Annotated in this window: 35 protein-coding genes and 2 pseudogenes; 15 read left to right on the plus strand and 22 right to left on the minus strand. The window is 59.6% G+C overall.

The features are described 5' to 3' along the window. Positions 1-368: 368 nt before the first annotated feature. Positions 369-1256 carry a PfkB family carbohydrate kinase gene (locus NKK47_RS29845; RefSeq protein WP_352579285.1) on the minus strand — a complete coding sequence of 296 codons (888 nt, stop codon included), beginning with the start codon at positions 1254-1256 and terminating at the stop codon, positions 369-371. 103 nt (positions 1257-1359) lie between these two features. On the opposite strand from NKK47_RS29845, the gene NKK47_RS29850 reads away from it, so the two are divergent. Together NKK47_RS29850 and NKK47_RS29855 are read left to right on the plus strand one after the other, a co-directional pair. Beyond that, positions 1360-2361 (plus strand): SIS domain-containing protein, encoded by a 1002-nt coding sequence (locus NKK47_RS29850; protein ID WP_352579286.1) that lies wholly within the window; start codon positions 1360-1362, stop codon positions 2359-2361. 60 nt (positions 2362-2421) lie between these two features. Next, positions 2422-3549 (plus strand): NAD(P)/FAD-dependent oxidoreductase, encoded by a 1128-nt coding sequence (locus NKK47_RS29855; protein ID WP_352579317.1) that lies wholly within the window; start codon positions 2422-2424, stop codon positions 3547-3549. A gap of 382 nt (positions 3550-3931) precedes the next feature. On the opposite strand, the gene NKK47_RS29860 is transcribed toward NKK47_RS29855, so the two are convergent. Further along, positions 3932-4141: a transposase gene (locus NKK47_RS29860; RefSeq protein WP_502905083.1), complete on the minus strand. Its 210-nt coding sequence runs from the start codon at positions 4139-4141 to the stop codon at positions 3932-3934. Positions 4142-4389: 248 nt separating this feature from the next. On the opposite strand from NKK47_RS29860, the pseudogene NKK47_RS29865 reads away from it, so the two are divergent. Together NKK47_RS29865 and NKK47_RS29870 are read left to right on the plus strand one after the other, a co-directional pair. Further along, a pseudogene (locus tag NKK47_RS29865) lies at positions 4390-4743 on the plus strand (IS66 family transposase); the annotation flags it as partial. 18 nt (positions 4744-4761) lie between these two features. Continuing rightward, a pseudogene (locus NKK47_RS29870) lies at positions 4762-4911 on the plus strand (IS630 family transposase); the annotation flags it as partial. A gap of 98 nt (positions 4912-5009) precedes the next feature. On the opposite strand, the gene NKK47_RS29875 reads toward NKK47_RS29870, so the two are convergent. The 11 genes from NKK47_RS29875 to NKK47_RS29925 all read right to left on the minus strand — a co-directional run bounded on the left by NKK47_RS29875 (position 5010) and on the right by NKK47_RS29925 (position 20461). Then, positions 5010-6668 (minus strand): ABC transporter ATP-binding protein, encoded by a 1659-nt coding sequence (locus NKK47_RS29875; protein ID WP_352579287.1) that lies wholly within the window; start codon positions 6666-6668, stop codon positions 5010-5012. Then, positions 6658-7494, minus strand: a complete 837-nt coding sequence (locus tag NKK47_RS29880; protein ID WP_502905086.1) for an ABC transporter permease — start codon at positions 7492-7494, stop codon at positions 6658-6660. Before NKK47_RS29880 ends, NKK47_RS29875 begins: the two co-directional genes overlap by 11 nt. 44 nt (positions 7495-7538) lie before the next feature. After that, positions 7539-8510 (minus strand): ABC transporter permease, encoded by a 972-nt coding sequence (locus NKK47_RS29885; protein ID WP_352579289.1) that lies wholly within the window; start codon positions 8508-8510, stop codon positions 7539-7541. A gap of 205 nt (positions 8511-8715) precedes the next feature. After that, on the minus strand, positions 8716-10311 hold the full coding sequence (locus NKK47_RS29890; RefSeq protein ID WP_352579290.1) for an ABC transporter substrate-binding protein: 1596 nt from the start codon (positions 10309-10311) through the stop codon (positions 8716-8718). 99 nt (positions 10312-10410) lie between these two features. After that, a complete protein-coding gene (locus NKK47_RS29895; protein WP_352579291.1) occupies positions 10411-12447 on the minus strand; it encodes an oxidoreductase in 2037 nt (678 codons plus the stop codon). 48 nt (positions 12448-12495) lie between these two features. After that, positions 12496-13980, minus strand: coding sequence for an aldehyde dehydrogenase (gene aldA, locus NKK47_RS29900; protein WP_352579292.1), 1485 nt, complete (start codon positions 13978-13980; stop codon positions 12496-12498). A 394-nt stretch (positions 13981-14374) separates the two neighbouring features. After that, positions 14375-15169 carry a GAF domain-containing protein gene (locus NKK47_RS29905; RefSeq protein ID WP_352579293.1) on the minus strand — a complete coding sequence of 265 codons (795 nt, stop codon included), beginning with the start codon at positions 15167-15169 and terminating at the stop codon, positions 14375-14377. 1034 nt (positions 15170-16203) lie between these two features. Then, positions 16204-17070: a pyrroline-5-carboxylate reductase gene (gene proC, locus NKK47_RS29910; protein WP_352579294.1), complete on the minus strand. Its 867-nt coding sequence runs from the start codon at positions 17068-17070 to the stop codon at positions 16204-16206. A gap of 27 nt (positions 17071-17097) precedes the next feature. Then, positions 17098-18027, minus strand: coding sequence for an electron transfer flavoprotein subunit alpha/FixB family protein (locus NKK47_RS29915; RefSeq protein ID WP_352579295.1), 930 nt, complete (start codon positions 18025-18027; stop codon positions 17098-17100). An 18-nt stretch (positions 18028-18045) separates the two neighbouring features. Next, a complete protein-coding gene (locus tag NKK47_RS29920) occupies positions 18046-18795 on the minus strand; it encodes an electron transfer flavoprotein subunit beta/FixA family protein (protein ID WP_352579296.1) in 750 nt (249 codons plus the stop codon). Between the two features lie 37 nt (positions 18796-18832). Continuing rightward, positions 18833-20461, minus strand: coding sequence for a choline dehydrogenase (locus NKK47_RS29925; protein ID WP_352579297.1), 1629 nt, complete (start codon positions 20459-20461; stop codon positions 18833-18835). Positions 20462-20803: 342 nt separating this feature from the next. Here NKK47_RS29925 and NKK47_RS29930 point away from each other — a divergent pair, with 342 nt between their 5' ends. After that, the gene (locus tag NKK47_RS29930) at positions 20804-21469 is read left to right on the plus strand and encodes a GntR family transcriptional regulator (protein ID WP_352579298.1); all 666 of its coding nucleotides are present in this window, start codon (positions 20804-20806) and stop codon (positions 21467-21469) included. A 117-nt stretch (positions 21470-21586) separates the two neighbouring features. Here NKK47_RS29930 and NKK47_RS29935 read toward each other — a convergent pair whose 3' ends face one another. From NKK47_RS29935 to NKK47_RS29945, 3 genes are all read right to left on the minus strand, one after another. Beyond that, the gene (locus NKK47_RS29935; protein WP_352579299.1) at positions 21587-22750 is read right to left on the minus strand and encodes an NAD(P)/FAD-dependent oxidoreductase; all 1164 of its coding nucleotides are present in this window, start codon (positions 22748-22750) and stop codon (positions 21587-21589) included. 72 nt (positions 22751-22822) lie between these two features. Then, positions 22823-23605, minus strand: a complete 783-nt coding sequence (locus NKK47_RS29940) for a pyrroline-5-carboxylate reductase (RefSeq protein ID WP_352579300.1) — start codon at positions 23603-23605, stop codon at positions 22823-22825. Positions 23606-23690: 85 nt separating this feature from the next. Further along, on the minus strand, positions 23691-25064 hold the full coding sequence (locus NKK47_RS29945) for an NAD(P)/FAD-dependent oxidoreductase (RefSeq protein WP_352579301.1): 1374 nt from the start codon (positions 25062-25064) through the stop codon (positions 23691-23693). A 215-nt stretch (positions 25065-25279) separates the two neighbouring features. Here NKK47_RS29945 and NKK47_RS29950 point away from each other — a divergent pair, with 215 nt between their 5' ends. Further along, positions 25280-26716, plus strand: coding sequence for an NAD-dependent succinate-semialdehyde dehydrogenase (locus NKK47_RS29950; protein ID WP_352579302.1), 1437 nt, complete (start codon positions 25280-25282; stop codon positions 26714-26716). An 88-nt stretch (positions 26717-26804) separates the two neighbouring features. Here the strand turns inward: NKK47_RS29950 and NKK47_RS29955 are convergent, their stop codons facing one another. The 6 genes from NKK47_RS29955 to NKK47_RS29980 form a co-directional block, all read right to left on the minus strand. Continuing rightward, on the minus strand, positions 26805-27530 hold the full coding sequence (locus NKK47_RS29955; protein ID WP_352579303.1) for an ABC transporter ATP-binding protein: 726 nt from the start codon (positions 27528-27530) through the stop codon (positions 26805-26807). 2 nt (positions 27531-27532) lie between these two features. Further along, positions 27533-28297, minus strand: coding sequence for an ABC transporter ATP-binding protein (locus NKK47_RS29960; protein WP_352579318.1), 765 nt, complete (start codon positions 28295-28297; stop codon positions 27533-27535). Between the two features lie 2 nt (positions 28298-28299). Then, positions 28300-29259, minus strand: a complete 960-nt coding sequence (locus tag NKK47_RS29965; protein ID WP_352579304.1) for a branched-chain amino acid ABC transporter permease — start codon at positions 29257-29259, stop codon at positions 28300-28302. Next, positions 29259-30170 carry a branched-chain amino acid ABC transporter permease gene (locus tag NKK47_RS29970; RefSeq protein ID WP_352579305.1) on the minus strand — a complete coding sequence of 304 codons (912 nt, stop codon included), beginning with the start codon at positions 30168-30170 and terminating at the stop codon, positions 29259-29261. Before NKK47_RS29970 ends, NKK47_RS29965 begins: the two co-directional genes overlap by 1 nt. A 120-nt stretch (positions 30171-30290) precedes the next feature. After that, positions 30291-31412, minus strand: a complete 1122-nt coding sequence (locus tag NKK47_RS29975) for a branched-chain amino acid ABC transporter substrate-binding protein (protein WP_352579306.1) — start codon at positions 31410-31412, stop codon at positions 30291-30293. A gap of 168 nt (positions 31413-31580) precedes the next feature. After that, complete coding sequence (locus NKK47_RS29980; RefSeq protein WP_352579307.1) at positions 31581-32231, minus strand: RraA family protein; 651 nt, start codon at positions 32229-32231, stop codon at positions 31581-31583. A gap of 238 nt (positions 32232-32469) precedes the next feature. On the opposite strand from NKK47_RS29980, the gene NKK47_RS29985 reads away from it, so the two are divergent. From NKK47_RS29985 to NKK47_RS30025, 9 genes are all read left to right on the plus strand, one after another. Next, positions 32470-33246 carry an SDR family NAD(P)-dependent oxidoreductase gene (locus NKK47_RS29985; protein ID WP_352579308.1) on the plus strand — a complete coding sequence of 259 codons (777 nt, stop codon included), beginning with the start codon at positions 32470-32472 and terminating at the stop codon, positions 33244-33246. 6 nt (positions 33247-33252) lie between these two features. After that, positions 33253-33915, plus strand: a complete 663-nt coding sequence (gene pxpB, locus NKK47_RS29990) for a 5-oxoprolinase subunit PxpB (RefSeq protein WP_352579309.1) — start codon at positions 33253-33255, stop codon at positions 33913-33915. Further along, positions 33912-34886: a 5-oxoprolinase subunit C family protein gene (locus tag NKK47_RS29995; RefSeq protein ID WP_352579310.1), complete on the plus strand. Its 975-nt coding sequence runs from the start codon at positions 33912-33914 to the stop codon at positions 34884-34886. The genes pxpB and NKK47_RS29995 overlap by 4 nt, the downstream gene beginning before the upstream one ends. 350 nt (positions 34887-35236) lie before the next feature. Continuing rightward, entirely contained in the window at positions 35237-36058 is an 822-nt protein-coding gene (locus NKK47_RS30000) for a transporter substrate-binding domain-containing protein (protein WP_352579311.1), read from the plus strand. Between the two features lie 106 nt (positions 36059-36164). After that, on the plus strand, positions 36165-36827 hold the full coding sequence (locus NKK47_RS30005) for an amino acid ABC transporter permease (protein WP_352579312.1): 663 nt from the start codon (positions 36165-36167) through the stop codon (positions 36825-36827). Between the two features lie 8 nt (positions 36828-36835). Next, positions 36836-37486: an amino acid ABC transporter permease gene (locus NKK47_RS30010; protein WP_352579313.1), complete on the plus strand. Its 651-nt coding sequence runs from the start codon at positions 36836-36838 to the stop codon at positions 37484-37486. Continuing rightward, positions 37483-38205 carry an amino acid ABC transporter ATP-binding protein gene (locus NKK47_RS30015; RefSeq protein WP_352579314.1) on the plus strand — a complete coding sequence of 241 codons (723 nt, stop codon included), beginning with the start codon at positions 37483-37485 and terminating at the stop codon, positions 38203-38205. The genes NKK47_RS30010 and NKK47_RS30015 overlap by 4 nt, the downstream gene beginning before the upstream one ends. A 124-nt stretch (positions 38206-38329) precedes the next feature. Continuing rightward, positions 38330-39355 (plus strand): proline racemase family protein, encoded by a 1026-nt coding sequence (locus NKK47_RS30020; RefSeq protein ID WP_352579315.1) that lies wholly within the window; start codon positions 38330-38332, stop codon positions 39353-39355. 34 nt (positions 39356-39389) lie between these two features. Beyond that, the gene (locus NKK47_RS30025) at positions 39390-40397 is read left to right on the plus strand and encodes an Ldh family oxidoreductase (protein ID WP_352579316.1); all 1008 of its coding nucleotides are present in this window, start codon (positions 39390-39392) and stop codon (positions 40395-40397) included. Positions 40398-40477: the final 80 nt, after the last annotated feature.

Consider the following 40477-nt stretch of genomic DNA (forward strand, 5'->3'; position numbering starts at 1 on the left):
CGAAGCCGGTGAAGTTGCCGTTGGCGTCGGTGAAGACATAGGGTTTCGCATCGCCCATGGTTCCGACGCTGATCATCGTCGGGTCAATGAGATTGTAGGGGTTGTCGGCCGACCGGGACGGCCCAGACGTCTCGAACAGACTGACGCCGGCTATCATGACGGCTGCCATGGCCAGACTGCATTTTGCCAGATGGCGCCTGCTCAAAATCATTTGCATGTTATCTCCCATTGGATTTGGCCGAACCTCGGCGTGCGTTCCCAACTCAACGCCTCATTCCGACCGACTGACGCGTCTCCCGCCGGAGTACCACCGTCTTGCGTCACAAATGAGAACGTTCTCATAAACCTAACACCGCCTCCTCCTTTCGTCAATTGCAGGTGAATTTCTTGGAGGATGGCATCGGCTCACGCCGAAGGGCCGCAGCGCGGATTATCTCCAACGTGGCCTTTCCGATGTCGATTGCTGCCGGATAACCCACCGCTCCGTAGTGCAGACACGTGACCGCAGCAGCCTCCGCTGCGTGCCTCAGTACGTCCGCAGGCGCTTCTCCCTTGAGCAGCCCAAACAGCGTTCGGGCAATGAATGTATCGCCGGCGCCCAGCGTATCGACGGGGCGGATCAGCGGCGCCGGGGTGTAGAAGGAGTCGGAAACATTATGGAGAACAGCACCGGCCCTCCCGCAGGTTACCAAGACCCACCGAGAGCCGAGTTCAAGCAGCTCGGAGGCGATCGCTTTGAGCTCCGCGTCGGCGAGACCTTCGCCCGAGATGGACGCCAGGAAACAATGGCGGCCAATGTTCCGTCGATGTTCCTGCTCCCTGCGCGTGGAAAAATCATAAGATAGTAGGGCTTTACTCGATGCAGCGGCCACCCAGGGGTCCAGGCCGCTGGACTGGCCGATATGAACAGCCTGATAGCCCGACAGGAAGTCCAGATCCTCTTGCACCGGGGCGAACATAGAAACGCCGAGATCGAAGTTCACGAAAACGCGTTCGCCGCTGCTGTGGCCGATCAGGCAATAGGCGGTCGGGCCGTCGAGGCGGCGCAGCCGCTTAATGTTTACGTGTTCCGCCTTCAGCGCCCGGTGGATCAGATCGCCGGCCCCGTCCCTACCGATCGCTCCGACATAGGCCGACTGCCCACCGAAGCGGCTTATATGGACCGCGACATTCAGGCAGTTTCCGCCCGGATACATCTCGGCGCGTGTTAGGTAGCAATCGACCACGTTGTCGCCCATCGCGGCAATCTTGACCATCAAGGAACTTTCGGATTAGAAATAGTGTGAGAACGTTCGCATATGCGGTGACTGCCTGTCAATCAGGCGCCGTCGCCAGCTTCATCGCTTGAAAGGATCACCAATGATTTCTGCCCCGCCCGCCGATGTTCAAAGCGCCTTGGCCGCTGTTGCTGGCAAAGCGTTTTCGCACGTATTCCTCGTGGCGTGCGGCGGCTCGCTCTCCATCATGATGGCAGGCGAATACTTCGTCGATCGACACGGTGGCACACTGGCCTGCGACGTCTACAATGCGGATGAGTTCGTCTGCCGCGATCCGCGGCGGTTGGGACCTGATACGCTCGTTGTCCTTTGCTCGCAGACAGGAACAACCAAAGAGACGGTCCGGGCGGCCAGTCATGCAAAAGGTCGAGGCGCAACGACGATCGGCATGACGCTCGATCTGACATCGGCCCTGGCGCAGGTTGTCGACCATGCGGTCGTCTACCAAGCCTCCTACACCACGGGCAAGCCGATCGATGCTGCCTACGGCAACTACGGCGTGCTCTACATGCTGCTTGCGGGTCTCATCGATGCCCAGGAAGAAGCTGGGTTGGCCGCGGACCTGCTGATCAGCCTCGGCAGTCTTCAACCGGCGATCGAGCGCGCGCACCAAACCTATGCCAACCGGTTCGAGGCATTTGCCCCTCGTTTCGCCCCCCAAACGGCAATCTACACGCTTGCCAGCGGTGCCTGCTATGGTGCGGCCTATTCCTACGCCATCTGTGTCCTGATGGAGATGCAGTGGTACGATTCGCAGGCAATACACGCGAACGAATTCTTTCATGGCCCATTCGAGGTTGTGGACAGGGATGCTTGCTTCATCGTCCTGCTGGGCCTGGACGAAACGCGGAGGCTCTCCGAACGCACCCGCGATTTCCTTTTCAAACACGGCAGCGCCGAGAACATCCTCACGCTCGACGGCGCAGAACTCGACCTGACCGGGATGGTCGATCGCTTCAAGCCGTATCTGGTGCCCTTGGTCTTCTTCGATACGCTGTGGCGCTTTGCCTACCAGCTGGCTGACTTGCGCAACCAGCCGATGCTGGAAGGCCGACGCTACATGAAGAAGCTGACCGACTATTAGGCGATGCCGGCATTGCCCAGCTCCGCGGTCAAACCTGAACCGAGTAGGAACAAACAACCCATGACTTCATCCCCCAAGCCTCGCCGCGTCGTCGTTGTCGGAGCAGGCATTTTCGGCGCCTCCTCGGCGCTGCATCTGGCACGGCTCGGTTTGGACGTGACCATCGTCAACGACGGCGCGCCTGCCAATGGAGCATCCGGGCGCTCGTTGTCTTGGCTGAACTCTGCCCGGCGAGAAGATACGCCGTATTTTCGCCTGCGGATGGCCGGGATCGACCGCTATCGCACGCTAGCAGCCACGCGCCCAGAAACGGCTGCGTGGCTCCGCTTCGACGGCGGCCTGACCTGGGACGCCGATGACGAAGCGAACCAGATCGCGTCGATCTGTCAGCTCGAACAAAGTATCGGCTATGATGCGATCCTGCTCGGTCGCGCAGAAGTCGCCGCGGTGACACCTGGCGTGAACGCTGGTGCAATCACCCAGCAAGGCGCCATTTTCAATCCGGGAGAAGGATGGGTCGATCTGCCATCCTTGATCGATCTGCTGCTCAGTGAATTCCGGGCTCGCGGTGGCAAGCTCATTCAGGACGCGGGTCTCGTGCGGATAGATATCGGCGGCGGTCGCGCATGCGGCGTCGTCACTGCCCATGGTATGAAGATCGACGCGGATGCGGTGCTGCTTGCCGTCGGGCCGGCCACGCCCACCATGCTCGCCGAAATAGGCGTCCATGTCCCCGACGCAACCCCCATTTCATTGCTCTTGAAGACCAAGCCGGTCAAGAGCGCGCTCCGCGCGGTGCTGAACACGCCGCGCGTGGCCGTGCGCCCAACGCCCGACGGTGCATTTGTCCTGGATTCGGCATGGTCGGAAGAGGAAGTCATCGTCAACTCCGACGGCACCCATACCGTTCACGATGAGACCGTCCAAGGTCTGCTCGATGAAGCCAGTGCCGTGCTCGAAGGCAATCCCCGGCTCCAACTCGCCAGCTATGGTGTAGGCCCGAAGCCAATCCCCGGCGATGGCGAACCGGTGCTTGGCGCTATCGAGACAATCGCCGGCATTTACGTCACCTTCAGCCACAGCGGCGCCACGCTTGGACTGATCGCCGGCGAATTGCTTGCCAGGGAGATCGCCTCCGGCAATCCGCATCCCATGCTTGCTAGCTTCCGCCTGCACCGTTTCGGCTGAAAGGCCAATCGACCTCAATGTCCAGCCGGCCAGGCGCCGCCGCGGCATCTCACATTCACATTGGCAGGGATTATCAAGTTCGCTGAATGCACGAATGTCCGTATCTTATAGGCTGAACGCTTCGCGAAGCACCGCCAGGCTCAAAGCGCAGGTCGTTAGCTCGTTACTAAGACTAGATGCTCGTCTGTTCGGGCTAAATTTCAGTAGCGCGCCTTGCAGACTTATATCCAAATGCTCCAGAGGGCACGGTTTAGCTACCAGATCTGGGGCTGCATAATATGCAACTTTTGACGGCAAAGCGTGAGCGCTGTTTTCAGGCCACGTCCTTGAACTCGGGGTGTGGATGTAGGCTCAGGGCAGGAGGTCTTCGATCTCGCTTCCGTCAACGGCAGACGAGCGGCCCGACCCAGGCGAATAGTTGCTGCGGGGACAAGCCGTATCGCCGGGCCACCGCGCTCACGGTCTCGCCGGCTTCGTAGCTGTCCGCCACGATCCGCGCTTTCTCCTCCGGCAACCATTCGCGCCGCCGGCCGGTGCCCGTGAAAACCTCGAACCGTCGCGCAGGCTCAGGATCGCTGGACTTAAGCGCCATCTTTCGTATCGGCTTTGAGGGATGATGTTCGGAGCCTTTGAGGGCTTCGACATACGACCGCCGGCAGTAGAACCAGAACCGCTATTTGTTGCGGCGGTGATTGCAGCGCCGAGGCCTGAACCAGCGGCAAGGCCGCGCCGGCCGCGGAAGCAGAAGGCCGTCCGGGATGCCGGCGCGATCGAACTGGAGATCAACGGCATCGCCATGCGGGCCGGCCGTGCCCCCGACGCAAGGACGGTGGTCGGCGGCGCCGCACCATTCGCCTGGAAAAGAGCCGCCCGATGGTCGTCGGTCTCGAACCCTGGCTGCGCGAGAAGCTCGGTCTGATCAGCCAGAAGACAAAGCTCGCCGAGGCGATCCGTTACACGCTCTCGCGTTGGGAACGGCCTCTCGGGCTTCCTCGACGATGGTCGCATCGAGTTCGACAGCAACACCGTCGAGCGCTCGATCCGTCGCGCTGGACCGCAAAAACGCACTCTTCGCAGGCTCCGACGGCGGCGCCGAGCATTGGGCCGTGGTCACCTCACTGATCGAAACCTGCAAACCCAACGGCGTCGAGGCTCCGCGGCTACCTCACCGACGTCCTCACTAGGATAGTCAACGTCAGAACACCGCTTACGATCAAACACTGGATGCGCCAAGCTCAGAAGCGTACCGTTGAGGACACTTGGCGCCACATTGGCCACCTCGTCACAACGATCGAGCGCGCCGAATGCAACAACTACTTCACAAGCGACGGATATGTTTCCGTCAAACGTGGAAGACTCTAGGCGGGAAAATGACTGATTGCAATTTGGCTTGACGGGTGCGCGATCGGCACGATGCTGCACGTTAGATGCAAAATCTCGATGCTCGACTGAAGTAGTACCTATGCTTGTTCTGGTGTCCTATCTGTGCGCTTGGCGAGGAGGCGCGTGAGCCAGTCGGGGTCCATCTCCGGAACCGACGAGAGCAACAATTCCGTGTAAGCCGGATAAGGTGGCGACAGCACTTGCGACTTTGGCCCTTGCTGGACCACTTTGCCCTGCCACATGACGACGATTTCGTCAGCGATCGCCTTAACCGTCGCGATGTCGTGGGTTATGAAGAGATAGGTTACCTGGGTCTCGTTCTGCAGGCGCATGAGGAGGGTGAGAATTTCTTCTTGCACTATCTGGTCGAGAGCCGACGTAACTTCATCGCAGATGATAAGCTGCGGCTCGGCGGCAAGCGCCCGGGCAATCGAAATACGCTGCTTCTGCCCGCCCGAGAGTTCGCTCGGCAGGCGATCGATGTATCTCTCATCGAGCTCGATCATTTCGAGCAGTTCGACCACCTTGCGGTCGCGCGCCTGGCCGCGGATACCAAGGTAGAATTCGATTGGTCGGCCAATGATATCGCGAACCCGCTGGCGTGGATTGAGGGCAGTGTCGGCAGACTGGTAGATCATCTGGATCTTGCGCAGCATATCCTTTTCACGATCTTTGAGTGTCGTCGGCAGCATCTTGCCGTCGAAGACGATCTCGCCATTAGATGGCGGCAGAAGGCCGGTAATGACGCGCGCCAAAGTCGATTTGCCGGACCCACTCTCACCTACCACAGCCACGGTGCGCCCACGCGGCAGGTTGATCGTCACATCGTCCAGGACCTTGACCACAGAGTAACTGGCATCGATGTTCTTCATCCGGACCAGCAGGTCGTCACCGGTCGACTCGGACTTCGCCAGCTTCCGCACCGCCCAGAGGCTCTTGGTGTAGGCTTGGGTCGGCGCGGTCAAAATTTCGCGGGTGGGCGCCTCCTCGACCGGAAGCCCGTGGCGCATCACCATGATGCGATGCGCCATCTGCGCGACCACGGCGAGATCGTGGGTAATGTAGATCGCGGCGGTATGGAACCTTTCCACGATATCGCGCATCGCCGCCAGCACTTCCACCTGCGTGGTGACATCCAGCGCCGTCGTTGGCTCGTCAAAGATGATCAGATCCGGCCTGCAAGACATCGCCATGGCCGTCATGGCGCGTTGCAACTGGCCGCCCGAAACCTGATGCGGATAGCGATCGCCTATTGTCTCGGGCTGCGGCAGCTGCAGGAGCCGGAAAAGATTACGAGCGTCGGTCTCCGCCTCTTCGCGCGCCAGAATCTTGTGGTCGACGGCGGTTTCAACGGTCTGGTCGATGAGTTTGTGCGCCGGGTTGAAGGAAGCGGCGGCACTCTGCGCCACATAGGCGATGCGGGAGCCCATGATGGCACGCTTCTCGGCTTCGCTCGCATTCAGGAGGTCGATGCCGTCGAAGACGATGGAACCGGAGACGAAGCGACAGCCGGGCCGCGCGTAACCCATCGCTGCCAGACCGAGCGTCGACTTGCCGGCGCCGGATTCGCCGACGAGGCCCAGCACTTCGCCTGCCTTCAGGGTAAGATCGACGCCCTTGATGATGGGATGCCAGGCATTGTCCGACTCGCCATCGATCTTAAGACCGCGAATCTCGAGAAGGGTCTGACCCTTGACGCGCTTCTTGCCCGCATCCCGCGTGATGTCAGTGCCCATCGCGAAGCCCGCTCGTCTTGTTCAGAAGCCAGTCTACGACGAAATTGACAGCCACGGTGAGGAGCACGATCGCGCCGGCCGCATAGAGCGGCGTCAGGTTGCCGTAGGTGATGAGCGATTTGTTCTCCGACACCATCGAGCCCCAATTGGCCGTTGGCGGTTGAATGCCGACGCCCAGGAACGACAGCGCGGAGATGGTGAGGAACACGAAGCAGAACCTGAGACCGAACTCGGTTATGAGCGGCGCGACGATATTGGGTATGATTTCCTTGAAGATGATCCAGCCAATGCCTTCGCCGCGCAGTATGGCTGCTTCCACGAAGTCCATCACCACCACGTTTAGAGCGCTAGCGCGGCTCAGACGAAATACGCGGGTGGCGTCAAGCATCGCCAGAATGACGATGAGGTTAGCCATGCCTTTGCCGAAAATGGCAAGCAGCATCAGCGCGAAGATCAGCGCCGGCATTGCCAGCAGTGCGTCGGCGATGCGCGACACGATCTGATCGAACCAGCCACGGTTGAGGGCCGCAAGCACGCCGACGGTCACCCCTACGAAAAAGGAGATGAGCGTCGCGATGAGGGCTACGCCAATGGTGTTGCGGGCGCCGTAGATCAAGCGCGAAAAGATGTCCCGACCGATTTGATCCGTTCCAAGCAGGAAGTCCGCATGCAGTCCGCCCGGCAGGTAGGCTCTGCCGACGATTTCCGCTTGCCCATGCGGGGCGATCAATGGCGCCAAAATCGCACAGATCGCATAGATCACTATTACAATCATGCCGAACCACGCGCTGACCGGTGCCTTGGCGAGTTCGCGCTGCACCGTCATGACGCGACTGGGGCGTGAACGCATTTGTCTGGATCGACTTAGGCTCATTTCGGATGCAACAAACGGGGGTTGGTCACGATGCCGATGATGTCCGCGATCAGGTTCAGGAGGATGTAGGTCAACGCAAAGATCAACGTGCAACCCTGCACAACAGGCACGTCGCGGCTGGAGACTGCGTCGACCATCAATTGTCCGATGCCAGGATAGACGAAGACGACTTCGACCACCACGACGCCAACAACCAGATAGGCGAGGCTGAAAGCGATGACGGTGACAATCGGTCCCCAGGCACTCGGCAAGGCGTGATGCAAGATCACTCTAGCGGGCGAAATGCCCTTGAGGCGGGCCATTTCGATATAGGGGCTGGCCAGCAGGTTGATGATCGCGGCTCGCGTCATACGCATCATGTAGGCGATGATGACCAGCATAAGCGTGAGAGACGGAAGCGTGGCGCGGTATACGTGCTCCCAGAATGGTGTCGAGGGATCGACAGTGGACAGCGAATAGAACCAGCGGTGCTTGATGGCGAAGAATACAATCAACACGTAGGCGATAAAAAATTCTGGCATCGCAATGGTGGTCAGCGTGGCGGCGTTGATCATACGGTCGAACCAGCTGTTGCGGTGGAGCGCCGTCACGACGCCAAGAAACAGCGACAAAGGGACCGCTACAACGGCAGTCATGATCGCAAGGAAGAAAGTGTTGTAAAGGCGTGGCGCAATCACATCGGTGACGCTGCGTTTGATGCTGCCGTCAACGCCGGCATAGGAGTCACCGAAATCGCCCCGCGACGCGTTTGCGACCCACTCGACGTAGCGCACGAAGGCTGGACGATCGAGCCCGAGCTGATGGTTAAATGCCGCGACTGTTTCGGGTGTCGCGCTCTGGCCCAGGACGGCCTCGGCGAAGCCGCCAGGCAACATCGACAGCGAAGAGAAGATGATTATGGTTACCAAGAACAAGGTCAGCAGGCCCAGCCCTATACGCTGCAACACTGTCCGCAAAACCGGATGCATCAAGCTCCAACCAATCATCTACGGACACATGTCACGAACATCCTCGCCCTTATCCCTCTGTGTGAATCCAATTCGGCTGAACCGGTGACCCATACCTTGGGAGGCGATCATTGGCGCGGCCGATGAAACAGTGACGTTCCGGAGTCGAGGATCCAGTCCAATACAAAGAGGCTGGCGTCGCCTTGGCGACGCCAGCCTCGCCATTTTAGCCTTCGAACCACCAGCGTTGATAGGCTCGACCACCATCAAGCTGCCATTCCGAAGACACGTTCGATTGATGTTGCACGCGCTCATTGCGCGCAGCGAGGAAGCTTTGGAAGAACGCAACGATCGTACCAGAATCGTCGTGGCAAAGCTGCTGCATCTCCTTGTACATTTGCGCGCGCTTTTTTTCGTCGAGCTCCCCTTTGGCAGACAGGAGAAGCTGTTGGAACCGGTCGTTTTGCCACCGCGTATTGTTCCAGGCCGCTCCTTGTCTGAAGAAGGTCGAGAATACCATGTCGGGGGTCGCCCGTTGGCCATAGTTGCCGCCAGCAAAAGGCTTCTTGCCCCACACGTTCGACCAATAGGAGTCGGTCGGCTCGTTCACGACATCGAGCTTTATGCCTGCCTTCTCTGCACTCTGCTGATAGATATTTGCGATATCGATCGCGCCGGCATAGACGGCATCGCTCATGGACAGGCTTACCGCGAGACCTTCAGCGCCAGCCTTCTTGAGGTGGAACTTAGCCTTGTCCGGGTCATACTCGCGCTGTTCCAACTCGGCGTAATACAGAATGTTGGGCGCGATCGGCTGATCGTTGCCGATCGTGCCATGTCCCAGCGCGATTTTTTCCAGAACCGCTCTTCTGTCCAAAGCGTATTTCAGTGCTAGCCGTACATCGACGTTGTCGAAGGGTACGGCCGAGCAGTCCATATCGATGGTAACCTGGGTGCCGCTGGGGACCTCGTCCACGACGACGGAGGGCGCGCTCTTCAGCATGTCCAGCACCTTTGGATCCGGATCCGCGATCACATCGGCGATGCCGCTCACGAGGCTGTTCATCCGGGCAGTGACGTCGTTGATGCCGAGAAGCTGCACCTCGTCGAAATAAGATTCCCGGTGATACTTGTCGTGCCGAACGAAGTTCGCCTGGACGCCGGGCTGGAACGATGCCAGCTTATAAGGCCCTGCACCAATTCCCGACGTCGCGTTCACCTTGCCTGAGGCGTCGGCGGGCATGATCGCGATGTGATAGTCAGCGAGGATCGCGGGCAGGTCCGCCGTGCCAACCTTCAGGGTGATGACGACGACGCCCTTTCCGTCCGTCTTGATCGACTCGACGTCGCTCAAAAGCCCTTTCGCGCCCGATTTCGAATCGGGTCCAAGGTGGTGATTGAGCGAGGCCACGACATCATCCGAAGTCAGCGACTTCCCATTGTGGAACTCCTGGCCTCTCGCCAACGTGAATCTCCAACTCTTAGCATCGGGAGTGGCCTCCCAGGATTCGGCCGAGTCCGGTCCGATCTTATTGTCGGGCGTCACTTCGGTAAGGTATGTGCCCCAGATGTGCGGGGATTGGATCGCGAACGCGCCTTGGGCTTGTGCGGGATCGAGCGTGTCCGTCGTGTTGGCATCGCCCACGGCCGCGCGGAAGGTGCCGCCCTTCTTGGGCGTCGCCGCTGCCACTTGGGTGCTCCACAAGGCAGTGGCCGACGGCACGCTAAAGCCCAGCGCAAGGGCGCCCTGCATGAATTGACGCCGCGAAAGAGAACCTGTCTTGCTTTGGACGACGAGATTTGAAAGATCCGTTTTGTTCATTTGATCATTCCCCTATGATGTCTCTCTGGTTGTTATTTCTCTTGCGGATCGCTTCCCTCGAAAGCCATCCGGATGGTTGGCCAAGCTCGGGTCGCACTTTCAGAAATCCTTGCAAAGCCGCAGCGAGTCAAAAATCGCGGCATGGATGTTTCGGCTGGCGACTGCATCGCCGACACGAAAAAGCATGAATTCGCCTTGCTGATTGAGCTCGAGATTTTGCTGCGAACCGCTCAGCAGGGCGTCCTGGTCCGTCACGCCGTCGTTGCGCGAGTGTTGGCGGCATTCCTCATAGACTTCATCGACCGGCAGCGTCCCGCGCTCGACAACGACGTGGTCGACCAAGCGCTCGATGTCAGGCCCGCCATACTCGTTAGAGAACGTGACTTTGAGCTTGTTGCCTTGACGCTCGATACGCTTGATCCGGGAGTCCGGAGTGATCTTCACGCCCTTTCGATAGAAATGCTCCAGGAAGATCGAGAAGTTCTGCGCTGCCATGTCGTAGGCGGCAGACCTGTCAGGCGTCACATATTCGACCTTCGTGTCAGGCCGCCCCGCCAGATGATCCGCGCATGATGGCGCGGCCGGCTGCCCATTGTCGTCATATACGAGAATGTCACCGACCAGAGGCGGACCCGTCAGCGCATCCCAAACGCTTTGAGCCATCTCGCCACCCGGCACGAAATCGGTGTCTGGTATACCGCCTGTGGCGATGATGACAATATCCGGGTTGAGTTCCCGTATTTCGGCCAAGCCCGCCATCGTATTCCAACGAATATCGACACCCAAGTCTTGAAGTCGCTCGCCATACCAATCAACGATGCCGATTAAATCACGGCGCCAACCCGCCAGCGCGGCAATCCTGATCTGACCGCCCAGCTTGCTTCCTGCTTCAAAGAGCGTCACCTGATTGCCGCGCTCGGCGCTGACGCGTGCGGCCTCCAGGCCAGCCGGTCCACCCCCAATGACGACGATCTTTTTCAACGCGCCACTCCGCTCGATGACGTGTGGCATTGTGGCTTCACGCCCTGTCGCCGCGTTGTGCAGGCACAAAGCGTCCAACCCCTGCGACACGCGGTCGAGACAGTAACTCGCGCCGACGCACGGGCGAATTTCATGTTCCTTCTTTTCCTGAATCTTCCTGACGATATGGGGATCGGCGATGTGCGCACGGGTCAGGCCGACGAGGTCGAGAATACCCTCGGCAATCGCGTGCCTTGCGGTGGCAACATCAGCGACCCGGCATGCGTGGATCAACGGCGTCTTCACGAATTTCCGGAACTCGGCCACCGTCGCAAGCCAAGGGGCTAAGGGGGACCACATGCCAGGAATTTGCAGCGCAAGCCCGTAGTGGCTCTCGATATGACCGAAATTGACGTTCATGTAGTCCACGAGGCCCGTCTCGGAGATCATCTGAGCGGCCTCGATACCTTCGGAAAGGCCGTATCCCTGGTCCCAATCTTCGCTGGCAGCCAACCTGATCCCGACAATGTAGTCATCGCCAACTCTCTCACGGACTTCCTGGAGAAGCTCGAGCGTGAAACGGATTCGGTTGCGCAGCGATCCGCCGTACTCGTCACTTCGCAAGTTCGTGGCAGGAGACATGAACTGCCCCGGCAGATGACCGTGGGACAGGATCTCGACGCCGTCGAGTTCGCCTTCCCTGCAACGGTTCGCAGCGGCGGCGTAGGCCGCGACAATTCTCTTAATGTCGTGAGTGTCGATCGCACGCGGAATTGCGCGATGGCTCGGTTCTTTAACCCGCGAGGGGGCAACCACCGGAAACCAGTTTCCAGCGTTCCAGGTCGTGCGGCCGCCAAGGTGGGAGATTTGGCCAATGATGCCACACTGATGGCTATGGATGCGTTCTGAAAATTCCTGGAAGTAGGGAATGATTTCGTCAGTGCTGACGTCGATTTGCCCGAAAACCGACGGTGTATCCGCTGAGATGAATGACGACCCGCCAAACATCGTCATCCCGATGCCGCCCTTCGCCTTCTCCTCGTGATACAATTGGTAACGGAGCTTAGGCTTGCCGTCCTCGACGTAGTTTGGAGCGTGCGGAGTGCTGACTACACGGTTCTTGAGCCGGAGGTTTTTCAGCTGGAACGGCTGGAGAAGTGGATCTGTAGCTGGCACTATCTTACCATATATTGGTGGGGGGAACGGCTGGCGAAGGTTCGAAGCTTAGCGAGCTTGGATATATATGACATGCGTTTCGGTGAACTCGTAAAGTCCGTGCTTACCATCGGCGCCGCCGATCCCGGACTTGCGACGACCCGCATGAAATCCCTGCATGGCCTCGAAGTTTTCCCGATTGATGTAGGTTTCGCCGAACTTCAGGTCACGACATGCGCGCAGCGCGAAATTGATGTTGTTCGTGTAGATGGAGGACGTGAGCCCATAGTCGGAATCGTTGGCAAGGTCGATCGCCTCGTCCAGGCTGCCAACCGCCTGTATCGGCAAGACGGGTCCGAATGTCTCACGCCGCATGATGTCCATTTCGGCGCGCGCACCGACGATCAGCGTTGGTTCGTAGTGGAATCCGCTAGGCCGGTCTGCGATTTTTCCACCGGTGACGACCGTGGCGCCGTCGCTGCGTGCTTGCTCGACCGCGCGTCCGACCTTGTCCAAACCAGCCTGGTTGATGAGTGGCCCCATATGAAGATCTTCTTCCACCGAAGGATCCCCATATCGCGTCGCCCGGAACAGCGCCTGAAGCTTCTCGACTAGGGCATCGTGCAGCCGATGTTCGACATAGACACGCTCAGCGCAATTGCACACTTGCCCAGTATTGATGACGCGGGAATCATAGATGGCCTTCGCCGCTAGATCGAGATCAGCATCGGCCAGAACGATGGCCGGGGCCTTGCCTCCGAGCTCAAGATTCACGCGTGTGAGGTTCTTTCCGGCGGTCTGCATGATATGTGCGCCGGTGGCGATGCTACCGGTGAATGTGACCAGGTCAATTTCCGTGTGGGCGACCAGCGCCTCACCGGTTGTCGCTCCCCGGCCGCCGACAAGATTGAAAACGCCGGCCGGAAGGTCGGTTTCAGCGACAAGCTCGGCGAACATGAACGCGTTGATCGGCGTCTCCTCGCTTGGCTTGATGACGATCGTGTTGCCCGTGACGAGCGCGGGTGCGAGCTTTCGGGCGATCAGAAAAAAGGGGAAGTTCCATGGCAGAATGCCCGCCACCGTCCCGATCGGCTTGCGCAGGAGGAGCATCGTCTCATTCGGACGATCGCTGGTCAGCACTTCGCCTTCCAGCCGCCGCGCCCACTCGGCCATGTAGTCAATATAGTCGGCAGTGAAATCGACCTCGACCTGAGCAAGCCCTCGGACCTTCCCCTGCTCCCTGACGATAATGTCGGAAAGTTCCAGGCGGCGCCCGCGGATATTGGCGGAGATTTGCCGCAAATATCCGGCTCGCTGCACAGCCGGAAGCTTCTCCCAAGTAGGTTGCGCCTTGTGGGCGGCTCTGACTGCGGCGTCCACTACGTCCGGGCCGCTTTCCGGAACGCGCCCGAGCGAAGCGCCGTTCGCGGGATTGGTCACCTCAATATAGCGAGACGAACCTTCAACAAATGTTCCATCGATGAAATTGCGATAATCACGCAGCCCAACCTTCGAAACTTCGACAGGCGCGCGTGTTTCACTAAGCACCGACATGCATTTCTCCCTTAAGCAGGGTTGGCGTGAACAAGTTCACTCCCTATCTTGAATAGTAGGCTGACTTGCTTTCGCTTCGATGTCATGGGCCAGGCCAAATTTCCGATGACGAAGTGGCTCACCAGCGAGCCATCGCTCTCATACCAAGAGGCTGCTGGTGCGAGAGCCTAGTTTCTAAGAGTCATCCTGGCGTGAAGGGACCGCCAGGGACACATGCGTGCTGCCACACCTTGCCGCAGTTGGACACGCGCATCAAAGTGCCGCTGTCCGTGCTCACGACCACACGCCCATTCTTCGTCGGGACTATTCTAAGGGCGATTTTGCGGAAGAAATTCGCCTCCGACCATTGGAAAAAATGTTCCAACTGATTGAAGCCCTCTGGGTATCAATACTCTCATGGCTTCCGCTTCAGTCCATACAGGTTCAGCTTCCGCTTCATTGTGGCTCTGCTGACATTCAACGCTCTAGCTACTCCAGAAACGTTGCCTTTGTTTCGCACGAGTGCACGGCGAATGGCCCCACGCTCGGCATTTGCCAAACCGTCCTCTCGGTCACCGAGAAGGTCCATGGCAGAGACGCCCTCACGCAAGTGCTTGTCCGTCAGCTTAAGTGTTAGCCGCGCCGAACGTGTCGCACCAATAACGACGTCATCAGCATCAACCGCTAGCAGTCCGGTTCCCGAACGCTGCCGGTCAGGAAGGGACACTATCCGAGCGGTGGGGAACTTGTGGTGAAAGTGATCAATCTCAATTTGACGCGCGGCCTCCGATACCACGGCAAGAGCAAAACTCGAGAAAATACCGGTCGCGGCCGTTCCGTAAAGCGATATATCCAACGCTCCTGCCACAAGTCCCGCATGATCGAAGATTGGAGCTACGGCGCAGCTGATATCGATGTCGCGTGTATAGAAATGTTGCTCCCTATGGACGGTAAGGGGGGTTCTCTCGACGAGGCAGGTACCAATGCCGTTTGTTCCTCCGGCTTGCTCGCTCCAGTCCACGCCTGGACATAGGCCCCACTGCCGCAGGTCATCCGCGTCCCCTCGCTGACCATACCAACGAATTGGCACCCCATCTATTCCCGCGAATAGGATGCAAGCACCGCTTCCTTCAGTCGAAGTGTGAAGACGATCCAGCACCGCTTGCGCCGAGAACAGAATTGCCTCCACCGGCTCAGTTGCTTCTCTCAACTCCACTTCCGTAAGAACGCGCCTTGGTTGCTCATGTGTCGGATCAAGACCGTAGCTATGAGTACACCTACTCCAAGAGGCTACCAACGTGGAACGAGTTGCGTCTCCGGCTTCGACCGCAGTCCTTATCCTTTCAGCATGACGTTCGAGTGCGAGCATAATCTTCTCAGCAGCTAGATCCTGCTCAACCTTCTAAGCGCCGGTTCTGCCGCCAGTTGGAGTGGTGCTGATCGACATCCAGACCTTCCCAAGCACCCATCGGCAGGGTGGACGATGACGACCCTCGCGAGGCCACACGATAAGGGCAGAAATTCGGCTCACGATTTGTTCCTCTGTGGCGGCCGGCCTGGAGCTTAGCTTATTGTATCCGAGATATCTAATATTGTATGCTATCCTCCGCTTCCGTCAAGCAGGCCTATCTTGCACGTTTTAGCAGATCGCATAGTCGGAGCGGTGTACAATGTGAAAGTCCGCTGAAGGAGGAACTCACCCCGGTCCTTGTCAAAGTCGTAGTTGAGAAGCCGTTTCCGTTAGTGCCGGCTGCCGTTCGGAACGCGTCACAGGTCCCATCCTAGCTGAATACTCGAACCCCGCGCATGCTGATCAGCGTCAACCGCTCGCGTGACGCTTTGCCCCAGTTGCCAACCAGGAACTGCTAGATCTGGTTCTTCATGCTTCGATCCGGGTTCCGGCGGTCTATTCGACCGAGGCGTCCACCGTGTGAGCAGGACGACACCGGCAGGCTCGGCAGTGTCGTAGTAGTTGAAACCGGTTCCATTGTCGCGCCGGCCCCGCATCAGCACCGGAAGCGCGGAGGCCTCCGCGGCAACAGTATCCGCAACTTCGAAGCCGATACCTGCGCAGCGATGCCCTACTGTCGGTGATCCAATGTCAGGCAACCTCATCTGCCCACCGGTCTGCTCTTTGTGAATTTGGAAGCATGCTTAGGCGGAGCACCGAGCGCCAAGGTTTTCTTTGATGACGCCGGGGCATAAGTACCGCGAGAGGCGTGGGCCGGAGTTGGCAAGAGAACGCTATGGCTCCCTAAGTTTGATAGATTTGGCTTTAGCCGCCGAGACAGCCTGATGGACCAGCGCGGTCAATCCATTGCCGGGCCGCAGAAGGACAGTCATTGCGGCTGCTGTCGTGCCGTTCGGACTGGTGACTTGCTTTCTTAGCGTGGCAGGAGCGTCAGCGCTCTCGAGCGCTAGTTTGGAAGCGCCGTAGATTGTTTGCTTGGCAAGTAGCAGGGCAAGCTCACGTTCGAGGCCAGCGGCTCTTGCAGCCTGCGAAAGCGCCTCGATGAAAAGAAAAAGATACGCTGGGCCAGATCCCGAAATAGCTGTCACAGCATCCATAAGTTGCTCGTCTTCAATGAAGACAACTCTGCCGATGGAGGTTAGAAGCTCCTGCGCAACAGCACGGTGAGCGGCAGTGGCCCTCGTATTGGGGCAGCAGACGGTCATCCCCTCACCTATCGATGCTGGGGTATTCGGCATGCAGCGAATGACGGCAAGAGACCGGCCTGCCCGCTTTTCGATTGTCGCAATACCAGCGCCGGCCGCCACCGAGATGAATAACCCATCAGGGGCAAGGCGGGACGAATAGAGTTCCGCCACCTCCGCCACCGTCTGCGGCTTGGTAGCAATGATGATAACGTCCGGCCTCGGTTCAGCCGGTAGTTCATCGGCGCTGGCATAGACGTGCGCGCCGGCTTTTATGGCTCGCTCACGCAGGGCGTCAGCAGGCTCGACAACGGCGAATGTGTTCTGAGCTCGCACCGTGCATCGATGCAACACTGCGGGCTCGACGACCGAACCTGTGTCGTCAACTTTCGCGAGCCACCGACTGAGCATCGCGAAGCCCATGTTGCCCGCGCCTACAAGAACGATATATGCCATAGATTGACCTTTCGGTTCGGATCGCCACTAAAGCGCCTTTTGCAGCTCCGGTAGGATGACGAAGAGATCGCCGACGAGGCCATAGTCGGCAACTTGGAAGATCGGCGCTTCCTCGTCCTTGTTGATGGCGACGATGACCTTCGAATCCTTCATGCCGGCCAGATGCTGGATGGCGCCGGAGATGCCCACCGCAATGTAGAGGTCGGGCGCGACCACCTTGCCGGTCTGGCCGACCTGCCAGTCGTTCGGCGCATAGCCGGCATCGACGGCGGCGCGCGATGCACCGACGGCGGCGCCGAGCTTGTCGGCGACCGGCAGTATGACTTCCTGGAACTTCTCCGCCGAACCCAGCGCGCGACCACCAGAGATGATGATCTTGGCCGAAGTCAGCTCCGGACGGTCGGTCTCCGACAGCTTGTTCTCGACGAAGGACGAGAGGCCGGGGTTGGCAGCAGCGTTGGCCGTTTCAACCGAGGCCGAGCCGCCTTCCGGTGCCGCCGAGAAAGAAGCGGTGCGCACGGTGATCACCTTCTTGGCGTCGGTCGACTGTACCGTCTGGATGGCGTTGCCGGCATAGATCGGCCGTTTGAAGGTATCCGGCGAAACCACTTCGATGATCTCAGACACCTGCGCGACATCGAGGAGTGCCGCCACGCGCGGCGCGACATTCTTGCCCGATGAGGTCGCCGGGGCGATTATGGTGTCATAGGCGCCGGCCAGCGAGACAATGAGTGCCGCAGTCGGTTCGGCGAGACGCTCGGCCAGTTCGTCGGCTTCGGCGAGCAGGACCTTGCCGACTCCCTTCAACTTGGCGGCGGCGTCGGCAGCTGTTTTGGCGCCTTTGCCGGCAACCAGCACATGCACGTCGGAGCCGATCTGCAGGGCCGCCGAGAGCGCCTTGGCGGTCTGGTCGGAAAGGGTTGCGTTGTCGTGTTCCGCGATGAGGAGAATGGTCATGTTTTTCCCTTCCCAGCCTTACAACACGTGGGCTTCGTTCTTGAGCTTGTCGACCAGTTCGGCGACGCTCTTGACCTTGACGCCCGCCTTGCGGCCGCTCGGCTCCTCGGTCTTGAGCACCTTCAGGCGCGGCTTGACGTCGGCGCCGTAATCGGCCGGGCTCTTTTCGTCGAGCGGCTTCTTCTTGGCCTTCATGATGTTGGGCAGCGAGGCGTAGCGCGGCTGGTTGAGGCGAAGGTCGGCGGTGATGATCGCCGGCATCTTCAGTTCCACCGTCTGCAGGCCGCCGTCGACTTCGCGCGTCACCTTGGCCTTGTCGCCGTCGAGCACGACCTTGGAGGCGAAAGTGCCCTGTGCCCAGCCGAGCAGAGCGGCCAGCATCTGGCCGGTCTGGTTGGAATCGTCGTCGATCGCCTGCTTGCCGAGGATGACGAGGCCGGGCTGCTCGGCGTCGACGACGCCCTTCAGCACCTTGGCTACGCCGAGCGGCTCGGTCTGCTCGTCGGTCTTGACCAGGATGGCGCGGTCGGCGCCCATGGCGAGCGCGGTGCGCAGGGTTTCCTGCGCCTGCTGCGGGCCGATCGAAACGACGATGATCTCTTCGGCCTTGCCGGCTTCTTTCAACCGGAGCGCCTCTTCCACCGCGATCTCGTCGAACGGGTTCATCGCCATCTTGACGTTGGCGAGTTCGACCGCCGAACCATCAGCTTTCACGCGAACCTTCACATTCGCATCCACAACCCGCTTTATAGGGACGAGTATTTTCATTGGCTTTCCCTTATCTCGGTGACATTTTTCGTGCCGCTTAGTTGGGCGCGCGGTAGTAAGACGCGCTGGCAGGCAGCAGCGGCGGCTTGTTGAGAATGCGGTCCGAGATTTTCTCGGCCATCATCATGATCGACGCACTCAGGTTGGCGGTCACGATCCTCGGCATGATCGACGCGTCGACGATTCGCGTGCGGCCCACGGCTCTCACCCGCGCGTCACTGTCGACCACCGCTTCCTGATCCGTTCCCATGCGACACGTCCCCGAGGGATGATACGACGTGCCCAGATTTGCCCGAACGAACCTCTCGATGTCCGCATCGCTTTGAGCGTCGGCTCCAGGCGTCAGTTCCGTTCCCCTGTATCTGTCCCACGCAGGCTGACGGATCATCGCGCGAGCGAGCCGCACACCCGCGACAAGGTCCTCGACGTCCTGCCGTGACTCGAGATGATTGAACACAATGGACGGAGGAGTCGCAGGGTCGGCTGATTTCAATGTCACGGCGCCGCGGCTTTCTGGTCGCGACAGGTCCATCCAGAACTGGAAGCCGGGAATGGCAACCAGCTTTCCGTTCCTTATCTGGCGCGTGAGCGGCAGAAACTCGAACTGCATGTTGGGAAAAGCGACGTCCGGACGGGTTCGAAGAAAGGCGCCCGCTTCGAAGAAATTGCTGGTCCCGAGACCTTTCTTCCGAAGTGCCCAATCTGCCGCAAGCTTCGCTTGCCCGAAGATGTTCAATTCCGATACGAGCGAATCTTCATAACGCGTTGCATATTGAAGGTTCACGCCTGGGTGGTTTTCCAGATTGCGGCCAACCCCGGGCGCATGGGCCTTGAGCTCAATCCCATGCTCGCGCAATTGGTCGGCATCGCCCACGCCCGAGAGCATGAGCAGTTGGGGGGTGTTGAAGGCGCCAGCGCAAAGAATGACTTCCCGCTCGCAGACAACCGTTCGGCGGTTTCCCTTTTGGGAGATCTCGACCCCCATCGCCGCCCCGTTTTCGATAACCACCTTGTTGACCAGAGCGTGGGACAATACCTCCAAATTTTCCCTATGCCGGGCCGGATGAAGGTATCCGCGCGCGGAACTCCAGCGCAGACCGTTGTGGATGAACGCTTGAGCTACGTGAACGCCCTCCTGCCTGTGGCCGTTGTGATCTGGCGTCAAAGCGAAACCCGCCTGCTCTCCGCTTTGCAGGAAGGCGTCATAAAGCTTGTGTTTCGCCTGGCAGCGACTGATGCGCATGGGTCCGTTGCCGCCGCGCCATTCATCGGCGCCATCGGCGAATGTCTCCATCCGGCGGAAGTAGGGCAGGCAATGCGCATAATCCCACTCGGGCAGACCCCGTTGCGCCCATCCGTCGAAGTCCATCGGATTGCCGCGATTGAATATCATCGCGTTGATCGAAGACGTTCCCCCGATAACCCGACCTCGCTTCTCATCGATCATTCTGTCTGCGAGATGAGGCTCTGGGCCGGACTCATATCCCCAGCCCAACCGCTTACTTTGATAGGCAAAGGGCAAGGCTGCCGGCATTGACATGATCGGACCGCGATCGGAGCCTCCGGCCTCGATGAGCAGAACCTTGATCGATGGATCTTCGCTCAAACGCGATGCGACAATGCATCCTGCCGATCCAGCGCCGACGATGATGTAGTCGAACTTCATTCGCGAGACTTTCGAACTGCTGCATGCGATCCAGGCTGTCTTACGGCCATGTCTGACGCTGAGTGCCCCTTTGGCGCCACAGGCTGACGACAGCCACCGCATTTGGATACAATCCATATGCTATTGCATAAAGTGGTGTCAATCCGATTCGCCTGAAGGCCAATGTGCCCCGAAGCCATCATCCCGCAGCCTGAGGGAAAGGTCTTTTCTCTTGATCACTGTTCGGTCCAAGAACATCGAATCCGTCAGTCGAGGGCTTCGCCTACAAGGCCAAGGGATTGACAAATGTATGCAATTTCCCGCTACTGCATATAATATGCGCTGATTTGCTGGCAGGTTGATATGGCACCAAAACAGATTTCCACCCGTATACCCGCGCCGGATCTCGTAAGGGACGGATTGCGCGCATCTATCCTTGCCGGCGCTTTCGAGGCCGGGCATCAGTTGCGTCAGGACGAGGTGGCCGAGCAGTTCGGCACGAGCCGTATTCCCGTCAGGGAAGCATTGCGTCAATTGGAAAGTGAAGGTCTCGTGATCTTCCATCCGAACAAGGGCGCCGTCGTCAGGGGCCTCTCCCTGGAAGACGTTCTCGAAATGCTCGACATCCGCGTCGCGCTCGAAACACGGGCGCTGAAACTGGCGATACCAAATATGGCAGTCGAAGACCTCGACACCGCCCAGGAAACGCTCGACCGGTACGACGAGACATCGGACCCGGAATCCTGGGGAGAGATGAACTGGCGCTTTCATTGGACGCTCTACGCGCCGTGCAACAAGCCCAAGCTGCTGGCTATGATCGAAGCAAATTACGGCCACGTCAATCGCTTTACTCGCGCGCAAGTATCACTTGCCACAGGCAAGGCTCGGCCCCAGAAAGAGCATCACGAACTGCTTGAATTTTGCAGAGAGGGCAAGGTCCAGCAGGCCGTGGATCTGCTCGAAAGGCATATCGAGCAGACACAAAAGTCCGTGCGGGCAAGCAGCCGCCGGATGGAAGCGGCCCGCTAGACCTAACGGTCGCCGAGCGTTACGACGCTCGCTCCAAAGCCGTTCCAGCAAGACTTCGCTGCCTGACATCCGGAGCACTCGCCCTGTCGCCAGGAAAAAGCGCTCCATCTTTGGGCGTCAGATGATACCCCTCTCGTGTAGAGGCGAGCCATCCAACAGACGCTGCCAACCAAGGCGCGTCAGATCAATGGTTTCGTAGCGTCCCTTCAGGATGAGCTCGGCCATGGCGCGCCCACACCCTGGCGCGTGCATGAGGCCGTGGCCGGAGAACCCGGCCAGCATATGAAAGTTGCCGAGCCCGTCGGCTCCAGGTCCGATGATGACATTGCCGTCAAAATCATTCTGATCGTACAAGCCGGGAAGCGTGTTCTTGCACTTGGTTTTCTCGAACTGCGGAAAGCGGTGAGCAAGCGCCGGCCACACGACATTCTCGAAGTAATCGTGATCCACCTCGAAATTGTAGCCTCTCGGCTCTGCCAGCGTCGGAACACCGCCCGAATAGCCCTTCCCTTCGGGCCTGAAGGCCAGACGGTCTGGGTCCTTGAGGTAGGGCAGCGGCTCGATCGGATCTTCCGACTCAAAATAGTGCTCGAAACGACGAAGCGGTTCTATCGGAACCTTGATGTCGAGCATGGCGCAAATCTCCTTCGCCCATGCCCCGGCGGCGTTTACGAAGTGACTCGCTTCAATCTGCTCGCCCGACTTAAGTTGGGCGACGGTCAGGCTGTTCCCATGCCGCACCAGCCCTGTCACCTCATCGGCCAGAAATTCCGCGCCCATTGACCTTGCTTTCTTCCGAAAGCCCATCAGCACGCTGTGCGGATCAAGCCAACCGTCATCTGGAGAATAGACGGCAGCGCCGAGGTCCGAGACGTTCATCGAAGGGAATTTGTGCTGGATCTCGTCAGGCTCGAGCCAGACGACATTGCAGCCAAGCTGCTGTTCGATGTCGAAATTTTGCTTTAGCATGTCACGGGCGGAAGGAGGAACGATGAAAAGGTATCCGTTCTTCCTGAGTCCGATCTGCGCTTTCGCGCCGTCCACCGCCATCGTTTCTTCGAACGCGTCGAAGAAAGGTATGCTGAAGTTCGACAATTCGATGTTCTCCGGCAAGGAGAAAAGCCTGCGCACCCCCCCCGATGCACGCGGCGTCGAAGCCTCTCCATAAGTGGGGTCGCGCTCGACGACAACAACACCGACGTTGGGGTCGAAAAGCTTCAAGAAGTAAGCGACTGCCGACCCGATGGCGCCGCCACCTATCACCACTACATCCGTCTTCACGTCATCTCCTATGTATCTTACCGCGATCGGACTACGCAAAGAGCCTGTTGAGGCCTTTCCGCAATGCCGATCTCACGTCTCCTCGCACGCGCTGCGAATGCATTCGGCAACGGCCTCCAGAGCTGTCGTTAGCGCCTTGGTACCCCCCGCCTCATCGAAGCGGCGGAACAACTGCTCGTTCAGCCCGCCAACCGTCGTGTGGCCGATGCGTAAATCCTCAAAGCTCTTCTCGGGCGCCCGAAGCGCGCTGTCGGCCAAGCCGTAGAAAAATGGCGCAAGATACGCCTTGGCCTTGTCGTAACGCACGCCGGTGGAGCAAAGCCATTCGGCGCATGTCTCTGCGACCCCGAAATACGTGCCCATCAGGGCCGCGGCGACCGCGAATGCATCGAATTCGTCGACCGTCTCGCAATTTACCACCGCGCCCATGGCGGAGAAGATTTCGGTGAGCACCTCCGATCGCGGATAGACCACGGTAACGCCGTTTAGGTCCGCAACGAAGGGGAGCGGGACGGCCCTGGCGATCTCGATGTCTTGGCCGATCCACTCCCTCAGCACCGGGATCGGAACGGTCGCGATCAGGCTTGCTACCTTCTTGCCGGACGAAAAATGGAGTGGCCGAAGAACGGCCTCAGCGATCTGCAGGCGGATGGCAAGAAAGACAACGTCGGAACTCGTGACAACGTCCTGGTTGTCTGTGCCTATCCGGACAAGGGGCGACACCTCGCTCAGTTTCCTCGCCGTCCTCTCGGAACGGGGCGAGACCACGATTTCGGAAACGGGAAACCGGGCCTTCAGCAGGCCGGTCACAATCGCCTCGGCAATGACGCCAGTCCCGATGAAACCGATCTTCATGGCGCTGCTCGCGCGACCCGTTTCACGCCCCCCAGGGCCAGAAATGGGAGCAGCGCCCGGCCTGCCCAATCGGAAGCGCGGTCCATCACAGCACGCCGCGGTTCTGGGCAGCGGCCAGATCCGCCATGATCGCCGGATCCTGATAGCGCGAAGGAGAAAGCGTCCTCGCATAAGGAACGAGCTGGCCTCCCATCACCCAGTCGGCGCAGATCAGCCCGGTGCTGCACGCGGCCATCGTTCCGAAGCCGGAAAGTGCTCCAGCCACGAATGCGCCGGGTGTCCGCATTGGCCCGATCAGCGGCCAGTTTTCCTCTGTCATGGTGTAGTAACCGCCATAGTGATGGGCTCCTCGGGGGAGATGACCGACATAGGCTCGCAATGCCGGCTGGAGACGACTCGCGGCGCGAAGAACGATATCCGGGAAATAGTCTTCCCTGGGCTCCGCTTCGCGCGGTTCCGACGCCCGTTCGTTGAACGCCCATCCGAGCTTGATCCATTTGCCGCCTTCCGCCCCGTCAGGTCGGCAGTGGATGCCGCCGCTGATGAATTCGGTAAGCCGCGCCGTGGCGGGGTCTTCAGCGAGGATCGCGCATTCCTCGCTGGTCCAGTTCAGCGTCTGGCCATCGAGGTCGATCGAGAACGGCAGGTTGCGCGGCACGGCGCCCTCTTGATCCTCGAATGCGATCTTCTGCTGGTAAACGCAGGATACCGGCAAATCCTCGTCCATGAGCTTCGCCACATCCTTGAGGTAAGGACCGGCCGCGTTCACGATGCGGTCAGCGCGAAGCGAAATCACCTGGTCATGGGTTCTGATGGACAGATCGAACGGGGAAGCACCGTCGATGGCGACGACTTCGCCACGAATGAGCTGGCCGCCCGCTGCCCTGATCATCTCTAGCATATATTGGCCGAGTTGCTGTCCGCTGATCGAGCCGGCGTGGCGGACATGCAATACCGTTCCCACATCCGTCGCGAAGGCCGGGAATGTTTGCCTAATTAGGGTTTGGTCGCACAGGACATCAACACCCTTTGGCGCATCCTCCCAGGCTGCCGACACCGCAGGTTTGTACGTGACATGCGGACCATTGCCTTTATGGATACGAATGTGTGTCTCGGATTCGTCGGCGTAGCCTTGGTACAGATCCGCTATGAGATCGGAAGGATCGTTCCTGCGCGTCACCAGGGCGTAGCCTCGTCGCGTCATGTTTATTCTGTTGCCGGTCTCGCGGGCGATTTCCTCAAGCAGCCTGATGCTGTCATTGGTGAAGGCCGTCATGACGGGGTGCGGCCACCAGTTGCGATAATTCTCACCAGACTGCGCTGAAGTAAGGCTCATCGGATCGCGCGGATCGACGAGAGCAATCCTCGAAACGCCATACTTCCTGATAAGATAGTACGCCACGGCGAGACCGATGCTGCCTGCTCCGATCACCGCGACCTGGACATCATTTCTGTTCATCGTGCCTCCTCCAAACAGCCGCGATCTGAACCGCTGATCGAAATTCCCCGTGTCGGGAATTGGCAGCTTCGAGTTTATGCGATCAATGTCAATTGCATATTATAGTGACAGGATTTATACAATATGGCACACGGTTACGCGATACAAAAATTGCTGCCCCATGTGTGTGCGGGGCTACGCTCCGGAACGCGACGGAGCCGGACAGAGGTTGGCAAATGTACCAAGAGACGATCGAGCTTCTCATCGATGGCGAGTGGACACGCGGCAGCGATGGCAGCACCCTGCCGCTGATAAATCCCGCCACGGAGGAGGAGATTGGCAGTGTGCCATGCGCAGCCAGGCAGGATCTTGACCGCGCACTCGATGCGTCGCGTCTGGCGTTTCTCAGTTGGAAGAAAACCACGGCGGCGTTCCGCTGGGAGATTCTGAGCCGGGCCGCGGACCTCATCGAAGCGCGCAAGGCGCAGATCGCTCGCACGCTGACAATGGAAAACGGCAAGGCGCTTGCGGAAGCCGAGGGAGAGTTGCAGTTCTGCGCCGATGCCACACGTTGGTATGCCGAGGAAGGCAAACGCGCCTATGGGCGCCTGATCCCCGCCAGAAGCCCAGACATCCGGCAGATCGCACTGAAAGAGCCGGTCGGCCCTGCCCTCGGTTTCGCCGCCTGGAACTTCCCCGCCGGCAACGTGACGCTGAAAATCGCAGCCGCGCTTGCGGCTGGCTGCGCGATCATCGTCAAGCCAAGCGACGAGACGCCTGGCACTGCGGTTGCCATCGGACGATGTTTCCAGGACGCCGGTCTGCCGGCCGGAGCGCTCAACATCGTGTTCGGCCCGCCCGCGCCGATTTCCGAGCATCTCATTGCGTCAAGAATACCAAAGAAGGTCTCCCTGACCGGATCGACGCCAGTGGGCAAGCTCCTGCAACGGCTGGCTTCGGAAACGCTGAAGCGCTGTACGATGGAACTGGGCGGACACGCCCCTGTCGTGGTGTTCGACGATGCCGACCTCGACCACACACTAGCTGTGCTGACTGCCGCCAAGTACCGCAATGCGGGACAGGTTTGTACCTCCCCTACCCGCTTCTACATTCATGAAGGCGTTTACGAGGCCTTCATCGCAGGCTTCGTGGAGCGGAGCAAAAAGGTGGTGGTTGGCAATGGGCTCGACGCTGGCGTGCAGATGGGCCCGCTCATTACCGCAAAACGCCTCGACATCATGGACGGCTTCGTCCAGGACGCGGTCGCGAAAGGCGCGTCCATCGCGCTCGGCGGCGAACGGCTGAACAAGACAGGCTATTTCTACGCACCCACCGTGCTTCGCGACGTTGACGACACTGCACGGGTGATGAACGAAGAGCCGTTCGGACCTTTGTCACAGATCACGCCGTTCCGGTCGATGGAGGAGGTGATCGAGCGGGCGAACTCACTTCCGTTCGGGCTGGCCTCTTATGTCTTCACGAGCAACGGCTCGACCGCTGCCGTCATGAGCGATGCGCTGGAGACGGGCGTTGTCGGCATCAATCATACGTCGGTGCACGAGCCGGAAACGCCTTTCGGCGGCATCAACGAGTCCGGCTATGGCGCCGAAAGCGGTGTAGAAGGCCTCGAGGCCTATCTCAGGACAAAAATGGTGAGCGACAGGCGCATCTGAGGGCGGCTGGAAACGTCGCTCGGCGACTGACGCAACCTAGGTTGGTTTGCGGCGACGGCGGTTTTGCCACGCTGCGCGGAACCGAACCTCAGGCCGCATTGCCGAGATAGGCACCGATGACGGCGTCGTCATTGGCAAGGACGCTTCCTGGCCCCTCGAGCACGATGCGGCCCGCTTCCAGCACGTAGCCGTAGTCGGCAAACTTCAGGGCGACCTTGCTGTTTTGCTCGACAAGTAAAATGGTGACGCCCTCGCGATTGAGGCGCTGCACGATGTTCATCACTTCCTTGATCAGTTGTGGCGCCAAACCCATTGAAGGCTCATCGAGCAACAGGACCTTGGGCGAGGCCATGAGCGCTCTTCCGATGGCGAGCATTTGCTGCTCCCCACCCGAAAGATTACTCGCGTCGCCGTTCTGACGACGGGCCAGGATCGGGAAGATCTCGAAGACATGGTCCATACGGCGGCGGCGCTCGACGTCATTGGCCAACGTGAACGATCCCAGATCGAGGTTTTCCTTAACCGTCATGCCACCGAATATGCGGCGCCCCTCGGGAACATGAACCAAGCCGCTATGGGGCAAGCGGTGCGCGGGAACCCTGGTGATGTCTTCGCCGAGAAAACGCACGGTACCGGACGAAGCCGTCAGCAGGCCCGACAGGGTCCGCAATGTCGTGCTCTTGCCGGCGCCGTTGGCGCCGAGAAGCGCCACAATCTGACCTTTTTTGACGGTGAGGCTGACGCCATGAAGCGCTTCGATGCTCCCGTAGCGAGCGACGATGCGGTCGGCCGAGAGGACGATTTCGGAGTCCATGGTCACTCCTCCGTACCAAGATAGGCTTCAATGACCTTACGATCCGAGCGGACTGTTTCCGGCGTTCCGTCCGCGATTTTCACGCCGTGATCGAACACGACGATTTTCTCCGAGACCTGCATGACCAAACTCATGTCATGCTCGATCAAAAGCACGGTCACGCCGGCCTCGTCCCGAATGCGGCGGATCAGCTGTACAAGCTCAGCCTTCTCTCGCTCGTTCAGTCCCGCGGCAGGTTCGTCCAACAGGACCAGCTCTGGCTTCGACGCCAGTGCCCTGGCCAGTTCCAGCCGACGCTGATCTCCATAGGACAGCCCGCCGGCGAGACGCGAGGCGTGGTCCCGGATACCGACGAAGTCGAGCCAGCGCATGCCGACCGACCGGATCTCCTCTTCCTCGCGCCGTTGAGAAGGCAAATGCAAAATGGCGGAGACGATGCCATGATGGGTCCGGCAGTGTTGCCCCGACATTGCGTTTTCCAGCACCGTCATCTCCTTGAAGAGCCGGATGTTCTGGAACGTGCGCGCAAGGCCGAGAGCAGTAATACGATGCGGCGGCAGGCCGGCAACAGCCTCGCCAACAAGCGTAATCGATCCCGCCTTCGGTTTGTAAAACCCGGTAAGGCAATTGAAGAGCGAAGTCTTGCCCGCACCGTTTGGTCCGATGAGGCTGTCGATCGCGCCCTTCTCGACCGAGAAGGAGATGTCGCGCAAAACCTGCAGGCCGCCGAAGCTGAGCTGCAATCCATTCACTTCAAGCAGTGCCATGGTCAAACCCGCTTGTCCGGCCAAAGACCACTCGGCCTGAACAGCATGATCGCGAGCAACGCAACGGCGGTCACCAGCGGACGATACGTGCCGGCTCCGCGCAACGCTTCGGGAAGGAGCGCGATCAAGACTGCCCCGAGAACAACACCGGGAATGCGGCCCATTCCGCCGAGCACAACGCCAAGCAGAATGAGCAGCGACTGGCTGAAGGTGAAGCTCTCCGGCGAAATGGCGGTCATCTTGGCCGCGTAAAGACATCCCGCGACCGAGGCGATCACCGCGCCCATCATGTAGGCCTGCAGCTTCGCCGAGACGCGGTTGATGCCAATGCCGGCGGCAGCGTCCTCGTCGTGGCGAACGTAGAGCCAGGCTCGCCCCATGCGCGAGCGCTCCACGCTTACGCACACAAAGATGGTAATCAGCGCCAGCACCAGGAACAAATAGTAAAAGTGCTGCACCTGCACCAGTTTCAGGCCGAATATCTCCGGGCGCTCGATGCCGACGAGACCGCTTGCTCCACCTGTTATGTCAAGGTTGCGTGCGACGATTCGCACGATCTCTCCGAACCCTAACGTGACGATAGCGAGATAGTCGCTGCGCAGTCTGAGCGTCGGAGCCCCAATTATGATACCTGCAATACAGGCAACAATCATGGCGACCGGAATGGTGAGCCAGAAGTTGAAACCGAATTCCGTCGTCAGGATGCCGGCAGTGTAAGCGCCGACAGCGAAGAATGCGGCATAACCGAGATCGAGCAGCCCCGCATAGCCGACGACGATGTTGAGACCGAGGCACAAAGTGACATAGAGCAGCACATTCGTTGCCACTTCCGTGACATAGGCGTTAGCAAAATGCGGGAGGACCAGTGCGCAGGCCAGCGACGCCAGCGCGAGCACGGTGAGGGAACGGTCCGTCGATCGTGACGGCGCAAGGGCGGTCATGGCTTTTGTTCCGTCCGACATCAGACGCGCTCCACGATAGAGCGACCGAGAATTCCGGTTGGCTTCAAGACCAGGAACAGGATCAAGGCACCGAAGACGAAAACGTCACGCCACTCCGAGCCGACGAAGGGCAAGGAGGACCCGAATGCCTCCAACAGCCCGAGCAGCAGCCCGCCGAGCATGGCCCCCGGCACGCTTCCGATGCCGCCGATGACTGCCGCTGTAAAGGCCTTCAGCCCCATGATAAAGCCCATGAAGAAGTGGGCGCTGCCATAGTATGCGCCAGCCATAACGCCACCGCCCGCCGCCAATGCCGAGCCCATGAAGAAGGTCAGCGAGATGACCCGATCGACATCGATGCCCATCAGTCGGCTGGCCCCCATATCGATCGACACGGCGCGCATGGCCTTGCCGTACATGGTGCGCGAGATGAATATCTGCATGCCCGCCATCAGGGAGATGGAAGCGGCGACAAGCACCATCTGCGTGTAGGTGATGTGGACCGATGAGACATCAACGCCGGCAAAACCGAGATCCGTGTTGAATGCGTAATGTTTTCCGCCGGTGAAAGCGAGCGCCGAACCGTTCAACACCATGGAGGCGCCGAGCGCCGTGATAAGGATCGACAGGCGCGGCGCGTTGCGCATCGGCCGATAGGCGAAACGCTCGATGACGACGCCGAGCAAGCCGACAACCAGCATCGACACCAGCAGGGCGCAGACAACGCCCAGCCAGCCGTTGCCAACCCATAGGCCCACGACGGAAAACACAATGAGGCCGACGAAGGCCCCGCTCATGTAGATGTCGCCATGGGCAAAATTGAGAAGCTTGATGACGCCGAACACCATGCTGTAGCCAAGCGCAATCAAAGCATAGAACGATCCTACGATGAGGCCGTTCACCAATTGCTGGATAACAAGATCAAATGTCATTGGCCCGTTCTGCAACGAGATCGAGTAATTTGCGGGTTTGCGCGCCACGCCAGGCGTAGCAACCAGACGGCAGCCGGAAAATCAGGAGGGCAGAAGCTGCCTGCCCTCCTCCGATCTCTACTACTGGACTAGGGTCCACGCCCCGCCCTTGGCGACCAGAGGCCGGAAGTTGGAGCCCTGAAGCGTGTTCTTGTCGGAGAATTTGATCTCGCCCGCGAGACCTTTGAAGTCCGAGGCCTTGAGCGCTTCGATGATCGCCTTCGCATCGGTGGACTTGGCTCGGGAGATTGCGTCGGCGATCAGGTTCCCGCCATCGTCGGAGAGCGCGGCATACGCACCGGCGTCGCGCCCGTAGGCTGCCTTGTAGCGGCTCTTGAAATCGGCAGCACCCGGAAGAAGGTCGACCGTCGGCGGCGAGAGAAGGAAGGCGCCTTCGGCGGCGGAACCGGCGATCTGAAGATATTCTGGCGAGTTGTTGCCGTCGCCAAGCACAATTCCACCTTGGAAGCCGGCTTGACGAAGCTGCTTGGTCAGCAAGGCGCCCCCGGCATGATAGGCGGTCCAGAACACGGCGTCGGCACCGCTGGATTTGATCTTGGTAACGACCGCCGAGTAGTCCTGCTCGCCCGCGGTCGTGGTTTCTTTTGCGGCAACCTCGCCGCCATCCTTCTTGATCGCCTCCGCAGTCAGTTTGGCGAGGTCGGACGAGTATGCGTCGCCTTCGTCAACAACCGCGATCTTCTTGTAACCGTTCTTCTTGAAGAGTTCGACCGCGGTAATGGCCTGCATGTCGCCGGTCGAGTTGATCATGAAGGCATTGCCTGCATTCGCGGCAACGAGTTTCGTCGAGTTCGCGCCAATGATGACGAACGGAATGCCGGCGTCGCCGTAAATCTTCAGCGTCGGCAGCACCGCGCCCGAGCAGTAGCCGCCAACAATGGCTGTAACACCGTCGGAAATGAGCTTGCTGCCCGCGGTCACACCCTGCTGTGGATCACATGCATCGTCAGCGGTAACCGTGGTAATGGTATCGCCGTTGACCCCGCCTTTGGCATTGATATCAGCGATGGCCAGTTTGACCGCATTCTCCATATCTTGGCCCTCGCTCGCCAGCTGGCCGGTCATCGGAGCGATAATCCCGATCTTGATCTCTGCGGCCGAAGCCGCGGTGGTCAGCACAAGCCCGGCGAGTGCCGTGGTGCAGGCAAGCCTTTTGAAGGACACGATCATTGGTATCTCCATTTTCCCCTGTTGAGCAGACGGACGATCATCCGCATGCGGTTTATTTGCCTTGCTTCCGGACCGCTTTGCAGGTCAGGCGAGGTCTTCTTGCCTCTCAGTTTGATACAAGGCATATTTAATACGATCCATATCATATTTTATACGATCGTCAACAACCTTATAATGCCCTCATTCAATATGACCGCCGTTGGAGGCTGGAGCCTTCTGGGCATAGGCGCCTTGGTAGCGGTTCTCGCGAATGCTGGTCATGATCTCGACCTCACGCGCCTCTTGCGCCCGAACGGCGGCCAGCAAGGCCGTGGCGCCATCGATTGGAAACGCCACGACGCCATCCTCGTCGCCGACGACGATGTCACCTGGACCGACGACCATTCCGCCGACGCAGACCGAAACGTTGATGGCGCCAGGGCCATCCTTGTAAGGGCCGAGATGGATGGCCGACCGTGCGAAGCATGGAAACGGACTGCGGCCGATGGCGCCCGCATCGCGAATGGCGCCGTCGATGACAATGCCGGCGGCGCCGCGTGACGCCGCGACACTCGTCATGATCTCGCCGACCAGCGCGCGCCCCTCGTATCCACCGCCATCGACGACAATGACGTCTCCGGGCTGCAATAGATCGAGCGCGCGGTGGATGAACTGGTTGTCGCCGGGGCGAGTCCTGACCGTCAGCGCCCTCCCCGCCATCACGCCGCTCACACGATGAAATGGCCGCAACCCGACAGCCCCGGGGACACGAGCGAGATTGTCGCTGATCAACGGCGTAGCAAGCGCGCGGAACGCGTCTATCAGTTCGCTTGCTTGAAGCCCATCTGCCATCTCCAGTTCCCCCTTGCCGGCGCTTCTTGTGAATATAGTATCCAATCATAACCTCTTCGGCAGAGTCAACCGGCTTGCGGATGGACCTTCGAAAGAGCAAGAACCGCTCGAAACCACATAGTGTAAGCCAATGCGGTCAGCTAGCCGCCATTCACTCGGGCTTGCAATGGCGTCGAAGGTCAAGATAGATTGGATAACATATCCATAAATGCCGCAGTCGTGAAAGAGGGATTTGGTCGTGAAGCATGCAGGAAAAGTCGTGATCGTTACCGGGGCGGCACAGGGCCTGGGCCTTGCCTGCGCCGAGCGCTTTCACGCCGACGGCGCCAAGGTCGTGCTTGTCGACGTACAGGCCGATCGCGGGCGCGAGCATGCCGAACGTCTTGGCGAGCGAGCCGTCTGGCTATCCGCCGACCTTTCCGAAATCAGCAGGGACATGGCCGACGGCATCATTGCCAAGGCCATGCAAAGCTTCGGCGGTGTCGACGTGCTCATCAACAATGCCGGCATCATCCATCTGGACGATTTCGTCGACTTCCCCGAGGAGGCCTTCGACTTGGTTCAGCGCGTCAATCTCAAGGCGCCCTTCCTGCTCGGGCAGGCCGCGGCACGAGCCATGATCGCTCAAGGGCGCGGCGGCTCGATCATCAACATGTCCTCGATCAACGCCATTCTGGCCATTCCCAATTCCGTCGCCTATGCCGTCTCCAAGGGTGGCATCAAGCAGCTGACGGCGGTGATGGCGGTCGGCCTGATCCCGCACAACATCCGCGTCAACGCCATCGGCCCCGGCACCATCCTGACCGACATGGTCAAGAGCTCGGTCATGGCCAGCGAAGCGCAGCGCCAGACAATCCTGTCGCGCACGCCGAGCGGCCGGTGTGGCGAGCCATCGGAGATCGCCAGCGTCGCCTCCTTCCTGGCCAGCGACGACGCTTCCTACATTGTCGGCCAGACCATCTATCCGGATGGCGGTCGCCTGATCCTGAACTATACGATGCCGGTGAAGGACTGAGCGCCCATGGCCGTCAAGACGCCCAAGATCAGTCTTGCCGGATCAGGCGCGCTGCTGCTCGATGGCGCGCAGGGCGCCTTCAATGATGCCACCCAGGAACTGGTCTGGGCGGTAGGGAACGCCGCGTTGACCCTCGAAGGGGTGCGCGAGACCGTTCCCGGCATGAACAACCTGCTGGTGCTGTTCGACCCGCTCGCCACGGACGCACAAGACATCGGCGAGCAGCTGAAGACGCTTTGGGCCGGCACCAACGCCCATCCGGTTGCCGGCACGCATCATACCATTTCCGTCAGCTACGGCGGCGCGCGCGGCGAGGATCTCGCCAGCTGGGCAGCGCATTGCGGCCTGTCTGTCGACGAGATGGTCAGGCGCCACGCGGCGGCCACCTACACCGTTGCCGCCATCGGCGCCATGCCGGGCTTTCCCTATCTGTCTGGTCTCGACCCGCGGCTTGCCTGGGCGCGGCGCGGTACGCCTCGCCTCAAAGTCGCCGAGGGCGCGGTTATCATCGGCGGTGCGCAGGCCGGCATCATGCCCATGACCGCGCCGTCCGGATGGCACATTGTCGGCCATACCGACGTGAAGCTCTTTGATGTTAGGGCGGAAGCACCCGTGCTGCTCAGGCCCGGAGACGAGATTCGGTTCGCAATCGCGGATATCGAGGCATGATCGAGATCCTCACCACCGGCCTGCCGAACACGGTCCAGGATCTCGGCCGCCCCGGTCACCTGGCGCTGGGGGTCAGCCATGGCGGCGCCATGGACAGGCAAGCGCTGACAATCGCCAATCTCCTGCTGGGCAATGATCCCTCGGCCGCCGGGATCGAGGTCGCGCTTCATCCATTCCGGCTGCGTGCGCATGTCGACACCGCCGTCGCCGTCACCGGTGCGGATTGCACCGTCAGCGTCGGCGTTCGGTCCTGCCCGCCCTGGTGGGCAACACCGATCCGCGCGGGCGAGACCCTTGTCCTCGAAGCGCCGCGCGTCGGCGCTCGCTCCTACATTGCCTTCGCCGGCGGGCTCGATCTGCCGCCCGTCATGGGTTCGCGTGCGACGGATGTGAAAGGCAATTTTGGCGGGTTCGCGGGACGTGGTCTGTCCCGGGGTGACAGACTTGCGCTCAACCTCGCGCAATGCCCCCTTCCAGCAGGCGGCGTTGGCGCGGCGCTGGAGGAGCGACGAGGCACGGCCGACGACCTTACCAATACCATCGGACTGCGGGTTCTGCCGGCGGCAGAGTTCGACGCCTTCACGCCGGAGGCCCAGGCGGCTTTCACCGGTAGCGAATGGAGCATCACCAACGACGCCAATCGCATGGGATATCGCCTTTCCGGAGCGACGCTTTCCCTCGCCTCACCGGTGGAATTGCTGTCCCATGGTATCATGCCTGGCACCGTTCAAGTGCCGCCGTCCGGTCAGCCGATCATCCAGCTTGCCGATGCCAACACCTGCGGCGGCTATCCGAAGATCGCCACGGTGATCGAAGCCGACCTCTGGCGGCTGGCGCAAGCGCCGGTCGGCGCGCGCCTCCGTTTCTCACCTGTGTCGACCGCAGAGTCGACCGAGGCTCTGCGCGCACAACGCAACTGGCGCGAGGCCTTCGTGACGGCGCGCAGTCGTGCCTTCGGATATCGAAAATGATCCATTCGAGTCTCGAGGGCCAGAAATGAGCAGCACGGTTATCCTCCCCATCAGTGTCTTGCATGAGCGCGTCTATGCAATTTTCCGCAAGGCCGGACTGAACCCCATCCACGAGGAAGCGCTGTCTTAGATACCCGTATGGCTGGTTAATCGAACGCCCCACTATTTCGTGAGCGCCAATATTTCGTGAGCTCCAAACGAATTACGGATACACCATATAAGTTCGTAATCGAAACAAAGTTTCCTATAGTGTTGACAGAGAGCGGCGGCCGTGCTCGACTGGCTTCAACGGCGACAAGGCATCTTCAGAATGCCGGCGCCGGGCTCAAGCTCAACGAAAGGGGAACCTCATGTATCAGAAAACCACTCAATTGCTCGGAGCTGCCGCGCTTTGCCTGGCCGTTACCGCACTCCCAGCCGCGGCCGACAAACTCGACGACATCATCAGCTCCGGCACACTTCGTTGCGCCATCACACTCGACATTCCGCCGAATGGCTTTCGCGATGCGAACAACGAGCCTGCGGGGTTTGACGTGGACTACTGCGGCGATCTGGCCAAGATCCTTGGCGTGAAGCTGGAGATAGTCGAAACCCAGCTTCCGGATCGCATTCCGGCGATCTCATCAGATCGTGCGGATATTGCGGTCGCCTCAACCTCGGACACACTCGAGCGGGCCAAGGCGGCTGGATTCAGCATCCCATACTTTGCCTACAAGATCGTCCTGCTGACGCGCAAGGATACCGCTATCAACAGCTATGCTGATATAGGCGGTCATGTGGGCGGCAGCGTCGCCGGCAGTTTCGAAGGCGGACTCTACGAGAAAGATTTGAAAGCCATCGACGGCGACAAAGCGACCTTTCGCGCCTACCAAAGCCAATCCGACTCGGTCCTCGCCTTGACGCAGGGCCAGATCGACGCCTTGCCAATCGTCGTGACGATGGTGAAAGACCTGATGAGCAAATACCCGAACCTCAAGGTGGCGAGTGAAACGCCCTACGTTCCCGACTACGTTTCAATCATCACAACGCGCAACGAATATGGTTTGATCAACTACATCAACCTGTTCATTAACCAACAGGTGCGTACCGGCCGCTATGCTGAGCTCTATCACAAGTGGTTCGGCACGGACGCCTCGCCGGTCGATCTCACCGTCAAGGGCACCTACCGCTAGGCTGACGTGGCGGCCAGGTCCTCGTGCCTGGCTGCCAACCTTTTCCCGCCCGGTCCCAAGTCTTGGCGCACAGCAAGGCTGGTTCTCTAGAAAGGAACAGGCTTTCATGAACTATGTCTTCCAATGGGGGATCGTAACGCACGCGCTTCCTCAATTGTTCTCGGGTGTGTTGAATACCTTGGCGATCGCGCTGGCGACCATAGTGTTGGGCATTCCGCTGTCGATCGCACTCGCCAGCGCTCGTGATTCCAAGAATGCGGCGCTGCGTGGTCTTTCCATGGGTTGGGTCGAAATCGCCCGCAACACGCCGGCGCTGTTTCAGATTTATATGGTCTATTTCGGACTTGGCTCGCTCGGACTGCGCGTCGACTCAATGCCGGCCCTTATTGCCGGCATCACTTTCAACAACGCAGGCTATCTTGCCGAAGCCTTCCGCAGCGCCATGCGTGTCTTTCCCGAAACCCAGATCCGTGCCGCACGCTCGCTCGGCATGACCGGCCCCCAGGTCTTTTGGTACATCAAGCTGCCACAGGTGATGCGAGTCGTCTTCTATCCGATCACCAACCAACTGGTCTGGGCGATCCTGATGTCCTCACTCGGCGTGGTCGTGGGTCTGACTAACGATCTGATGGGCGTTACGCAGAATTTCAACGTGCGCACGTTCCGGACCTTCGAGTTCTTCGCGGTCGCGGGCGCAATGTACTACCTGCTCGCCAAATTGGTCACGGTGTCGGCACGCCTGCTTGGCAACCGCCTGTTCAGATACTGAGGCACGCCATGCTGGATATGTCGCTCGGCTTCCACGATTTCCTGTTCTTGCTCAAGGGCGCTGGCGTAACGCTACTCCTAACTTTCTGGGCGGTGCTTCTCGGGACGGTGGCAGGCATCGTCTTAGGCGTCATTCGCTCCGAAGGTCCCCTGGCCGTAAGTATTGTACTCGGCTTGGTTCTGGACATCTTCAAATCCGTCCCGCTGCTGATCCAGTTCGTGATCGCAGGCGCGGTCAATGCCATATTCCAGGTGCATCTGCCGATATTCACCGTCGCTTGCCTCGTCCTGTCGCTCTACTGCGCAGCCTATTGCGTCGAAATCGTCCGGGGCGGCATTCTGGCGGTCTCGCCCACGACGCGGCGCGCGGGAAGGTCGCTAGGGATGACCTACACCCAGGATCTGCTTTGGGTCGTGTTTCCGATCGCCATTCGGGTTGCCTTGCCAAACTGGACCAGCCTCTCGCTGGGTGTGATGAAAGATACCTCTCTCGTCCTCTGGATCGGGATCACCGAGCTTCTTCGCGCCTCGCAAACCATCGTCACACGAACACAGGAACCGCTTCTGGTTTTGGGAATCGCCGGCTTGTTCTACTTCGTTCTGAGCTTCCCGATCGCTCGCCTCAGCGCCTTCTTGGAAAAGAAATGGAATTGGGAATGATCGAGATCGAAAATATCCAGAAATCATTCGGGACACTTAAAGTCCTCGATGGCGTCAGCATGACTGTCAACAAGCGGGAGGTGTTATCGGTCATCGGTGGTTCGGGTTCGGGCAAGTCGACAATGCTAATGTGCATCAACGGGCTCGAACCGATCCAGAACGGGCGCGTCTTGGTCGACGGGACCGATGTTCACGCGCCCGGTACCGACCTGAACAGGCTTCGCCAAAAGATCGGTATCGTCTTTCAGCAGTGGAACGCCTTTCCACATCTCAGCGTGCTTGAGAACGTCACACTCGCATTGCGAAAGGTGCTGAAGAAGCGGCGTGATGAGGCGGAGGAGATCGCGGTCAAGCAACTCACCCATGTTGGTCTTGGCGACAAGCTCACGGTCTACCCGTCCAGGCTTTCCGGTGGCCAGCAGCAGCGCATGGCCATCGCCCGCGCGCTGGCTATGTCGCCCGACTACATGCTGTTCGACAAAGTGACATCCGCGCTCGATCCACAACTCGTAGGTGAGGTGCTCGATACCATGCGTATGTTATCCCACGAGGGTATGACGATGATCGTCGTCACACATGAAATCCCTTTCGCGCGAGAAGTATCGGATCGGGTCGCCTTCTTCCGCAATGGCAAGATCCATGAGATCGGTCCGCCCGAGCAGGTTATCGGCAGCCCGCAGATGCCCGAAACGGCGGCCTTCCTGAAATCGGTCCTGTAGCGCGTTGTAGTTCTCTCCGTCTTCCACAAGACGGCGGGCAGGACACTCTCCCTTCATACCAAACTGTCGACCACGACATACTCCTCGGCACCAAACGGCTCCATAGAAGAAAAGGACTGATTAGATGCGCTGGATAAAGGCCTTTACAGTGGTTGGGTGCCACGCATGCGGCGAGGTGGGCAATGTCGTTACCGGCGGTGTGATCGATGTGCCGGGCAATACGATGTTCGAGAAGAAGGAATATCTCGAATCCGATCTCGATCAATTGCGCCAGCTTCTCCTATTCGAGCCGCGCGGCGCACCTTATGTAAACGCCAACATCATCCTGCCGCCTTGCGACAAAACGGCCGATCTTGGCTATGTCATCGTCGAGAGCACGGAATATCCGCCCATGTCGGGCTCCAACACAATTTGCGTGGCTACGGTGGTGCTGGAAACCGGCATCCTCCCGATGCGGGAGCCCGTGACGAAGCTGCGCATGGAAGCGCCGGGCGGGCTTATCGAGGTCGATTGCAGCTGCGAGAACGGCAAGGTCACGCAGGTCGAATTCAAAAACGTTCCGGGCTTTGCGATCCATATCGACACGCCGGTCGAAGTCGCCGGCGTGGGCACGGTGACTCTCGACACCTCCTACGGCGGGATGACTTTCGCCCACGTGGATGCGCGCAAGCTTGGCTTCGCCATCACCCCAGACGAAGCGCATGAGATGTGCCTGCTCGGCCAGAAGATCAAGAAGGCCGTGAACGAGCAACTTAAGGTTGTTCACCCGGAAAATGCGAGAATCCGTGATGTGTCGAACGTCATCTTTGAAGGCGGCGTCGAGCGGGTCGACGACCGGCTGCAAAGCAAGAACGGGGTCGTCGTGCTTCACGGACGCCTCGACCGGTCGCCTTGCGGCACCGGTACAACAGGGCGTCTTGCGGTGATGTCGGCCAAAGGGTTGATCAAACCGGGGGAAAAGTTCCGAAACATTTCGATCACCGGCACGCATTTCGACTCGCACATCGTCGATACGACGAAGGTCGGGCCCCATGATGCGATTGTTGCGAAGATCGCGGGTCAGGCGTGGATCACCAGCATAGGCCAGTACGGCCTCGATCCTACCGATCCCTACCCGATGGGACACCGGGTTGCCGATGTCTGGTTCTGACTGTGTCGCGGATAACCGAGGGTCCGAAAGAGAAATGGCCGATAGCCGCCCTTTCGAGGAAGTCGTCGCACTCCTCAAGAAAATCCTGAGAAAGCATGGATATTCCGAAGCGGTGTCCTCAATCCTCGCGGCCAACTGCGCCGCAGCGCAGCGCGATGGCAGCACTAGCCACGGCGTCTTCCGTATTCCGAACTACATCAGCACGATCCAAAGCGGCTATGTGAGCGGAACGGTCGAGCCGCGTGTGGAAGATGTCGCGCCCGGTTTCATCCGAGCAGATAGCGGGAACGGATTCGCGCAGGTGGCTCTTGCAAAAGCCCGCAGCTTGCTGGAACAGAAAGCAAAGGCGAACGGGATTGCGATCCTTGCCATTCGCAATTCACATCATCTCGGGGCGCTCTATCTGGACATCGAGGACTTTGCGGAAAAGGGCTTCATAGCGCTTGCCTTCGTCAATTCGATGGCCGTGGTGGCGCCGCCAGAAGCCCATTCGCCCGTCTATGGGACTAACCCAATGGCCTTCGCCGCACCGCGCGAAGGTGCCGCACCGCTCGTTTTCGATCAGGCCTCCTCAAGCATGGCTCATGGGGATCTACAAGTCGCGCGCCGTGAGGGACGCCGACTCCCATCGGGTTGCGCCATCGACAGCAAAGGCATTGAAACCACAGACCCAGCCCAGGCTCTGGAGGGTGGCGCGCTGCTAACTTTCGGAGGACACAAGGGGGCGTCAATTGCACTGATGGTCGAACTGCTCTGTGCAGCTCTCGCGGGTGCGGATTTCAGCTACGAGGTCGATTGGTCGACGACGCCTGGTGCCAAGTCAGCCCGCACCGGCCAGACGATCATCCTGATCGACCCGAATACCGGGGGGGCCGGCCTTGCTCCTTTCCCGATGCGTGTCAATGATCTGGTGAGCGCGCTACGTGCCGCAGGGCAGCGCCGAATACCAGGCGACCGAAGGCTGGCCCGACGCTCGCCTCAGGGCGATGGCACTGTGTCCATTTCGAGAGAGGAGTGGGAGAGCCTAGTCGACATGACCTAGCCTGAAAAATTCACGGTGGGTTGGCGGATGTGGTTCAAGCCGTTGAAATGACGTAGAATTTGGTTGCTAAGGCCGATCCG

The sequence above is a fragment of the Mesorhizobium sp. M0019 genome (genome assembly GCF_040323975.1).
Classification (GTDB): Bacteria; Pseudomonadota; Alphaproteobacteria; order Rhizobiales; family Rhizobiaceae; genus Mesorhizobium.

Coding starts and splice junctions, on each gene's coding strand:
- NKK47_RS29885 (WP_352579289.1), bottom strand. CDS start 8,510: ATGCATCCGGTTTTGCGGACAGTGTTGCAGCGTATAGGGCTGGGCCTG.
- NKK47_RS29940 (WP_352579300.1), bottom strand. CDS start 23,605: ATGAAGATCGGTTTCATCGGGACTGGCGTCATTGCCGAGGCGATTGTG.
- NKK47_RS29980 (WP_352579307.1), bottom strand. CDS start 32,231: ATGGCAGATGGGCTTCAAGCAAGCGAACTGATAGACGCGTTCCGCGCG.
- NKK47_RS29890 (WP_352579290.1), bottom strand. CDS start 10,311: ATGAACAAAACGGATCTTTCAAATCTCGTCGTCCAAAGCAAGACAGGT.
- NKK47_RS30020 (WP_352579315.1), top strand. CDS start 38,330: ATGCGCTGGATAAAGGCCTTTACAGTGGTTGGGTGCCACGCATGCGGC.
- NKK47_RS29925 (WP_352579297.1), bottom strand. CDS start 20,461: ATGAAGTTCGACTACATCATCGTCGGCGCTGGATCGGCAGGATGCATT.
- pxpB (WP_352579309.1), top strand. CDS start 33,253: ATGGCCGTCAAGACGCCCAAGATCAGTCTTGCCGGATCAGGCGCGCTG.
- NKK47_RS29995 (WP_352579310.1), top strand. CDS start 33,912: ATGATCGAGATCCTCACCACCGGCCTGCCGAACACGGTCCAGGATCTC.
- NKK47_RS30000 (WP_352579311.1), top strand. CDS start 35,237: ATGTATCAGAAAACCACTCAATTGCTCGGAGCTGCCGCGCTTTGCCTG.
- NKK47_RS29855 (WP_352579317.1), top strand. CDS start 2,422: ATGACTTCATCCCCCAAGCCTCGCCGCGTCGTCGTTGTCGGAGCAGGC.
- NKK47_RS29915 (WP_352579295.1), bottom strand. CDS start 18,027: ATGACCATTCTCCTCATCGCGGAACACGACAACGCAACCCTTTCCGAC.
- NKK47_RS29975 (WP_352579306.1), bottom strand. CDS start 31,412: ATGGAGATACCAATGATCGTGTCCTTCAAAAGGCTTGCCTGCACCACG.
- NKK47_RS30015 (WP_352579314.1), top strand. CDS start 37,483: ATGATCGAGATCGAAAATATCCAGAAATCATTCGGGACACTTAAAGTC.
- NKK47_RS29880 (WP_502905086.1), bottom strand. CDS start 7,494: ATGACGGTGCAGCGCGAACTCGCCAAGGCACCGGTCAGCGCGTGGTTC.
- NKK47_RS29950 (WP_352579302.1), top strand. CDS start 25,280: ATGTACCAAGAGACGATCGAGCTTCTCATCGATGGCGAGTGGACACGC.
- NKK47_RS29945 (WP_352579301.1), bottom strand. CDS start 25,064: ATGAACAGAAATGATGTCCAGGTCGCGGTGATCGGAGCAGGCAGCATC.
- NKK47_RS29970 (WP_352579305.1), bottom strand. CDS start 30,170: ATGACATTTGATCTTGTTATCCAGCAATTGGTGAACGGCCTCATCGTA.
- NKK47_RS29930 (WP_352579298.1), top strand. CDS start 20,804: ATGGCACCAAAACAGATTTCCACCCGTATACCCGCGCCGGATCTCGTA.
- NKK47_RS29845 (WP_352579285.1), bottom strand. CDS start 1,256: ATGGTCAAGATTGCCGCGATGGGCGACAACGTGGTCGATTGCTACCTA.
- NKK47_RS29875 (WP_352579287.1), bottom strand. CDS start 6,668: ATGGGCACTGACATCACGCGGGATGCGGGCAAGAAGCGCGTCAAGGGT.
- aldA (WP_352579292.1), bottom strand. CDS start 13,980: ATGTCGGTGCTTAGTGAAACACGCGCGCCTGTCGAAGTTTCGAAGGTT.
- NKK47_RS30025 (WP_352579316.1), top strand. CDS start 39,390: ATGGCCGATAGCCGCCCTTTCGAGGAAGTCGTCGCACTCCTCAAGAAA.
- NKK47_RS29955 (WP_352579303.1), bottom strand. CDS start 27,530: ATGGACTCCGAAATCGTCCTCTCGGCCGACCGCATCGTCGCTCGCTAC.
- NKK47_RS29850 (WP_352579286.1), top strand. CDS start 1,360: ATGATTTCTGCCCCGCCCGCCGATGTTCAAAGCGCCTTGGCCGCTGTT.
- NKK47_RS29965 (WP_352579304.1), bottom strand. CDS start 29,259: ATGTCGGACGGAACAAAAGCCATGACCGCCCTTGCGCCGTCACGATCG.
- NKK47_RS30005 (WP_352579312.1), top strand. CDS start 36,165: ATGAACTATGTCTTCCAATGGGGGATCGTAACGCACGCGCTTCCTCAA.
- NKK47_RS29960 (WP_352579318.1), bottom strand. CDS start 28,297: ATGGCACTGCTTGAAGTGAATGGATTGCAGCTCAGCTTCGGCGGCCTG.
- NKK47_RS30010 (WP_352579313.1), top strand. CDS start 36,836: ATGCTGGATATGTCGCTCGGCTTCCACGATTTCCTGTTCTTGCTCAAG.
- proC (WP_352579294.1), bottom strand. CDS start 17,070: ATGGCATATATCGTTCTTGTAGGCGCGGGCAACATGGGCTTCGCGATG.
- NKK47_RS29920 (WP_352579296.1), bottom strand. CDS start 18,795: ATGAAAATACTCGTCCCTATAAAGCGGGTTGTGGATGCGAATGTGAAG.
- NKK47_RS29860 (WP_502905083.1), bottom strand. CDS start 4,141: ATGGCGCTTAAGTCCAGCGATCCTGAGCCTGCGCGACGGTTCGAGGTT.